The sequence below is a fragment of the Bacillus smithii genome (genome assembly GCF_001050115.1).
GTDB classification, from domain to species: Bacteria; Bacillota; Bacilli; order Bacillales; family DSM-4216; genus Bacillus_O; species Bacillus_O smithii.
This window is the reverse complement of sequence record NZ_CP012024.1, coordinates 2,517,374-2,575,044: the sequence shown is the minus strand read 5'-3', so window position 1 is coordinate 2,575,044 and position 57,671 is coordinate 2,517,374. Positions and strand designations below refer to the sequence as shown.

The following is a 57,671-nucleotide window of genomic DNA, read 5'->3' as shown; positions in this document are numbered from 1 at the left end:
AAAAATACCCCACCAAAAGGTTCGGCAAAAACGTGGTTTTTCCGTTATTTTTGATGGGTCCAGCAGGATTTTCCCTATAATCCGTGGAGAGTAAGGAACACTGCTGGTGGACAGACACGAATGATTAATATCGGAAAAGGTCGCTTGATAAATAACGTTCGCCTGTATCAGCTGTCATACAAACAACGACGTCATCTTTTGAAAGCTCACTTGCCACTTTGATGGCAGTAAAGCAAGCAGCACCGGATGAAGGGCCGACAAGAATACCTTCTTCTTTGGCCAACTTGCGGGTCATTTCATACGCTTCTTCATCTTTTACTAAATGGATTTGATCATATACTTCCGTATTCAAGGTGGCAGGAATAAATCCCGGACTTGTCCCTACAAGTTTATGTTTTCCTGGTTTTCCGCCCGATAATACCGGCGATCCATAAGGTTCGGCAACATGGATTTTGAGATTGGGATAGTGTTCCTTCAGTACTTCACCGGTTCCGGTAATCGTTCCTCCAGTACCGGATGTCGCTACAAAAGCCGTCAACTCTTTTCCGAGTTCTTTCATGGCCTCAACGATTTCGATAGCGGTAGTGCGGCGATGGGCATCCGGGTTGGCGGGATTTTCAAATTGCATGGGGATAAAGCTATTTGGTATTTCCGCAGCCAATTCTTTCGCCTTTTTGATGGCTCCGGGCATTTTTTCATTTCCTGGAGTCAGAACGACTTCGGCGCCGTATGCTTTTAATAAGTTAATGCGCTCTTTTGTCATGGTATCCGGCATCACGATAATGGCGCGATATCCTCTAGCCGCTGCATTCATCGCTAGACCAATGCCGGTATTGCCGCTCGTTGGTTCAATAATGGTGGATCCTTTTTTCAACAGTCCCGCTTTTTCTGCTTCCACAATCATATTATACGCGGCGCGGTCTTTTACACTTTTGCTCGGATTGAAATATTCCAGCTTTAAGTAAATATCGGCCCCGTTTTTGGGATTAAGACGGTTTAGTTTTACCAAAGGTGTATCGCCGATTAGATCAGCTATGTTTTGAACGATCTTCATTGTTTACGCCTTCCTTTCTAATCTTCATTATTCATCATACCTATTCTTAGAGGTCTAATCAACTTTTGCAGATTTTATACTTTTTCCCATTTTTTGATACAATGTAATTATTATTTTGGGATAGTGGCTCGATTTTTAGACATCATGTGCTGGAGGGCCAATCATAGGAGTGGTGGAAGTGAAAACTCATTATTTTTTTGCTTTAAGGCTGCCTGATGAAACAAAAGAATATTTGTATTCTTGGCGGCGCCAATTTTCATTGCCGTTCAAACGTTGGGTGCACCCGAACGATTATCATATTACGTTCGCTTTTTTAGGCGACGCAGATCCAAAGCCGTTACAAGAAGCGGTGGATACAGTAAAACGGATCGTCGAAAAAACGCCGCCTTTTTCCGTGCAGATTGACTCTATCGGAACATTCGGCCGTAAAGAATCTCCCCGAATTTTTTGGGCAGGAACCAAACAGAACAACCGCCTCTTCGATATTCAAAAACAAGTATTCCAAGCTGCGAAAGAGGCAGGTTTTCAGTTGGATTCTAAACCATTCCGCCCTCATATTACGCTGGCGAAAAAATGGAATGGGGATATTTCGTTTACAGATGCAACCGGTTTTTTGTACGCCAAACCACCTTCCCATATTTTTCAAGCAGACTCAGTGGTGTTGTATCAGACCCATTTAGACCGTTCGCCCATGTATGAAGAAATTGTCCGGTTTTGTTTCGAAAATAAGGAAGGAAAGGAATCGAAAGGAAATGGCTCAGTTAATTAAGCTCCAAGATTATGTGTCTCGATATCAACAAGATGTGTACCGTTACCCATCCCAATTTATCCGATTAAAAAAACAACAGTGGGACAAGTTTGTGAATTGGAGCGAAATGCAAAAACAGGAGCATGAGGGGTGGGCGCAAGAGGAATCCCTTTTTTATGAAGATGAGAACAAGGAAAAAACAAATATGTTCCATAAATTGAAAAATATGTTTCGAAAAAGGAATTTTTCGATGGATGAAGGGGAAAATGAAAAGAAAGAGTCTCCCTTTTTTCAAATGGATCTTTCGAATATGAACGAATTGGAGTTAAAACAATTTTTTCTCGATCAGCTGTTTGAATTTCAAATCAAGTGGGCAAGTTCCACTTTAACAGAAACATCATATATTGATTACAAATATTTTTATGATGAACGCTTAAAATATTTTCTGCAAAGATTTCCAGATACGTTTCTCGTCATGTATAAGCCGATATTGGCTTTGAAAAAGGCGCCGGTCGAATTGGATGTTCTCCTGTTGACGCCCACTGAACTATGGTGTCTTACTTTTTTGGAGGAGGAAAACCGGGCTGTTTATTTTGGATCATCGGATCGATTCTGGATCAAAAAAATAGGAAAAAAAGAGAAAAAAGTGTTAAGTCCGGTTCTTTCTTTGCAAAGAATGGGGGTCATCGTGTCTAAGTTATTTCGTACGTACAATGTGGATTTTCCGGTGAAAAAAGCGGTCATATCGCGAAACGGCTACATTGATTATCCATCTCCTCCTTTTGATCTCCACATTTTCGATAAAAAAAGCTATCCGAAATGGTTTGAATCGATGAGAGAGTTCCGTTCCCCGTTAAAAATGACACAGTTAAAAGCAGCCAAAACCGTTTTGGAATTTGCGGAAACCAACAGCATCAATAGGCCGGAGTGGGACGATGAGGCGGAATGGCCAGATCATGAAATTGAAATCGGAGATGAAGCAGAAGATAGAACACTTTGAAAAGCACAAAAGCTGTGCTTTTCATTTATCACCAACTGCCTGACCGTTAGATAAAATTCGATCAGAGGGGGCAAAAGCTGGATTCTTTTAGCTGTATAATCGGATCAATTTCATCATCCGGCTGTAATTTTTCAGCGTTGTATAGGTTTCTGTTGACAAGTCAGTAAAGAAAATGATGATAAAAACATTTCCACTTTCAGAGTGCTCAGATGACAAAAAGAATTTTTATAAATGAATGGGCGGCACCGTCTCCTTGGCTAATGATCCGTTAAGCGGGAGCAAGGACTGAAACAGTGGAAAGGAAAGAAGGATGTATGCTTCCTAAAAATCAATCGTTTCATGCCTACCAAGATGAGTTGGATGTCTTCACTATTTTTCTTTCATACGATTACTTTCAAGGAGAATCGTCTTCTTTTCGACTAAAAACGGAAGATGCCATAATTGACTTGAACATATTGGAGAAACTGGATTCAGAATACGGCAGAACATATCGTTGCGAATCTCCGGTGGTTCCGGTTTTCGGGAAAAGTCATTATATTTTGGATGAAAGAGGGCAAGAAACGTTATTACTTGTCGGCAAAGTTATTCGTACGAAAGAGTTCGACCAAATGTTTTTTTATGAGGGAAAAGATTTGGGAGCTCATTATACAAAGGAAAGGACCGTTTTTAAAATATGGTCGCCGGCAGCGATAGAGGCGAAAGTCCATGTAAAAAGAAGAGGGGCAATCAATTGGGAAACGTTTTCGCTCATTCGGGAAGAACGAGGAGTTTTTTCTGCTGTCGTGAAAGGCGATTGGGAACAATCTTGCTATTATTACGAAGTTTTTATAAATGGAGAATGGAGAAAAGCGGCTGATCCATATGCAAAAGCAGTCAGTCTGAACAGCGAGTACAGCTGCGTCGTCGATCTCGGCAAAACCAATGTTAAAAGAGTTTCTCCTCCGTCTTTTGGATCGCCCGTCAATGCAATCATATACGAAACATCGATTAGAGATCTCACCATTCATCCTGACAGCGGAGTAAAGAACAAGGGAAAATATTTAGGAGTTGCGGAAAAAAATACGAGAGGAAAGACGGGAGGAATAACGGGTTTATCTTATATCAAAAATTTAGGAATCACCCATATCGAATTTCTTCCTTTTCACGATTTTTACGGCGTTTCTGACGAAAAACCGGAAGAATCATACAATTGGGGGTATAACCCTCTATTTTATAACGTACCTGAAGGATCTTATGCAAGTGAGCCTCAAAACCCTTACAATCGGATTCTAGAGTTAAAGGAAATGATTGAAGCCGTTCACTCTGAAGGAATGCGAGTCATAATGGATGTTGTTTACAACCATTTGTATGAACGGGAGAGCTCCGCTTTCGAACAACTTGTTCCGGGGTATTATTTTCGTTTTGATGAAAACGGGCGGCCGTCCAATGGCACCGGAGTTGGAAATGACTTTGCTTCTGAACGTCTGATGGCTCGAAAATTCATTCTGGATTCCATTGAGTTTTGGTTGAAAGAATATAATGTTGACGGGTTTCGTTTTGATTTAATGGGTATTCTCGATGTAGAAACGATGAAAGAAGCAGTAAAAGTGGCTCGCTCTTACAAGCCGGACTGTCTTATCATCGGGGAAGGATGGGATTTGCCGACGCCGCTCCCCCGAAAGCAAAAAGCTGCGCTTCATAATCAGCATATACTTCCCGAAATTGGCCAGTTTAATGATTTTTTCCGCGACTCCGTAAAGGGGGGCGTATTTCATCTTTCGGACAAAGGCTTTGCTCTTGGAAAGCTGGATATGTATGAAAAAGCTTTCCATGCGGTGTGCGCAAGCATCCCTTTAGAAGGCAGAACGGGAATATTTACAGAGCCGCTGCAATCTGTAAATTTTGTGGAATGCCATGATAATCATACTTTGTGGGATAAGTTAATGGCTTGTTTTCCAAACCAAGAGGAGGAAAACCGTCGCCGCCACCTTTTAGCTACTGCTATGGTTTTGCTTTCCCAGGGGATTCCTTTTCTTCACAGCGGCCAAGAGTTTTTTCGGACAAAAAAAGGGGTTGGAAACAGCTATAACAGCGAAGATGAAATCAATTGGCTGGATTGGAGCAGGAAGGAGAATTATAAAGACGCCGTTGATTATATAAAAGGTTTGATTGAAATTCGGAAAAATCATGGAGCTTTCCGCTTGCAAACTGCTGAGGAGATCCGAAAGCATTTGAAAAAATGGACAGTAAGGGAGGGAATCGTATCAGTTTTAATGGACGACGTGGGCGGCAAGGGACCTTGGAATAAGATTCTCGTCGTGTTTTATCCGAATGAATTGTCTGGAGAAATGGCTCTTCCCGGCGAGTCTGCTTGGAAAGTGATTGCGGATGAGAACCGTGCAGGCATTCAACCAATCCGAGAAGTGGAAAAGACGCTTGTCCTTTCTCCTATTAGCTGCTATGTATGTGTTCAATAGCAGGAATCTTTTTTATCGTCTCTGTTCATGCTATGGGAAAGAATAATAATTTAGAAAGCGGCAAGTCTTTTTTGCGCGAACTTGTTTTTATTTTTTTAAATGATGAGTTTAGATCCTTTCAACACGAGGAAAGCGAAACTTCCGTCAGTGGGGACTGTTGATGGTTAGTTGGACATAACGGTCATTTTGAGGCAATTGTCCTTTAAAATCGAACCCCTATTTTGCTTGTGATGAGAAAAAGGGACCCTCTGCTTTTTCGAGCGAAGTCCATTGGTCATTGGTCGGACCATTGCCTTCGCATTGTGCTGAAGTCGTTTTGGACGGCATCTTGACGAAAACACTCGAAAGAAGATAAAATTTAAAAAGTAGTTTCAATTGAAAAGCGGATGTTGAATTGAAGGAAAGCTGAATGGAATAGAGTATGATCGTTTTACTTGGAATGATTTCATTCAGTGGTAGCTTGCCCGTTTGGATCGAACGGACGGAAAGCTTAAAAATATAGGAGAATCGGATTGCGCAATAAGATGGATAATCAATCGGGAAAAGAGCGTATGGACAAAGCTGCCAAAATAAAATTAAATAAATTGGAACATTTGTTTGATCAAGAATGGGAGATTATCCCCGCCGGAGGACTTACCGGCGAAGCTTTTTTTGCCAAGCATGAAGAACAGAGGCTTTTTTTAAAGCGAAATTCTTCGCCTTTTCTTGCTGCTTTGTCAGCTGAGGGAATCGTTCCCAAACTTGTGTGGACGAAAAGGTTAGAAAGCGGGGATGTGATTACCGCCCAGCATTGGCTGAACGGCAGAGAGCTGTCTCCTGATGAGATGGTGGACAGAAGGGTGACGAAATTACTAAAAAAAATTCATACATCTAAACCGCTTTTGACAATGCTGGAGCGACTTGAAAAGCGCCCGGTTCAGCCGGAAAAGCTGTTGCTGGAAGTCCAAGATGGAATTGACTTGAATTTGCTGCAGCATCCTACCATTCAAAAAGCCTTTGAGTTTCTGCAAAAAAAGGTCAAGTTCATTCGCTATGACGATTATGCCGTTTGCCACGGAGATGTCAACCATAACAACTGGCTGCTTTCCGAAGGCAATCGTTTGTATTTGATTGACTGGGACCGCCCCCTTATAGGCGATCCGGCCATTGATTTGGGCATGCTTCTATATTGTTATATCCCCGGAAATGATTGGGAAGAGTGGCTTAGGTTGTACGGAATGGAACTGACTACTCACCTTCAATTGCGGATGAAATGGTATGTGGTGATGCAAACCATATTATCTATTCAATGGCATAAAGATAAAAGCCGTTTTCATGAAATGAACCGCTGGCTTACCTTTCTCCATAACATCTTATGATCGTGTTAAGACAATTGGTCTATATCGCTGACCCATTGAGATAAGTGGTTTTGATGGGCTTGGATGTGCTCATCCAAATGTTGTGTATATTGACCATCTTGGCTGTATTGATAAATTTCCTGCAATGTTGATTTGACACCTTGATCAACGTTTGCATTGGCCATCAACGATTTTGCCAGTCTTTCGAGCTGTTCGCATTCCGAGACGGTTCCGCAACAATCCAGTTGATGGTCGCTTAAAATATCTCTTAATAATTGTGCTTGATCCTTCCATGTTAAAGGCATGGCACTCATCCTTTCTTTCGCATCATATAAGGAATTCTCTTATTTTAGTGTCGGGAATTCTTTTTTTTTTATGCATGAAGATTATGAACGAATAGACAGTGGGGGATTTTTAATGCGTTTACGAAACAAACCTTGGGCTAAAGAAAAAATTCGGCAATATCCACAATATGTGATTCCTGAACCTGAAAAGCAAAAAGGAAAATGGCGAGAAATGTTCGGAAATGATCAGGCGATCCATTTGGAAATTGGCACAGGAAAAGGACAGTTTATTGTGGGGATGGCTCGATTGCATCCTGATGTCAATTTTATTGGAATTGAACTGCAAGAAAGCGTGATTGTATCTGCGCTTGACAAAGTAATAGAGGCAGAATTGCCGAATGTAAAGCTGTTGAATGTGAACGCCGGTCATTTAACCGATTTTTTTGCCAATGGAGAAATCGAAAGAATTTACTTGAACTTCTCAGATCCTTGGCCAAAGAAACGACATGAAAAACGGCGATTGACTTACAAAAATTTTCTGAAAGCCTATGAGGAAATTTTGGCGGAGGGCGGCGAGATCCATATGAAAACGGATAATCAAGGATTGTTTGAATACTCGCTTGTCAGCTTCTCGCAGTACGGTCTTATTTTAAAGGATGTGAGTCTTGATCTTCACAACAGCGATTATCAAGAAAATGTCATGACCGAATATGAAGAAAAATTTTCGCAAAAAGGAAATAGAATTTATCGCTGTGAAGTGCAGTTTCCGGCAAAAAAGGCAGAGGAGAATGAAGTTTTGCTTTAAAAAGGGGCCTTAACAAAACCGAAAAAAAACTTAGACGGCACAACCAACACAATAAATTAGTTGTGCCTTTTCCATTTCTCTTCAATAGTGTTTAAATATTCATTTGGTTCTTTTTTGAATCTTCTTTGTTTTATATGCTCGCCAATACGTTGTTCCCATTTATTCGCTTCAGTTTTATATGCTGAATAATTAACATTTTTTATCATTTGTAGCCCTTCCTGTTCATTAGAGACATTTTCTACAAATACAATGTTTTCACCGTGTCGGATAATATATCGATTCCAAGTCCGACTACCTGTGATTCTTCGGTGTTTTTGCTTTATTCTTCTAAAAAAGAGTTCTAAATCATTATTCGTTCTCGGTATAAGTGGATAATCATAAAAGGTGAAAAGTCCTTTCCAAAATCCTTTACTATACTTTAATAGGTTCTCTACAAACGGTTGATCTTCTTTCCGATTAAGCTCTTTTTCCATTTGGTTTAAATATTGCTTCAATCTGTTTTCGACCCAAAAACTTGTTTTATTCTCAGAAGGTTCCATAATGGTGGCAATCCTTTTAAATCGTGTATCCCAACGTTTTACGAGTTGATAATCTTCCTTATAGTTATCCACATTTCTGACTATTCTGAACAAATTTTCAAGTAGAGGAGTCCCCTTTTTTATCCAGGCATTTTTCAATCGAATCTTTAATCGCATTCGTTCGTTCAAAAACACAAGTGCCTGGTAATTCGAATGGTGGCTTACCATCTTCTAGAAGAACGGATCGAATAGCCGCAATATAGTCACTTGCTACCTCTTCTTCTATGTTTTTAGATGGAGAATTTTCAATTTTTCTTTCAACTTCCCTTATTCCCCTTAGCTTCTTTTTGATATTCGTTTTTAGTTTTCTATCTTTTTCAACTAATGGTTTGGCTATGTCTTTAAAGTAATGAAACTGACAATATTGATACGGAATATCTGGAACTATTTGTTCAATTGCTAAACGAATGGATTGTTGCCCATCACTGATAAAACCTTGGATTGGATAACCCCAGTCTAAAATGGGTTGAATAATACCTATCAGTTCTTGAGAAGCACTGCTTTTTAAATTATGTGCAGCTAAAATAGTACCACTAAGAACTTCACGGATGACATACAATGTTTCGTTACCTTTTTCGGGTTGGACACCATCAATAGATAAGACAAGTCCTCCATGTTCTTTCACAATATTTTCTAATGTCTCTTTCATATTTTCTTTAACGCTTGCCCGCAGTAATAACGCATATCTTTCATAAAGTTTCTGTACTTGCCTCTCAGAAATTTTTACTTCTTTTTCCGATAAGATAGTAGCTATCTCAGATCGAGTCTTATGTTCTTTAAACCGTAAATATCCGATATATGCGATGACATCCATTCCATAAGTAATGTGCTTCATACTTAATTGTTCGGCTTCAGCTGAACGATATACGGTGTCATTAGAACAGGAGTTATTCTCACATCGGTATCCTAGATTTATGATTTTAAATTCACCTTTTAGGGTAGAAATTGTTTTTCTCCAAACAGGGTGACAGTATACTAATTTATTACCACATTCTGGACAATTAGTTATCTCGGGTCTAAAGTATTTTGATTCGATTGGATTTAATCTATTTTTGGTACGCATAAATAATCACCAACTTAAATAAAATTCAGGTCTATTATAACCTAAATTTAATGTTAGTGTTATTTATTCCGTCTAAGAAAAAAAGAGATGATTTTTCCACAAATCAACTGTCCGTTTTCGAAGTGGGAAAGCGTTTTGTCAGTGCCAACGGGAACGATCGGACCGAACCCGTTGGCGAGCGATCAGGAGAGGCGATAGACGTCCATAATGGTTCCGGTGCTGGCATCGGCAATAAATTCATACTGCTCCAATTCGCCATCCCGTCTTCTGGAAATTCCGCCTTTATAAACAGTTGTGTCAATTCCAAGTTTTTGATATTGTTCCGGTTTCATTTGAATCCATGACCCTTCAATGATTCCTTCTTTGTTAAAAGCTTCTTTGACGCGGGCAAGGACCTTTTCAGCTGCAACGGTAGGCGAGGACGTTACCGCTTTTTGGGCAAACAACGCGCCTGCTGCACCGGCGACTGCACCTAATGTAAAAGACTTCCACCCAATTCTCATGAGCACACCCCCAAAAAAGTTACTATTTTCAGTATACATGAATTTGAAAAATTCGCCATAAGCAGGGGAGGCTCAATTGGAAAAGGGTTTCAAAGTTTTGTAAAATAACGATGTACATAGTTTTGCAACAACGAAAAGGAGCATGATCTCATGAATCAAGAAACGTTGGAATTGTTTCGACAATTAACCGAACTTCCGGGAGCTTCCGGAAATGAACATGCTGTACGTGCATTTATGAAGGAACAGCTTTCTCAATACGCTGATGAAGTAGTGCAAGATCGGCTAGGGAGTATTTTTGGGGTCAAAAAAGGAAACGGACCTGTCGTGATGGTAGCTGGTCATATGGATGAAGTAGGATTTATGATTACTTCGATTACGGATAACGGAATGCTCCGATTTCAGCCGCTGGGAGGCTGGTGGAATCAAGTGCTGTTAGCGCAGCGTGTACAAATTATAACGGAGAACGGACCGGTAATCGGTGTGATTGGATCCATTCCTCCCCATTTGTTAAGTGAAGAACAGCGGAAAAAACCGATGGAAATAAAAAATATGCTCATTGATATTGGAGCGGACGACCGTGAAGATGCGGAACGGATTGGCATTAAACCGGGGCAGTTTGCCGTGCCGATTTGTCCATTTACTCCATTGGCAAATCAAAAGAAAATTTTAGCAAAAGCTTGGGATAATCGCTATGGATGCGGGCTTGCCATCGAATTGTTGAAAGAAGTAAAAGATGAAACGCTTCCTAATACGCTTTATTCCGGAGCGACTGTTCAAGAAGAAGTCGGCCTTCGAGGTGCGCAGACAGCTGCCAATATGATTAAGCCGGATATTTTCTTCGCGTTGGATGCAAGTCCCGCCAATGATATGTCCGGAGATAAAAATCAATTCGGCCAATTGGGTCAAGGGGCTTTGATTCGTATTTATGACCGGACGATGGTAACTCATAGAGGAATGAGAGAATTCGTTCTCGATACGGCAGAATCAAATCAAATTCCTTATCAGTTTTTTGTTTCACAAGGAGGGACGGATGCCGGAAGAGTGCATTTGTCCAATGAAGGCGTCCCGAGTGCGGTGATCGGGATTTGCTCCCGCTATATTCATACGCACGCCTCGATGATTCATGTAGATGATTACCAAGCTGCCAAAGAATTGTTGATTAAGCTAGTTCGTTCATGTGATCAATCAACGGTTGAGGCCATTCGGAATAACGGGTAATGGAATATTGGAATACATTCCATCCGTGAATGGATTTTTCTAAAAAGATGTGACAGCCGGAACGGAAAGGTTTTTCATTTATAGAGAAAGTGGTTTGATTGAGACAGAGGGAGTGCTATCCATGAAAATAGCCGTGGGGTCAAAAAATGCAGCAAAAATAGCTGCCGTGAAAGAAGGAATTCAATTTATACGACTGAGTGCCGAAGTGCTATCGGTTGACGTCGAATCGGGTGTAAGCAATCAGCCTTTTTCGGATGAGGAAACAATAAGAGGGGCCATTCAACGAGCGGAAAGATCGCTGTTGGCGGAAAATGCTGATGTCGGAATCGGTTTGGAAGGCGGCGTAACGGAAACGCCGCATGGTCTTTTGCTTTGTAACTGGGGAGCTCTGGCGGAAAAAGGAAAAGAGTCCCTCGTGGCCGGAGGAGCTCGGATTCTCTTGCCGAAAGAGATTGCCGAAAGATTAAGAGCGGGGGAAGAGTTGGGACCGGTGATGGATGAATTTTGCCGCAGAAAACAAATCCGTGAAAAAGAAGGAGCTGTAGGCATCTTTACTAACGGGCTTGTCACAAGAAAAGACATGTTTTTCCATGTGATGAAGCTGCTCCTCGGACAATGGCTGTACCGAAAGAATGAAAGGTAAGATCTTATTCTTATAAGGATATAGCCATTGAAGCCCCCGGTTTGTTTGTTGAAATAAATTTTTGTTTTTTGGGTAACTCTTGGCAGGTTTTCGAATTTCAAGCAAAAGAGATCTTTGCTTGTCGATCAGAACAAAGCGCTCGGTGGCTTTAAAAAACGAATGAAGTTTTTTTCGGCATGGTGAGCGCTATTCTTCATTTTACTGGGCAGTTTATGATAATCTTATGATAGATTGGGATGTATCTTTCTCTGTGTGTTTTTAAAGGATTCGATTTCCAATATTTATTAAATGAGAATGGTCAGGAGGAATAAACGATGCAAGAATTAAAATCAATAGAACAATTTGAAGAACTTAAAAATAACGGGAAACACATTTTTCTTTTTTCAGCAGAATGGTGCGGAGATTGCCGCTTTTTGGAACCTTTTCTTCCTCAAATTGAAGCAGAGCACCCGGATTATACGTTTGTCCATATTGACCGGGATGAATATATCGACCTTTGCCAACAATTAGACGTTTTTGGAATTCCTAGTTTTATTGCTTATGAAGACGGAAAAGAGCTTGGAAGGTTTGTCAGCAGAGACCGTAAAACAAAAGAAGAAGTGGATCAGTTTATTGACAGCCTCCAAAAATAAGTTCCTTTGGACAGGAGGAAAATTCATTGGACAGTAAAGCGCTGCGAAAGGAATTGGAAAAACGATTAAAATCAGAAAACCGCCTTTTTACATTTGATCGGGAAAAAGATGTTTTACGAATCGAGGACAAGGAAACGAGAAAAGGGGTCAATGTTTCACTCCCTCCCATTCTAGGCAGATGGGAAACAATGAAAGAGAAAGCAATCGATGAGGTTGTTTACTATGTCAATGAAGCGCTGGCTGTCATGGGAAAAGAACCAAGCTTATCGGAAAGAGAAAAGTACATTTATCCGGTTATTCGCTCCACATCTTTTCCAAAGGAAGCGAAAGAAGGCGTACCTTTTTTGTATGATGATCATACGGCCGAAACAAGAATATATTATGCCCTTGATATGGGGACTACTTATCGGTTGATTGATAAGGAACTGTTGGAAAAGGAAAACTGGGATGCCAGAAGAGTGAGAGAGACGGCGAAATTCAACGCCCGCTCCCTTTCTACTTCCGTTAAAAAAGATGAGGTAGCGGATAATGTTTTTTATTTTTTAAATACAAATGACGGTTATGATTCAAGCCGAATTTTAAACGAAAAATGGCTTTCTGAGATGGAGGAGAAAGTCGAAGGTGTGATGACTGTCTCCGTGCCTCATGCAGACGTGCTGATCATCGGGGATATCCGCAATGAAACCGGATATGACATATTGGCTAATATGACGATGAGCTTTTTTGCCAACGGACGGATACCGATTACGGCTTTGTCATTTTTGTATGAAAATGGCAAGCTGGAACCGATTTTTATTTTAGCCAAAAACAAAAGAAAATGAAGGGATGGAAGATCGTAAGTGAACGTATTTTATAATCAAAAAGGTGTAGGGGATACTCTACTAATATCGATCAAAGATTTTCCGCAAGAGGAAATTGCCGTAGACGTGCGAAAAGAAGCGGCCAGAATTTATCATGAACCAACCAATGAAACGGCTGGTTATAATATTTTTCATATATCCAAATTCCTGGAAATTGAAGGTAATGGCCCCGTCGACATGAACGAAGACCTTCTCGGCAAAATCAACCGGATTTTGCAGGAGTGCGGTTTTGATGAAACGTTAGAAGGAGATTTTTCTCCTAAATTTGTGGTAGGATATGTGAAAGAAAAGGAAAAGCATCCTAATGCAGATAAATTGAGCATCTGCCAAGTCGACGTAGGAAATGAAACATTGCAGATTGTATGCGGAGCACCTAATGTGGAGGCGGGCCAAAAAGTGGTTGTCGCCAAGATCGGCGCTGTCATGCCAAGCGGAATGGTTATAAAAGATGCGGAGCTGCGAGGAGTTCCTTCGAAAGGCATGATCTGTTCGGCTCGCGAGCTTGAGCTGCCGAATGCTCCTAAAGAAAAAGGAATTTTAGTTTTATCAGATGAATATGAAGTCGGTCAGCCGTTTTCCTTTTAATGGATAATGGCCGGTGAATAAAGATGTGAACAAGGGTTTGGTTCTTTCAACCTTTATAGGAAGATGATTGTATCCTATTAATGGTTGTAGAAGGATCGGACCCTTTATTCGTTTCAATGGATTTCTTGTTGTGGATATTGAAAGGATCGGTTGAAAAGTGAGCAACGAGTAAAGATTGGATGGTATTTCTGCAAAAATGATTTTCCGAGATTTTCAGTATAGAAAGATCTAGGTGGAGTCTGTTCTGGCTGGTTTGCCATTCCCTTAGGGAGAAAAGCCCAAAGCCTTCATCGATGAAAAGAGGCTTAAGAATATTTGTTGTTCTTGCATTTTCAGCCTATTTTCCTCTCGAATTTTTCTATTTAACTGTTAAAATAGAAATGATTCTTTAATAAAGAAAGAGTGGTAAACTTTGAGCTGGCTGAAACGATTTATGAAACTTTTTATAGATGAAGAAGTAGTAGAAATTGAAGAGAGCGATTCTCCGCATGTACCGCGGCAGGTACCAAAGGAACGAACAGACAATCTGAAAAAAAATCCAATAAAGCCGGTGCGGGAATTGAAAACGAGAATCGCTTACCATTATCCGCAAAAACCCCTATCTTTGCCTACTGTGTCGGAGAAAATAGAAAGAAAAACGCTTGAACGACATAATCGGCATCGGAGGAATGAGCCGATCAAACCGGAACCAAAACCAACAACGGAGAACTTAAAGAGTGCTTCTTATCATGTGTCGAGCGAACGGAAAGGCAACCGTCCTTTTCGACCAACGAATATTCCGTCTCCTATTTACGGGTATAAACGTCCGTCAGAAGCAAGCCAAAGCGAAGTTGTAGAGTACGAGTTGAAAAATTCTTTTGTGGAAGGAGAAGTGTCAGGTCACACAGAGACGCTAAAAAGAAAGAATGAGAATTTTGAAGAGCAGAAAGAACGAAATCAGACTTTGGCTGTTCCGTTTAAAAACGAAGAAAAACAGGCCGAACCTTCTGGAAAAGAACAGGTTGCGGCAGAAAAAGAACAGGTAATCCTTGAAGAGAATCATCTGAAAGACGAAGCGGCTTCCAATGAATTTTCTCATTTGGAAGACTCCCCATTATCAACAAAACAATCATCACAAGAAAACGATTTTCCTACGGTAGAAGAAGCGGTAACAGAAGAATATGAAAATGTAAGAAAAATGGAACCAGTCGAGGAACAGAATTCTGTTGTCCGGGAATTGGACACTAGTAAGGATTCGAATCAAGAACAGCGATCGGAAACTGTTTCTGAAAGGGCAGACGCAGACAAATCGAATAAATCACGTCCGCATCTCCCCTTTAATGTGCTAATGCTTAAGCAGGACAAACGGAATTTAGAGAAGAAAAATATCGCGAACAATCGGAAACAGCCGGACATGGCTCCTCATATCCATAAAGTGGAAAAGGGACAAGCGGAGGAGAACATCGAAAAAGAAACTGACCATCAGCTGCCCGATATCCGTTTTTTGACTCCGCCGGCTGAAAAAAAAACGAATGAAGCATGGATACAACAGCAAATTCAATTATTAAACGATACGCTGAAAAACTTCCGTGTACGCGCTAAGGTGGTGAATGTCACGGAAGGACCGTCTGTCACCAGATTTGAAGTACAGCCTGAACCAGGGGTGAAAGTGAATAAAATTACGAACTTGTCGGATGATATTAAGTTGAGCTTGGCGGCCAAAGATATTCGGATAGAGGCGCCTATCCCGGGAAAACATACAATCGGAATTGAGGTTCCGAATAAAGAAAGCCGCCCCGTATACTTAAGCGAAATTATTATGAGCCCTTCATTCCAAAACAGCCAATCTCCTCTCACGATTGCGATGGGACTGGATATTTCCGGCCAAGCGGTTGTGGCTGATTTAAAGAAAATGCCCCATGGATTGATCGCCGGCGCAACCGGCTCTGGAAAAAGCGTCTGCATCAATTCCATATTGATCAGCCTTTTGTATAAAACGACTCCTGAAGAATTGAAACTGCTATTGATTGATCCGAAAATGGTTGAACTCGCGCCGTACAACGGCATTGGACATTTGGTCAGCCCGGTTATTACGGATGTAAAAGCAGCTACCCAGGCGTTAAAATGGGCGGTGGATGAAATGGAAAGGCGGTATGAATTATTTGCTCATGCTGGTGTTCGAAATATTGAACGGTTCAATCAAAAAGCGTTGGAAGCAAAAGAAAAGCGTATGCCTTATATCGTCATTGTGATTGATGAATTGGCTGATTTAATGATGATGTCTCCCGCTGATGTCGAGGAAGCGATTTGCCGAATTTCCCAAAAAGCGCGGGCATGCGGCATCCACTTATTGGTAGCCACTCAGCGGCCGTCCGTCGATGTGATCACCGGGTTAATTAAAGCCAATATTCCTACTAGAATTGCCTTTTCCGTTTCCTCTCAAGCGGATTCACGAACGATTTTGGATGCCGGGGGAGCTGAAAAATTGTTAGGAAAAGGCGATATGTTATTTTTGGACAACGGAACATCAAAGACGGTGCGGCTTCAAGGCAGCTTTGTTTCTGATGGGGAAATCGAAAGAGTGGTTTCCTTCGTGAAAGAACAGTGGGAATCCGATTACTTATTTGTTCAAGAAGAACTTGTTCAAAAAGCCAACTTTCTGCAAGATGAAGATGACTTGTTTAAGCCGGCTTGTGAGTTTGTCGTCCGCCATGGCGGTGCTTCCGCTTCTTTATTGCAAAGACATTTTCGCATCGGCTATAATCGCGCGGCTCGGCTGATTGAAATGATGGAAGAACAAGGAATCATTTCGGAACAAAAACCCGGCAAGCCCAGAGACGTTTTAATCACGGAAGAAGATTTTGAGGATTTAAAGGAATCCAGCCAATTCTAATGCGTGCTTTCAAAACAAAAAAGCGGCTCATTTGCGATGATTTTAAATCTTGAATGAGCCATGAAACATTCTTTTTGAAAATTAAGGTCGTGAAAATGGATTGAAACAAAGACAAGAAAAAAGGAAAAATCCTATTAATAGTCACGAGCCTGAAAAAGTGCTATAATGTTTCAATATGAAAAGCTCATTATCCATTTTGAGCAAAGGGAACCAAAATTACATATAATGCTTATTGATAGACGATTGTTGGAGGGTCTGTTATGACAACATATCACTTTGTAGGAATTAAAGGATCGGGGATGAGCGCCCTCGCTCAAATTTTGTTCGATAAGGGCTATAAGGTGCAGGGTTCTGACATTGAAAAATACTTTTTTACTCAAAAAGCTCTGGAAGATGCCGGAATTCCGATTTATCCCTTCAGTAAAGACAACATTAAACCTGGTTTAACGGTTATAGCGGGAAATGCATTTCCTGACACACATGAAGAAATTCAAGAAGCGTTAAAACTTGGATTGCCGGTAATCCGTTACCATAAATTTTTAGGGGAATTTGCCCGCAAGTTTACAAGCATTGCTGTGGCAGGCGCTCACGGGAAAACATCGACGACAGGGTTAATGGCGCATGTCATTGGCGGGGCAAAACCTACTTCTTATTTAATCGGTGATGGTACTGGGAAAGGCGTTAAGGACGCCGAATATTTTGTTTTTGAAGCTTGTGAGTATCGGCGCCATTTCTTATCCTATTATCCCGACTACGCCATTATGACCAATATCGATTTTGACCATCCTGATTATTTTGCGAATATCGATGATGTTTTTTCTGCCTTCCAGCAAATGGCGATGCAAGTGAATAAAGCCATTTTTGCTTACGGTGATGATGAACTGTTACAAAAAATTCAAGCGAAAGTTCCCGTTGTGTATTATGGCTTTGGCGAAGAGAACGACTTCCAAGCTCGAAATATTAAGCATACAAAAAATGGTACGACATTTGATGTATTTGTAAGAAATACGTTTTATGGCTCTTTTGAAATTCCCTTGTTTGGCGACCATAACGTTTTAAATGCTCTCGGAGTAATAGCTGTTTGCCAATATGAAAATATTGATACGGAAATCGTCAAAGAACGGCTTCTTACTTTTGAAGGGGTCAAAAGAAGATTTACCGAGAAAAAAATGGGAACGCAAATCATTATTGATGACTATGCACACCATCCAACGGAAATCAAGGCAACGATTCATGCTGCACGTCAAAAATATCCTGATCGGGAAATTGTGGCCATTTTTCAGCCTCATACGTTTTCAAGAACTCAGGCCTTCTTAAATGATTTTGCTCAAAGCCTTAATGAAGCTGATTCTGTTTATTTATGCGAAATTTTCGGTTCAGCGCGTGAAAACCATGGCAAACTGTCTGTAAAAGATCTTCAAGAGCGGATTTCAGGAGCGCAAATTATTGAAGAAGAAGACACGTCTCCGCTCTTAAAGCATGAAAATGCGGTTCTCATCTTTATGGGAGCGGGAGATATTCAAAAATTCCAGCTTGCCTATGAAAAGCTGCTAAGCAACACTTTGAAAAAATAGACAATGATGTCATGATAGTCATCGATTAGGAAGTCTGAATGTTTTAGAGCTGACTTAGAGCCCGGCCTTTTCTCCACGCTGGGATGGCGTTAGGAGGCGGCAGGCTTTAAGTCTGCTCTTTTTTTAGATGATCGGCCTTTCAGTTCATTTTAAAGTATGGTAAAATAAAAATTGTCTGATTATTCTTTCTATTTAAACAAGGGGGGATAGAGTTGAAAGATCGTGTTGTGATCATAACAGGCGGATCAAATGGGATGGGAAAATATATGGCGAAACATTTTTTTCAAGAAGGAGCGAAAGTCGTTATTACAGGAAGAAATGTTGAAAGGCTGGAGCAGGCAAAAAAAGAGATAGAATCACAGGGAAATAGTGAGATATTGACGATTGCCATGGATGTCAGAAATCCGGATGATGTAGATAAAATGGTCCGAGAAACGGATCAAAAGTTTGGAAGAATTGATGTTTTAGTGAACAATGCCGCAGGAAATTTCATTTGTCCGGCAGAAAAATTATCCGTCAATGGCTGGAAAGCGGTGGTGGATATTGTCTTAAATGGAACCTTTTATTGTACAAGAGCGGTAGGAAAATATTGGATCGAAACGAACAGCAAAGGTAATGTTCTGAATATGGTTGCGAATTACGCTTGGCAGGCAGGCCCAGGGGTGGTTCATTCCGCTGCGGCGAAGGCCGGGGTTCTCTCGCTCACTAGAACGCTTGCGGTAGAGTGGGGCACCAAATACGGCATTCGGGTAAATGCCATAGCTCCCGGTCCTATTGAACGAACAGGAGGAGCAGACAAGCTGTTGGATTCTGAGGAGACGGAAAGAAAGGTTATCGACAGCGTGCCGTTGAAACGATTAGGAACGCCGGAAGAAATCGCTGCTTTGGCTGCTTTTATGGTTTCAGACAAAGCTTCTTATTTAAATGGAGAATGCATATCTTTAGACGGGGGGCAGTGGTTGAAGCAGCCGGTGTTTTTATTTGACGAGTCAAATTAGCTTGAATGTTTTTAGAAAAGCAAGAAGACTTTCGTAAGAATTTTGACAAGAAAAAGCAAGGGACTTCCCCACGCAGGGGTTGGCCGGTACTCTATTATAGACCATGTAAATTGAAATTCTATCACACCGTTTTTCGACCGCTGATAGGAGAATTGTTTGTAGTATGGCTGCCGAAGAAAGCCGGCGCTTTTTAAAAAGGGATTTTGAACATTTATTTCTCGCTAAAAGATGCGTTTTTATTCTTGTCAGTAATGGAATTGAAGCCCATTCAAACATAAAAAGAAATCGTTTTCCGTTTTGAAAACTTCTATTTTGCATGTTTCATTGAATGATGTGGCAAATATCCTCTTCGAAATGCAGTATGATATGGACTTGCATGTTTCTCCAGTGCATATCCCTTTTGTTGCCATCTGTAGATTTTTCTTCATTCTTCTAAAAAACGATGAGTCCGTTTGTTTAAAAACATCGGTTTCGTAATAATCTGTTACAAGTTCCGGCCACACTTACGCTGCAGCTTGATATAGGTGGATGCAACATTGGAAAAACTCCTCGATTTATTCATTGGATAAGGCTCGACTCTACTTTATAGTCTCATAAAATCCATAAAATAGAATGGTCATCAGATTATAGCGAATCTTGATGATGAAATTGACGCCTCCCTAAAAGAAATAGTAAAATTTATGAAGGATTCGCGAAAAAGAAGTATATTTTAGAAGTTTCATTTTTTCGCCGAAATTCAATGAACAATAAGTTGAGGAGGTGTTTAAAGTGATTGTCATTTTGTACGTAAGTGTGGCGGTGATCGCTGTTGCATTTCTTATTTTGGCTCTTAGTGTATCCAGAACATTAAGGTCGGTTGACAGTACTTTAAACAGTGTATCAAAAATGTTGGATGGCTTGGAAAGCCAGTTGAAAGGAGTCACCCAAGAAACGGCTGAACTTTTACATAAAACGAATGAGTTGGCTGAGAATATTGGGGAAAAAACGAAAGAACTGAATTCGGTCGTTTACGCAGTGAAAGGCATTGGCAGTTCGATTGAGACGTTCAATCAATCTTTGAAAAAAATCACAACGACGGTAGGGTCGCAATTAGAAAAGAATCAGAATAAAATTTCACAGGCGGTCCAATGGAGTCAAGTCGTCAAACAAGTATTGGATAAATGGAAGCGTAAAGAAGAGTCGCCGGCTGCCCAAACACAGAATAACACCGTATCTGAAAGCCGCGGTTCGATAGAGAGGGCTAGAAATTAATGCCCGCTTTTTCCATCCTGCAATATGAAAAGGAGTGAGGAATGTGGAAAATAAAGAAAAAAGAAACTCATGCGGATTTTTAGCCGGTGCATTTGTCGGAGGAGTCATTGGAGCTGCAGCCGCCTTGATTCTCGCCCCCAAATCTGGAAGAGAATTAAGAAGGAATTTAACCGGACAAGCAGATGTTTTTAAAGAAAAAGCGTCTAGTTGGGTAGAATTAGCCAAAGAAAAAGGAATACAATGGACATGTTCAGCAAAAGAAAAAAGCAGTGAATTAGCTTCAGCTACAAAAGATAAGGCGGAACATTTATCCAAAACGGTGCAATCAAAATCCGGTGAAATGGCAGGCAAAATTCAAACGATCACATCCAATGCGAAAGAAAAAACGATTCAGATGGCAGATAAAGTGAGCCAACGATTTCAATCACAGAATGGCCAAACTTTAGACGAAGTAAGCAAAAAACTGGAAGAAACGAAACAGGCGTTTGAAAAAACTGAAAAATCGGTTAATAAAAACGATTAATTTGATGTGGGAGCGGTGAAATGGTATGATGTTTTCACCCTCTTTTTTTGTCAAACTAGTTTTTTGTTATATGAGTCTATCAAGTGATGACGGTATTTAAAATTCATGTGATCGGCTTTCTTTGTATAAAAAGGCTGGCTGCCTTCCAATAATGATTGCAAAGGTGATGATTATGAATAAAATAGAAACCATTGAACAGTTTGAACAATTGCTGACAAGGGAACCACGCGTGTTCTTTTTAAAGCATAGTCTGACGTGTCCCATAAGTGCTCATGCTTATCGAGAAATGGACCAATTTTTGCGCGAACATCCAAGAGAAAAGGGGTATTTTTTAGCTGTCCAAGAATCCCGGGAGCTATCCAATTACATCGCTCGAAAATTTGGAATCCAACATGAGTCGCCACAAGCCTTCCTTTTCATTAATCAGCGTCCGGTATGGTATGATTCTCACTACCAAATCACGGCTGACACATTGGCAAAAATTTAGATTCAGTGGAATTTCCAGTCTGTTTTTGCTGCGGTCATGAGCATGCTGGCCGTTATTTTCATAATATTCATAAATAAAACCGGCATTTCTGCCGTTAGCGGCGGGGTGTCCAGCTTCGTTTTGAACCGTAAGAGATTTTGAAGCTGCCGCTAATCGTAGTTTATCTCTAACGGTTAAAAGTTTTTATCAATAAAGGCGTATTATCCAGTTTTTATACAGAATACTTTATCGCTTAAAAGCGTTTAATTGTTGAAGCAAATTTTTCGTGACAATTTAAAATATATGATTTATAATTATCACTAAATTATCGCCGGTGATAAAACTTATACCAGTGAAGGGCTGGGAATTCACTTTTGCTAGGTGTCATCATAAACTAAAAAATATTCAGCAAATTGAGAAGGGATTGAAGGTCGTGGGAAATCAAGAGCTCGAACAATTAAGACAAAGAGTGGATGAAATTAATTTAAAATTGCTCGAATTGATTAATGAACGTGCCAAAATTGTTCAAGAAATTGGACGTGCGAAATTGCCGCAAGGGGTGAACAAATACGATCCGGTTCGCGAAAGAAAAATGTTGAACACGATTATTGAGCGAAATGACGGACCGTTTGAAAACTCTACTATCGAGCATATTTTTAAAGAAATTTTTAAAGCGAGCTTGGAACTGCAGGAAGATGATCATCGGAAAGCTTTGCTTGTTTCACGTAAGAAAAAACCGGAAGATACGGTTATTGAAATTAACGGTGAATTAGTAGGCACGGGTCAGCCGACGTTTGTATTCGGTCCATGTGCCGTTGAATCGTATGAGCAAGTAGCGGAAGTGGCTCAATCCATAAAGAACAAAGGATTAAAGCTTATTCGTGGAGGGGCGTTTAAACCACGCACTTCTCCATATGATTTCCAAGGACTTGGGTTAGATGGATTAAAAATATTAAAGCAAATCGCAGACGAATTTCAACTGGCAGTCGTCACAGAAATCGTCAATCCGGCTCATATTGAAATGGCGCTAGATTACGTGGACGTCATTCAAATCGGAGCCCGCAATATGCAAAACTTTGAACTTTTGAAAGCGGCAGGCTCTGTGAAAAAACCGGTTCTGCTAAAACGGGGGCTTTCCGCTACTTTGCAAGAGTTCATGTATGCAGCAGAATATATAATGTCGAGAGGAAACGAACAAATTATACTCTGTGAACGCGGAATTCGCACTTATGAAAGAGCGACTCGCAATACATTAGATATTACGGCAGTGCCAATATTAAAACAAGAAACGCACTTGCCGGTCTTTGTAGACGTAACTCATTCTACGGGCCGGCGCGACCTCTTGCTTCCGGCTGCAAAAGCAGCTTTAGCCATTGGAGCAGACGGTGTGATGGCGGAAGTTCATCCAGATCCGGCAGTGGCGTTGTCTGATTCCGCTCAACAAATGGATTTAAAACAATTCGACGAATTTTACAATGAAATTTTAAAAGCCGTTCCTGTCAAAGCATAGAAAGTAGACCTTTCTTATTTGCAGAGGAAAACGATGGCACTTAGACTAGAATAAGCGTACAGCAGTCTGATTCAACTGGTAGGACATACCATGTTGAATCAGACTTTTTTATTAGAATATGTCGTTTTTGGAAAAATAATAAGAAAGGGAGAAAAGAAAAGGCTATAATGAAGATGAAATGGAGATATTACAAAACACTAGAGAGGAAAGGCTGGATGATTGTCGGGATCATGCATTCAACTATAGCGATAAGAGTTTCTTGAATGGACTTTGCGGAAAAATCGCTTTACTTTTCATTGCATAATGAGAGGAATTTAAGGTATTATAGGAGAACGAGACCAGTTCGTAAACAATTTCACAAAGTTTTTTACAAGAAAAGCTTTTTATTTCCTAGGTTTTAATATAATAGAAATAAGAGGAAAAGTATGAAGGAGTGGGAAATGCAGTGACTGTTACGATATATGATGTAGCAAGAGAAGCGAATGTTTCCATGGCGACGGTTTCAAGGGTGGTGAACGGAAATCCCAACGTGAAACCAACGACAAGAAAAAAAGTGTTGGAAGTGATCGAAAGATTGGGCTATCGTCCGAATGCGGTAGCTAGAGGGCTGGCCAGCAAAAAAACGACAACAGTCGGTGTGATCATTCCCGACATTTCCCATATTTTTCATGCGGAACTGGCCCGAGGAATTGAAGATATTGCCACCATGTATAATTACAACATTATTTTGAGCAATTCCGATCAAAATAAAGAGAAAGAGATTCGTCTTTTAAACACGATGCTTGGCAAACAAGTGGATGGGATCGTGTTTATGAGCGGGACCATCACAGAAGAACATGTAAAGGAATTTGAACGTTCGTCTGTACCGATCGTTCTGGCGGGATCCGTTGAACAATCCAATCAAATCCCTTCTGTTAATATCGACTATAAACGGGCCGCTTATGAAGCCGTTGAAATGCTGACGAAAAAAGGGCATAAACGTATCGGTTTTGTGGCTGCACCTTTCAACAACACCATCAGCAAGGAATTTATATTCGAAGGTTATAAAGAGGCCTTGAAAGATGCCGGTATTTCTTGGAAAGAAGAATGGCTGTTTGAAGGGGACTACACATATGACTCCGGAATGGAAGCTTGGGGAAAATTCCGGGAAAATGCAGAAAAGCCGACCGCTATTTTTGTCAGCAACGATGAAATGGCATTAGGCGTTGTTCATGGAGCGCAAGATGACGGTGTTCATATTCCGGATGATCTGGAAATCGTTAGTTTCGAAAGTACAAAGCTATCGGTGATGGTTCGACCGAAATTAACAGCTGTCGTACAGCCGCTTTACGACATCGGAGCTGTTGCGATGAGGCTGCTGACAAAATATATGAACAAAGAGGAAGTGAAAGACCATATTGTTATACTGCCACACCGAATTGAAAAACGGAATTCTACAAAATAAGGTCCAACAATAGCCAGCCACGATCTCCGTCGCTGGTTATTGTTGGACCTATTGCATTTAGGAATATAATTTCCCCTTGCTTCTTTCAATCAAGAGGAAAGCAGGGACCATATTCAACTCCATTCACAAGAGACAAATAAAATAGTGATCTAATGCTCATAAGAAGAAACATAGCACCTGTTCCGCCAGTCGGATAGGTGTTTTTGATTGGTTCTTGTTTAAAAAAATGAAAATTCGAATAATATTTTTTATCAACTGACGGTTTCGTTTAATGTTCATGACGCAGCGGGTAAAGTGCTTTTTCTACGGTTAGGCGGTTTTTTTCCGTAATTTCCTGTTTACGGGGAATGGGTTTGTAGATTCCTTCAGGGTCTTCCCAAGCAGCAGGCAATGGAACAGGCGATTTTTTCGACCACTTCGATATCCATTTTTCTGGTAAAGGACCGTTAAAATGATTATTGTCGGTCATCTCCAGCCAAATTCGGGACCATGCCCGGGGAACGACTCTCCAAATATCATATCCCCCACCCCCTACGGCAATCCAGCGGCCGTCGCAATATTGATGGGCAATGGCGTGGGCCATTTTAGGAATGCGTTCATAAATTTTCATGGTAGTCGATAAGTGGGTCAAAGGATCATAATAGTGGGCATCCGCACCGTTTTGTGTCAAAATCACATCCGGTTTAAAATAGGCCGCGACTTCCCAAATGGCTGTTTCATACGCATGGAGCCAAGATTCATCTTCAGTGAAAGCATCCAAAGGGATGTTGAAGGAATAGCCGTAGCCTTTTCCGTTTCCCCTCTCGTTGATATTTCCAGTGCCCGGGAATAAATACCTTCCCGTTTCGTGGATGGACAACGTACAAACATTTGGATCATCATAAAAAGACCATTGCACACCATCGCCATGATGAGCATCGGTGTCTACATACAAAACCCTGGCATGATATTTTTCCAGCAAATACTGGATAGCGACAGAACTATCATTGTAGATGCAAAAACCGGAAGCTTTTCCGCGAAATCCATGATGCAGCCCTCCGCCTAAGTGAACGGCATGTTCGGCTTTGTCGGTCATGACCCAATCAACGGCTGTTAATGTTCCTCCTACCAACAGAGCGCTTGCTTCATGCATGCCTTTAAAAATGGGAGTATCCTCCGTGCCGAGCCCATATCCTTCGGCAATATCCGGGGATAGTTGTCCTTCTCCGGCTTTTTTTACCGCTTGAATATAAGAGGGATCGTGGATGAGGGTAAGCTCTTTTTCGGTGGCGATCCGCGGCGGAATGATATGTTCTTCTTTTAAGGCGTCAATGCTTTGCAATAAATCTATTGTCAAAGTGATTCTAAATTGATTGAACGGATGCTGATTATGGAATTTATAAGTTAATAGATCGTCTGAATAAATAAATACGGCCTTTTTTTTCATATGGAAATCCCGGGCATATTTGGCCATAAAACCGTATGCCCTTCCTTCTTTAATGCATGGATGAGTTCGAGAGGATTCATCGTTTGAACGCGAAAAACAAGAATTTTATATCGTTCATCCTTTTTGTCGGGATATACAAGAACGCTCAAAACATTGGCCTTCTGTTTATGAATCACGGTCACGACTTCGTACAGAATGCCTGTTTTATCAGGGACTTTTACTTCAATTTGGGACCCCGGCTGATTGGCTCCCGTCAATTCCACGAATGTATGGAGGACTTCTGTCTCGGAAAGGATGCCCACAAGTTTGCCGTCTTGGACAATGGGCAAACAGCCAATTTGATTGTCGTAGAAAAGATAAGCAACTTCTTCTACAAAGTCTAGAGGATGACCTGTCACCACTTTTTTGATCATAAAGGAATGAAGGGGTTTTTTCAGAATTTCTTCCCTTATTTCTTTTTGAAAAATGGAAGATGTGATATTTTTTAAATCCCGCTCGGTTACAAGACCAACTAAATGTTGTTTTTCATCCACAACCGGAATATGGCGGATTTTTTTAGATTTTAACAATTGAAGTGCATCTCGAATTGAAGCATCGGGGGGAAGGGTATAGACTTCCTTATTCATAATTTCTTCTACGATCATCATCATTTGCCTCCTTATCCTTTGACACAAACTTTAATACATAAAGCGGTTCATGAAACGAAGCTGATCGAATTTCTCAATGGATTGGGGGCTGACCCTTTTTCCTATCCTTGCCATCAAACAGTTGGCAGGGTGAGAACTGATTTCCGGATCATCGGTTGCATACCAAACAAGACCGCCGGCATTCATCATTTTTTCCATCACTTTTCGATATTCCCAAACATTTAAACCGGTGCCTTTTAAATCCCAATGCCAATAATATTCCGTCGTTATAATAATATAGTCTTCCATGGCATCATCCATCATGGAGACTCGCAAAAGATTCTTTCCTACTCCGAATCCCCGATATTCGGGAATTACTTCAATGGCTCCTAATTCAATAAGATCTTCCATGTTTCCTTCTGACCAGCGTTCTAGAGGATCAGGATATAGAAAGGTTACATAACCGACTATGGTTTGACGTTCCCGGGCGATGATAATTCTTCCTTCGGGGAGATCGGCAATTTCGATCAGCGCTTTATGCTGCTTTGAAGGCTGGCGAAAAGCGACAAGATCTTTGTGAAACTCTAAGTTTGCCAGCGTGTTTGAGGAAATCGGGCCTTCAATGATTAGTTCTCCTTTTGGAGTTTCCATTTTAAGAGAATGATACGTTTTTTTATGTTCCATCTGGTCACCACCTTGAAATCTTACTTTCATTATCTTATATAAGCACTATACCGGTAAACTATTTTTGCAAACTTTTCGGATTATTTTTGTTTTTTTGACAAAAATGGTATAATCAAGATAAGATGGAAAGGCAACGATGAAAAGAGGGAAATGACGGGATGGCAGAATCATGCAACATATGAAATTTTTAAAAAATTGAGAAAAAATAATAAATATAGTATAATAAAATTGTCATATTGAAAGGGGGAATCGGTCAAATGAGGTTGGAAGCGTTACCAGTCGTCGAAGGGGATTTCAATTTAAAAAATTATGAGGAAACTTATCAGTCGTTTGATTGGAAAGAAGCTGAAAAACATTTTTCTTGGTACGAAACGGGAAAAGTCAATTTGGCTTATGAAGCCATTGACCGCCATGTTGAGACTTTTCGCAAAAATAAAGTGGCTCTCTATTATAAAGACGCTGAAAGAAATGAAAAATATACGTTTAAAGAAATGAAAGAATGGACAAATCGGGCAGCAAATGTTTTGAAGGAGTATGGAGACGTTCAAAAAGGAGACAGGGTGTTTATTTTCATGCCCCGTTCGCCTGAACTGTATTTTGCCCTTTTAGGGACAATCAAGACCGGTGCCATCGTCGGTCCATTATTTGAGGCCTTTATGGAAGGGGCGGTAAGAGACCGGCTTCAAGATAGTGAGGCAAAGGTGCTGATCACTACAACGGAGCTTCTGCACAGGGTGCCCAAACAAGATCTTCCCGCTTTGAAAAAGATTTTTCTGGTTGGGAAAGATATTCAAGAAGATGAGACACATATCGACTTTTTGGCCAAACTGAAAAACGCCAGCAAACGGTTTGATATCGAGTGGGTCGATCGAAACGATGGTTTGATCCTTCATTATACTTCAGGGTCTACGGGAAAGCCAAAAGGTGTCCTTCATGTTCATAATGCGATGATCCAGCATTATCAAACAGCCAAGTGGGTGCTCGATTTGAAAGAAGACGATGTTTATTGGTGCACAGCGGATCCGGGCTGGGTAACGGGGACGTCTTATGGAATATTCGGACCTTGGTTAATGGGAGCATCAAACGTGATTGTGGGCGGACGTTTTAATCCTGAACATTGGTATAAGACGATTGAAGAGTTCGAGATTACCGTTTGGTACAGTGCTCCAACTGCTTTTCGCATGCTCATGGGAGCAGGAGATGAACTCGTGAAACAGTTCGATTTAAGTTCGCTCCGCCATATATTGAGCGTTGGTGAACCGTTGAATCCTGAAGTGGTGCGATGGGGAAAGAAAGTTTTTGATGTTCGCATCCATGATACGTGGTGGATGACGGAAACAGGAGCCATTATGATTTGCAATTATCCATGCATGGAGATTAAACCAGGATCCATGGGCAAACCGCTTCCCGGCGTGAAAGCCGCCATTGTGGATGACAGAGGAAACGAACTCCCTCCTAATCGGATGGGGAATTTGGCCATCAAAAAAGGTTGGCCTTCCATGATGTATACGATTTGGAAAAATAAAGAGAAATATGAATCTTACTTTTTAGCCGGAGATTGGTACGTATCGGGGGATTCCGCATATAAGGATGAAGATGGATATTTTTGGTTCCAGGGACGTGTGGATGATGTGATTATGACATCGGGTGAACGAGTAGGACCTTTTGAGGTAGAAAGTAAATTGGTAGAGCATCCCGCAGTTGCCGAAGCGGGGGTCATCGGGAAGCCGGACCCTGTACGCGGGGAAATTATTAAAGCGTTTGTTGCGTTAAGGGAAGGATATGAACCTTCTGATGAACTGAAGGAAGACATTCGCCAATTTATTAAGAAAGGCTTGGCGGCTCATGCCGCTCCGAGGGAAATTGAATTCCGCGACAAACTACCGAAAACACGAAGCGGAAAAATTATGCGCCGCGTCTTAAAAGCTTGGGAACTAGACTTGCCGACTGGCGACTTATCCACAATGGAAGACTAGTTCGAAATCGTTGTTTCATTGTCTGCATGTACAAAACGAAGTGAAGAGGTCTTTTCCTTCCTTTTGTGAAAAGGGCTGACTGTTTGCTTAGTCAGCCCTGTTTTTTGCTTTTGCTCATAAGAGAATGATTGACATTAAGGTCGTTGTCATAGCTAATGCCGAGATTTCTTCGATCCAAGTGATCCAACAAGCGGCTTGAATGGCAAATGACTTTGCCTAAATTTTTACGTCGCATTGACAATCCTATATAACTGTGATAAAAATTCATATATGAACGAATGTAGAATGACAAATGCATCGTGGAAAAGCCGTGAAGGGAATCAGTAGTTCGCTGTCTTTGCTTTCAGAGAGTCGGTGGATGGTGCAAACCGATACATGCAGTTGAACGAATTACCTCCCGGAGCTTTTGCCGTGAAAAGGAGAGTAGCGGCAAACGGTCTAAACCGTTAGCAATCAATGAGTGGAGAAGCAATTCTCAATTTGGGTGGTACCGCGCGAACAGCGTCCCTGCTTTTTTAGCAGGGACTTTTTTGCGTTTGGAAAAAATTTCTTGATCAAAGGAGGAACAACGGTGAATTTACTGGAAGAATTACAGTGGAGAGGGATCATTTACCAACAAACAGATGAACAGGATATTAAGGAGCTTCTTGAAAACGAAAAGATTTCGCTATATTGCGGAGTGGATCCAACGGCCGACAGTCTGCATATTGGACATTTGCTTCCGTTTTTGACACTTCGTCGTTTTCAACAGCACGGGCACCGACCGATTGTGCTGATCGGTGGAGCAACGGGGATGATTGGCGATCCAAGCGGGAAAAAAGAAGAACGCAAACTTCAAACGATTGAAACGGTTCAAGAAAATGTAAAAGGGTTGAAAAAACAATTAGAGAAAATTTTTGATTTTGATGGATCCAACGGAGCGGTGCTCGTCAATAATTATGACTGGACAAGTACGATGAACGTCATTACGTTCTTGCGTGATTATGGAAAATACATCGGCATCAATTACATGCTGGCAAAAGATACGATCGCTTCCCGCCTAGAAACCGGTATTTCGTTTACAGAGTTCAGCTACACGATTTTGCAAGGGATCGACTTTTTGCATTTGTTCGATGAGTATCAATGTAAATTACAAATCGGCGGAAGCGACCAATGGGGCAACATTACAACCGGATTGGAATTAATTCGAAAGATTCATGACGGAGCAAAAGCGTATGGTTTAACGATCCCGCTTGTGACGAAAGCAGATGGCACAAAATTCGGGAAAACAGAAAACGGTGCTGTTTGGCTGGATCCGGAAAAGACCTCTCCTTTTGAATTCTATCAATTTTGGATTAACACAGCGGATGAAGATGTAGTGAAATACTTAAAATACTTTACGTTCCTGACAAAAGAAGAAATTGAGGATTTGGAACAATCATTGAAAAAAGAGCCGCATTTGCGCAAAGCTCAAAAAGCGCTTGCGGAAGAAATGACCCGCCTTATTCATGGCCAAGAGGCGCTCAATCAAGCGATTCGCATTTCAGAATCGTTATTCAGCGGAGATATTAAACAATTATCAGCAGAAGAGATTAAACAAGGATTTAAAGATGTCCCTTCCTATGAAGTGAAGGAAACTCAAGAACTGGGTTTGGTTGATTTATTAGTCCAAGCAAAAATTTCTCCATCGAAACGCCAGGCTCGCGAAGATATTCAAAATGGAGCCATCTATATCAACGGAGAAAGAGTCACGGATACAAGCTATCAATTAACGGAAAATGACCGTATTGAGGGCCAGTTTACGATTGTCCGCAGAGGGAAAAAGAAATACTTTTTAATTAAATACTAAGAATAAAAACAGCGTCCTAAAAAGTCATGGGACGCTGTTTCTGTTATATGAATACGGATGTTAAAAGCTTTTTTCCTCAAAAGAGAAGAGATTCTTTCATTGAGGAATCGAAAAAATGGGGAACTGACGAGCGAAGAAATGAAAAAAGAGCCTAAACAGGCTCTTTTTAAATTGATTAACGAGAGTAGAACTCAACGATAAGAGATTCGTTAATTTCAGCAGGAAGCTCAGAACGTTCTGGAAGACGAGTATAAGTTCCTTCTAATTTATCAGCATCAAAAGTTAAATATTCAGGAACGTAGTTGTTAGCTTCCACGGATTCTTTAATAATGTCAAGGTTGCGAGATTTTTCGCGAACACCGATGGTTTGCCCCGGACGAACTTGGTAAGATGGAATATCTACGCGGCTTCCATCTACAAGAATATGACCGTGGTTAACAAGCTGACGAGCTTGGCGGCGAGTACGCGCTAAACCGAGACGATAAACAAGATTGTCAAGACGGGATTCCAGCAAAATCATGAAGTTTTCACCGTGAACCCCTTTCATTTTGCCAGCTTTTACGAACAGATTACGGAATTGACGTTCATTTACTCCGTACATATGGCGTAATTTTTGTTTTTCTTGCAATTGAAGACCATATTCGGAAAGTTTTCTACGTTGGTTTGGACCATGTTGTCCAGGAGCATATGGGCGTTTTTCTAATTCTTTCCCCGTTCCGCTTAAGGAAATGCCAAGGCGACGGGAAATTTTCCATGTAGGGCCAGTGTAACGAGCCATGGAAAAACTCCTCCTTTATTTTATTTTGTTGTAAAATAAAAAACAGGCGTGAGACAGCAATTTTGGCCATTTTGTTTTCATGCACCATCGCCCCAGCAGCTAAGGGTTACGCGATGCACCTCATCCAAGATTTATTCTCATTGGATGTGAGGAACAAAATGAACGCAAAAATGTGTTCACAAAGGCTGCTTACTTTATTTTACACAAACCTCATTATATGTCGTCTTGTTGTGTGAGTCAAGGGCGTTTTAAGAAAAGAGTCAGTCAAGACTTTGTGGGAATTTTTTTGGTTCGCTGAAAATAGATGTAAGTCATAGGTTAGCGAACCATTTTTTTGAATTTCATCCGTAAGCGCTTTCGGACTCTCATCCCTTGCCATGACAGACGAATATGTATACCTTTTTTTACCATCCCTTGAATTCAGACAGGGCATGATAGATCGGAGTCCCGGACGATTGCTGTAAATATGGCACGTTATTCCGCGTTACCTCTGGAAGAAGACGGCGGATGCGTTGTTTCGCCTTGTTCACGATCGTCTGTTTGGTAGATGCCGTTTCCTCCGCCGGATGCGACGATTCTTCTCCTAAACGATGTCCGAAAAGACGAATCCCATCCATCCGGGCAATCATTGCCTTGAAAAACGCCCTGAGTCCCTTGTCTGTCCAACTGCGGCGGTATTTCACCCGATACGCCAGCTGGCTCATCACGCTTTCAGCCCTCCCCATCGGATACATGCCCGTTGTGTCCACTCCTTGCTCCTTCAGCCATTCCCGGTAATCACGGATGCATCCCGGCATCGATTCGATCCGGTGGATCAAGGCAGCCAGCTGTTGTTCTTTCGCTTCGTCCCCCAGCGTGCCGAGGGCGCTGTTCAGTTCCACAAGCAGCTTCTCTTCATCCTGCTTCGCCAGCTTTTGCCGAATCGCCTGCCACCGTGGATGGCCCGAGAGGCATTGGCGCAACTCACGCGCCACGTGGAATCGATCCAATTGGAAGCAGACCCGTCCTTTGAAATACTCCCGGCACGCGGTAATCCATGGAGCGCCGTCCCCGTTGATGACAAGAAGATCCCGACACGGATCATAGGCATATTCGTTCATCAAAAATTCCTCGAAGCCTTCCCACACCTCCCCCTTGCCTTCATGGACGTAATGGCGCTGATTCACGAATTCGATCCGTGAGCCGTTGCGCTTCCATCCTTCGTGAACGGTCAGGATTTTGTCTTCCTTGGCCCGTTTTCCCTTCCCTTGGAGAGAGACAAACAGTCCATCGGCCTCCACAAACAGCACCCGTCCATATCGCTGGTCAACCGGGCAGTGCAGCGGAACTTCAGCCTCGAGCACCAACTGGCGGATCGTCTCATGGCTCATCACCGGATACCCGACCATCTGGGCAAGCGTATGAGCCGCTTTGCGATAGGAAGAGCACTCCACAGCCAATCCCATCGCCGTTTCTTCTAGACAAGGGCTGATTGACTGCGATCCATCAAACGCTAAAAAGGAATCAAGCAAAAACGTGTAACGGTTTTGTTCTCGGTCTAAATAGTAGTTTCGCTCAAAGGTAACTTCGCCAAACAAGGTTTGAATCGTGGTGCGTCGTTTGTCTTTCAAGTGGTACCGGCGCTTGTCCCGGGTTTCCGCCAATTGTCGGTCGATGTCCTCCAACAGAGCCGTAAACAGCTCGGTGAAGGCGTTTTGCAAGGCTCGAAACAAATCAAGTTCGATCTCTTTCCATGTCAACGAATTTGTGGTAAGATGTTGTTGAATATTCATGGGACTCTCTCCTCCTGTTTGATGGTGTGAACAATGATCATCTTACCAGGGAGAGAGTCCTTTTTTCATGTTTCCTGCTTGGGATCCTACCGCACTTTGCTTGGTGGCCCCGATGAGGGGGATTGCGAACCTACGTTCCCAACCCCCTCATCGGGGAATTCTAAGAATTTCTCCCACAAACATTTTACTCACACTTAAGAAAAAGGTGAAAGTTGATTGGATAGCGAAAAGAAAGTGGGAGCACTGATTTCAGAATAAGGCATTGAAACGGAATCATCAAAAGTTTGCTTCAAAAGGATAGGATCAGCCTGCGAAATGAACTTGGAGTATCATTAAAATCGAAACAATGATTTCATAAGCAGCTGTGCTGAAATGAGTGTTTCTAATATGAAAATGAGAAAGACTGCCAAACTGCTTGCTTGAATCTGATCAATGAATTTTTTATTCCTCCTGTTTCTCTTTTCTGTTTTTGCATCCCCGACTAACTATTTTTATTGTCTTAATTAAAATTCGAGAGGAAGATAAAACTTATTTATTAGTGAAATAGTCATTTCTTTTTTCATATTTATGGAATTAAGGTAGTAAAAAAATAATAAATCAGGACAATGGAAAAAGTTTGAATAATATATATAATAATCTTTTTTTCTATGCTATACTATAAAGGATTGATTTGAAAATAATGCAAGGTGATTAAATTTATTTAATATTCCGAAAAATATTTAATTAAAAATCGTTTTGTATGATTGACATGGATCTAAATGAGGAAAATTTTATAGTTGGAAGGTACGAGTTTCAAAACCTTTACGTCAGTTGACGCAACATGATTGAAATGGAAACCGGGAATCCTTCCTTTTAAGCGTGCAGAGCTGTGTGGAGCTTTGCAGCCGCTGCAAAATCAATTGGATGGGAAACACAGGTGATTAAAGGATGAACGAAATCTTTTTGAAAAATATGATGACTTTGTACAAAGCGAAACTATATGAGCTTATCGTGGCCCCGGATGAACAAAATGTTCAACAAAAATGGCTGAAATCTATTTCTGACATTTTAAAGTCAGAAAAATTCCATTTTTTGGACAAAAGTTCGATGCAAACCGTTTCAAATGAACAGCGGAAAGAGATCGAGCATCTGTTTGAAAATAAACGATGGGTACAACGGGATATCCTGGATGTCAGTCGCTGCTATTCCGAATATTCGTTTGGCGTCCAGTTTCTTTGTGAACATGAAGTCTATGGCTGTTTATTTGTAAAAACTCCTTTGGAAGAAAAAATCACCGAAAGGTTTTTAAAAGAATTTACGGAAGAAAGCCATCGTTTTTTTCAACGTTATGCCTTTGTTTCTTCCATCTCGAATGGGGAAAAATTTTATAAAGAATTGTTTCAAGCAACAAAAAGATTTCATTCTTCAATGAATATTGAATGTGTATTAAACGAAATGGTGGACACCCTCAAACGCGTTTTTCCTCATTATTTTTATTCGTTAAATCTTACCATTGATAAAAATGACATAGAATTGCCCGTCCATTTATTTGAAATGGAAAATACTCGCTCTATGGCGATGGAAGCGTATGTAAGCGGCGAAGTAAAAGTGGAGCACTTAACGCAAGCAAACAAAAGTGTTTTATATGTCCCTATAAAAGGAAAGCAAGGGGTGTACGGACTTTTAAAAGTCGATTGTCCGCTTTTTCAATTGAACAACGAAAGAATTGAGTTTATTCGGCTGCTTGTGGAAACAGGTGGAAGCGCTTTGGAAAATGCCAAGCTTTATCAGCAATCGAGACGATTTATTGCCGATTTGCAGCTTATCAACGAAACATCGCGGCAGTTGAATTCCAATTTGCGCTTTTCCGATACTATATTGTTTTTGCAGTCCAAAATCCTTTCCTCCTTTGGAGCTTCTGCTTGCGGATTCATTTTTATAGAAAAAGATGGCTATAAAGTATTGGAAGGAAGCTCCCCGATTTTTTTGGATGAATCGGGAAAAATGTACATATCGTATGTAGGAAAGAGAATGGAAGAAGAAAAAGATTCGATATTTATTGGGGACATAGCCAGAAAAATAACGGATAGAAAATTTCCATATCGTTCATTAATGGCTGTCCCCATGTTTGAAAGCGACATGCTAAAAGGATTTTGCATTGTATTGAAAGACAGCGCCTATGGATTTACGTTTGATATGTATAAATTGCTGCAGTCCTTGATTTATCATTCCACATTGGCTTTGACCAATTCTCTTTTAAGAGAGGAACTTGAACGTCTTGTGATTACCGATCATTTAACGAATTTATATTCCCGAAACTATTTGGAGTCAAAGATGAGCGAGTCGCTGCAGAACGACGAACAAGGGAGCTTTCTTCTGATCGATATTGATGATTTTAAAAAAATCAATGACACGTACGGACATCAAGTAGGGGATGAGGTCATCGTTCAAGTGGCCAAAATTATTCAATCTGTCTCCGGTCAAAAAGGAATAGCTGCAAGATGGGGCGGAGAGGAGCTGTCTATCTATTTTCCTCATTTGACTGTGAATGAAGCAGAGAAACTTTCACAAAGGATAGTAGTAGAAGTGGAAGAAAAGACGAATCCGAAAGTGACGGTTTCTTGCGGAATGTCTCGATGGTACAAAGGAAGTGGAGAAGACGTAGAATCGTTGTTTAAAAAAGCCGACCAAGCACTGTACGTTTCGAAAGCAACCGGCAAAAACAAAATGACCATTAGTTATCATAGTGAAAACGACAGCAAAATGCCTTTTTCATAACAAGACGAGATGAGGCAGATTCCAAATTTTATTTGGAATCTGCCTCTTTTTTCGAAAGCAAACAAGCCTTTCTTATAAAAATTCCACTAAAGCATGAACAAATTGTTCCAACATGCTTTGATCGATCTCATCAAAACGATTGATAATCGGACTGTCGATATCGAGAACACCGATTAACTGTCCCGCTTTAATCATCGGAACGACTATTTCCGATTGGGAAGCGGCATCACAGGCGATATGGCCGGGAAATTGATGGACATCTTCTACGCGGATGGTTTTTCGTTCTGCTGCGGCTGTTCCGCAAACCCCTTTTCCGAGCGGGATGCGGACGCAGGCCGGCAGTCCTTGAAACGGTCCGAGGACAAGTTCATTTTTTTCTTGTTCATATAAATAAAAACCGACCCAATTTATTTCTTTAAGAAATTGATTTAATAAAGCGGAAGCATTGCTTAAATTGGCGATTCTGTTCGTTTCGGACTCCATCAAGGCTTTCAATTGTTTGATGACGAGTTGATACTGCTCTTCTTTAGAGCCTTTGTACGTTTCTGCTTGAAACATCATGATCACCCTTCTCTCTGAAAATTCACGTCGATTCTGAAAGAAAATGTCGATAAAATTATAAAGGATTTTTACGTATGAATCCGAAATTTGATAAAGAATAAGTTTTACAGCTTTGATAGGTTGCAGACATAATCAATGGGCACGTCACCGTCATTCGCATCCTTGCAACAAAGAGAATCCCCGATTTCTCAAACGGGAAAGGCAAACAGTCAAAAAACAGAAAATTCTGATCGATCAATGAAATCAAAAATCCCAGTTTTTGTTTTGTCCTAAACATCGCGATCAATTAAGGAGAGAAGAGGGAAGAAAATGAACGCAACATTAAAGGAAACGAAAGAATTAATTATGGACGCAGCCATTGTTCTTTTTAATACAAAAGGCTATGACGGAACCGGGGTAAGGGACATAGCCAAAAAAGCGAAAGTAAACCCAGCGAATATCTCCTATTATTTTAAAGGAAAACAAGGATTATTGGAAGCGTGTTTAACCCAATTTTTTGAAGGCTATTTGTCTTGTCTGGAAGAAAAAGTATTTTTACTTGAAATGGCGCCCCCGGACGAATGCTTAAAACAAGGCTTGAAGAGCATACTTTCGTTTCAAAGAGAAAATCATTTATTGACTCGTTTTGTCTGGAGGGAAGTGTCTATTGACTCCCAAATTTCGCGTGAAATCATTGCGTCCTATTTAGTGAAGGAAAAATATCTTTTTCATTTGATCCTGGAACAAGGAATCAAAGAGGGAATTTTCGCCAATCTTCCGGAAAGCTTAGTGATCATTCAATTAAAATCGCTGCTGACGATGCCGTTTTTACAAAGTCAATATTTGCGGGAGGTTTGGCACACATTCCCTCAAGAAAAATATTTTGTTGAAAAATACATGATCATGATCGAGCGTTGGATCGACTCAACGTTATGCTCCTTGCAAGAAACGCGTCATTTTGACAGAAAAATTATTTGACTGTTTTGCCGGAGCCGTCCTCAAGAAGAGAAAAGATCATCTTTTTTCTGCCTTGGCCAAGATCCTTTGCTTGATGGGCGTCTGATCCATAAATAAGAGGGATGCCCATTTCAGCTGCTTTCAAAGCGATGTCATTCGACGGGTATGGTTCCAGACAATCCGGTTTGTGGACGCCTGCACCGTTGTAATCTAAGGAAAAGCTATTTTTCTTTACAGCCGATAAAATCGATTCAATCATATGGTCAAAAGATTTTCGGCAAGGAAATTTGTTTTGAAATTTGCGAACAAGCGTGACATGGCCGATTCTTGCCGGGCGATATGGGCCAAGATCTGCCGCTATGGATTTTAATACCGTCTCGTAATAGCATTCATATGTCTTTTCAACGGAGCCGAAAACATCAACGATCTTTCCAAAGAGCTCAGCGCTGTAGTCAAGGCAGTACCACTCATTCCCTTTTTTTAGAAAGTGGACGGATAAAATGGCATCATCCAAAAGCGGCCCGTATCGATTCAAAAATTCTTTTGTTTTTTGCTCGTACCCCTCGATGTAATCCACTTCCAGTCCAATTTGGATATCAATGATCCCTTTATATTTCTTTTTCCATTCGGAAACTTCTTCTATGTAATCATCGATTTGGCCGGGATCCATACCGCTGTCTTTCGTCGGAGTCGTATCAATAAATCCGTCCGGAAGCGGGGCGTGTTCGGTAAAGGTTATTTTTTCAAAGCCAAGAGAAATGGCTGTTTCTATGTACGACTCGAAAGAATCATTGGTTCCGTGCGGGCAATAAGGAGTGTGAATATGACCATCGACCCTCATAAATAGTATTTCTCCTTTCAAATGCTCGAATTTATGATGGAAATAAGCTAAAATAAAGATTAGAAACGAAACCTTTATTATAATTGATCGGCAAAGTCAATTTTAATGAGAGAATCGAAAGTCGGATCCTCGATGAAAAGATATTTCTTTCGTATGAATAAAAGTGTATCAAATTTTTGAGTTTCCTGGTAAAAAATTAGAATTTATTTGTCAAAAAAGATCATTCACATGGTATCATATTTACATTAAGATATTTTTACGATAAAACGATGAACTATCCGTAACGGATCCTTGTTGGGTGAAGGGACAAGGATAAGTTATATATCATATAAGAGCAGCGTTTGCCTTTGAATCAAAATATCTCACGGCGGGATTTGGCGGAAGGCAGAGAGCCGGAAGGGATTTTGTAACAGAGGCTTAAGCCGCAGAAGGATTAATAAAAAAGTGAGGCGACTGTAGGTGCGACAAGCACAAGACAGCTTGCGAGGAGGTAGTATTTCAACCACCGCAGCAAGATGGATTGTGACCTCGAGCACCTAGGAGCCGGAGCTGGATTAGTCCGTCCCCCTCTTTTACAGGCGGGAAATTATGGACAATAAAGCGGGGTTTATTTAGAGAAAGTACGGCATATGTGGAACAGGGGGCTTACGATGGAGTTCGTCATCGGCACATTCTTATTGATCATCATAATGGTCACAATAGGTTTCTTAATGAAAAGAAAAAAGTATCAAGTTGTAGATCAATTGGACAAACGCAAAATCGAAATTATGAATCGACCTGTAGCGGATGAATTGAAAAAAGTAAAAAAATTAAATATGACTGGACAAACGGAAGAATTATTTGAACGGTGGCGTCAAACATGGGATGAAATCATTACGACGGAGTTGCCGGCAATCGATGAAAAGCTGATAGATGCCGAGAGTTGCATTGACAAATACCGTTTTCGAAAAGCACAAGAAATCATGAGACAAATTGAAGAAAATTTGGACAGTGCAGAGGAGAAAATTGATAATTTATTGCAAGAGCTGAATGAACTAGTAGGCAGTGAAGAAAAGAACCGCAGAGATATGGAAGAGATAAAAGAAAAATATCGTTCCGCTCGAAAAAGACTGCTTGCTCATCGTCATACATACGGAAAAACCGCACCTATATTGGAAATAAAGCTTGATAGTCTGTCCTCTCAATTCGATCAATTTGAAGAACTGACCGCTGAGGGGAACTATTTGGAAGCAAGAGAGCTTGTATTGAATCTGAAAGAAGAAATGGCGGATTTGCTGCATAAGATGGAGCGTATACCGGTGCTGATTCCGGAATGCACAAGCTTGCTTCCTTCCCAGCTGGATGAGCTTGAAGAAGGATATAAAGAAATGGAAGAGCAAGGGTATATTCTTAATCATTTGCAGCTTGATAAAGAAATTGCGAGAATCCGGAAAGAGCTGGATCTTTATAAAGATTTAATCGCGAAAACCGAAATTCAAGAAGTAGAAGATTCGTTGAACGAGACGAGGGAAAATATTGACCTTCTGTATGAATTGTTGGAAAAAGAAGTGAAAGCAAAGCATGACATAATCCAAAACAACAACCAAACATTTGAGCTGCTGCAAAAACTGAAAAAAAACAACAGAAAACTGAAAGAAGAAACCCAACTTGTTCAAGAAAGTTATCATTTAGTAGACGAACAAATTGATGTGCCAAAGAAATTAGATAAAGAATTGTCTCTGTTGGAGAAACGGTATGAAATCGTGTCCAGTAAAATATTTGCCAAACAGTCTGCTTATTCGCTGTTGAACGATGATTTAATGGAGATTCGAAAAAGCATTGAATCGCTTCAAGAAGAGCAGGAGAGATTTGCGGAGTTTTTAGGGAACTTGCGAAAAGATGAATTAGCCGCTAGAGATAAATTGGAAGAATTGAGAAGAATGATTCACGAATCCCATCGTAAAGTGGCGAAAAGCAATGTGCCCGGCTTGCCGGATTCCTATAAATCATTGATGGAGGATGCATCAGAACGAATCAATGAGGTCATTCAGTGCCTTCAAATGAAGCCGTTGAACATGAACCAAGTTCAAGACAAGCTGGAACTGGCTGTGGAAGCGGTGGAAGTTCTCAATCAAAAAACAGATGAATTGATTGAACAGGTGTTTTTGGCGGAAAAAGTCATCCAGTATGGTAATCGTTATCGGAGCCAATATCCGAACGTTCGGGAAAAACTGATAGAAGCGGAAAAAGCTTTTAGAAATTATGAATTCAGCGAGGCGCTTGAGCAAGCTGCAGCTGCAGTGGAAAAAGTGGATCCTCAATTTTTGAAAAAACTATCGGATCTATTGAATATGGATGGTAAAGACTAAAGAAAGCGGCTGATTCAAATGGATTTGGCCTCCCCATTTAAGAACAGGCTTAGATTGTGGGGAAGAGTTCGAATCTTACTTTGAATCGTCTGCTTTCTTTTTTTCTGTCTTTTAGAATGATAAGCTGCTTTCTTTCTGATTGTTCCCTACTTCAGGCTATGTTATTATTAGTATTTGAGTGTGAGAAATCATTCACAGAGAAGGTGTGAATTATGATTTACTTCGATAACAGTGCCACAACAAAACCATATAAGGAAGTAATGGAGTCATTTTTAAAAATAAATGAGAATTTTTATGCGAATCCGTCTTCCCTCCATTCTTTTGGAGGACAAGCGGAAAAATTATTGACTGAAGCGAGAAAGCAGATTGCTTCTTTGCTTCGTTGCAAACCAAGTGAAGTGTTTTTCACTTCCGGCGGAACAGAATCGAATAATTTGGCGATTAAGGGGACTGCGTTGCAATACCGCCATCGAGGAAACCATATTATCACGACTTCGATTGAACATCCTTCCGTGCACAATGCATGCAAGCAGTTGGAGGATCTTGGCTTTGAAGTCACTTATTTGCCTGTGGATAAAAAAGGAATGGTTCGAGTGGAAGATGTGGAAAAAGCGATTCGGCCGGAAACCATTCTCGTTTCCGTTATGCATGTCAACAATGAAATTGGGTCTATACAACCGGTCGAAGAAATTGGAAAACTATTGAAAAATTTCCCGAAAATTTTCTTCCATGTTGACCATGTTCAAGGAGCGGGGAAAATTCCTTTGCCTCTGTCTGACGGAATCATTGATTTCTGTTCTATTTCCGCACACAAATTCCACGGTTTAAAAGGAACCGGCATTCTTTATATAAAAGAAGGCATTCGAATTTCGCCGCTATTTTCAGGAGGAAGCCAAGAAAAAAATGTGCGAAGCGGAACTGAAAACACCGGTGGGATTGTTGCCATGGCAAAAGCTTTGCGAATGACCATGGAAAAGCAAAAGACGGCTTTGAAAGAAATGGAAAATATTCGCCGTTATTTATTCAAGAGTTTGCGCTCTATAGAAGACGTCACGATTTATTCTCCGGATTCCGGGGCGCCTCATATCATTAATTTTGCCATATCCGGTGTTCGAGGCGAAGTGCTCGTTCATGCGCTGGAATCAAAAGGGATCTTTCTGTCGACTACAAGTGCTTGTTCTTCGCGGCAAAATCAGCCGAGCCGTACATTACTGGCTATGGGAGTACCGGAAAAAGAGGCAGATTTCAGCGTTCGCATCAGTTTATCGTATGAAAACACAATGGAAGAGGCAAAAGAATTTATCACGACGTTAAAAGAATTATTGCCTACGATTACGAAAACAAAGAGGAGATGACCATGATTTACGATCGCGTGTTAATTCGATACGGGGAGCTGTCGACAAAAGGCAGAAACCGAAATGTTTTTGTGACGAAACTGAAAAAAAATATAAAAGATATCATGAAAAATGAAGGGAATATCCAAATTCAGGCAGGAAGAGACCGCATGTATCTTCTTCTAAATGAGGCTTCCTATGAAAGAATCAAAGAAAAACTATCGAATGTTTTCGGAATTCAATCGTTTAGCCCGGTAGTACGGACGGAGAAGAACATCGAAAAAGTCAAAGAAGCAGCGCTTACGCTCGTTAAAGCCAATTTTTCGCCTGGGAATACGTTTAAAATTAATGCAAGACGTTCGGATAAGACGTTTGAAATCGATTCCCAGGAAATGAACTCTGTTTTGGGGGCTCACATTTTAAAAAACATAGACGGAATTAAGGTCGACGTGAAGCATCCTGATATTGAACTTTTAGTAGAGGTTCGAAAAGAGGGCGTATTTTTATCCTGCGAGTGGGTCAAAGGAGCTGGAGGACTTCCGGCCGGTGTAAGCGGAAAAGCAATGTTGCTGTTGTCGGGGGGAATTGACAGCCCTGTTGCAGGTTACATGATGATGAAACGGGGAGTAGAAATAGAGGCTGTTCACTTTTTTAGTCCTCCTTACACAAGCGAACGAGCTAAGCAAAAAGTCATTGATTTGGCGAAAAAATTAACATCCTTTGGTGGAACCATTAAACTTCATATTGTTCCGTTTACAGAAATCCAGCAAAAAATCCATGAAACGGTTCCGGCTAATTACACGATGACTTCGACAAGAAGATTTATGTTAACCATTGCGGATGAAATCCGGAAGAAAAACGGCGGACTTGCACTTGTCACTGGGGAAAGCTTGGGACAAGTAGCCAGTCAAACAATGGAAAGTATGCTGGCCATCAATGATGTGACCAGTACACCCGTTCTAAGACCGCTCATTGCCATGGATAAACTGGAAATTATTGAAATCTCTCGAAAAATTGGAACGCATGATATATCCATTCTTCCTTATGAAGATTGTTGCACTATTTTTACACCGCCTTCTCCAAAGACAAAACCAAAATTGGAAAGGGTGGAACACTACGAAAGCTTTTTTGATTTTGAACCTTATGTAAGAGAAGCGGTTGAAAAAACAGAAACGCTCTTGATCAGCGAAGAGTTTGAATCGAAAGAGTTTCAAGACCTATTTTGACGTATTGTGAACTGCATCGGGAATAAAGCGGACCGATTATGCACATTTTAATGAATACAGGGAGGTGAAAATGGATGGCTAGAAATAATCGGTCTAACCAGCTTTTAGTTCCCGGTGTAGAAAATGCTCTTGAACAAATGAAGGCAGAAATCGCGCAAGAATTTGGTGTGCAGCTTGGGCCGGATGCAACAGCACGCGCCAACGGTTCTGTCGGTGGAGAAATGACAAAACGATTAATCCAAATGGCAGAACAGCAGTTAAACGGTTTATCAAGATAAAGATACTATTTCCTTCGATAAAATGATTTCTTCAATAAGAACCATAAATAAATGGAAGCGTCAAACTTTAGAAGCAAGGGGAAACCCTTGCTTCTTTCTGTTCGAAACTTTGCAGTCAGTTTACAATACCCGATCGAAAATTTGATTCAAATTGTGTGGATCATTTTGATATAATGGATCTATGTGAAAAGACAAGCAGTGATAGGTACTTTAGAAGGGTCTTTTTTTATACGTAAGTGTTTATCGTGAAAGGAGCTCTTCATGAAAAAGCGAGGCGAATGCGAGCCTGCCAAATACTTCTGGCGAAAGGCCTCATGATTATGCCCCGCTCCTAAAAAGGCGAAAGCCGGGAGTAGCTAGCAAGATTAAGGAGGGATCTCTGGATGAAAAGAGAGGATTTGTTGGCGCCAGAAAAATACAATATCGTAATGGAATTCGAAAAATATGCTTCCGATCCAAAAAAAGTGGCGATCAAATGGGAAAATGAAAATGGAGATACAAGAGAAATTACATATAGACAATTGATTCAAAACGCCAATCGAATTGGAAATGCCTTTTTGAGTCGAGGCTTGAAAAAAGGGGACATTATTTTAGTCATGACCCCACGCTTAATTGAAGCTTATGAAATTTATACGGCTGCTCTAAAGACGGGATTAGTCGTGGTTCCTTGTTCGGAAATGCTAAGAACGAAAGATTTGAACTATCGTATTGAACATGGAGATGTAAAAGCCGTCGTTTCTTATCATTCCCTTGTCGGGGAATTTGAAAAAACAGAGAAGTTTATAGACGGAAAATTGCTGCCGTTTGTATTTGGCGGAAAACGCGAAGGATGGCTGTCTTTAGAAGAAGAAGCGGAAAAACAGTCTGATTCATTGGAAATGGCCGATACACGAAGTGATGATATGGCCTTTTTGCCTTATACTTCGGGAACGACCGGAAATCCTAAAGGGGTTGTTCATACTCATGGATGGGGCTATGCACATTTAAAAACGGCGGCTCCTAATTGGCTGTGCATTGGAAAAGACGATATCGTATGGGCTACAGCCGGACCGGGCTGGCAAAAGTGGATTTGGAGCCCATTTTTGTCCGTTCTTGGGTCAGGAGCAACAGGACTTGTCTATAATGGCCGATTCAATCCAAAGAAATTTTTACACCTTTTGGAAAAATATAAAGTCAATGTGCTATGTTGTACACCGACTGAGTATCGATTAATGGCGAAAGTCGACAATTTGGGCGATTATCGTCTGGATCATCTACACAGTGCTGTTTCTGCAGGAGAGCCTCTGAACAGAAAAGTCATCGAGATCTTTAAAAAACAATTTGGAATTTATGTCCGCGATGGTTATGGACAAACGGAGAGCACTCTTCTCGTCGGTGTGACGAAGGACATGGAGATTCGTCCGGGATCCATGGGAAAACCAACGCCTGGAAACCACGTGGAAATTATTGATGACGACGGGAATCCTTGTCCACCTGGCGTAGTAGGCGATATTGCCGTCCATGTGTCAACTCCGGCTTTGTTTAAACAATATTATAAAGATCCGGAAAGAACGGCTAAGCAGTTTCGAGGAGAGTACTATATTACCGGGGACAGAGCCAAAAAAGACGAGGATGGATATTTTTGGTTCGAGGGTCGAGGCGATGACATTATTATCAGTTCCGGCTATACCATTGGCCCGTTTGAAGTGGAAGATGCTCTCGTTAAGCATCCGTATGTCAAAGAATGCGCTGTTGTGGCGAGTCCTGACGAGGTAAGAGGGAATGTAGTAAAAGCTTTTGTCATCTTAAAAGAAGGAGTGGACAAAAACGATCCTAACTTAATTCCCCGATTGCAAGAACACGTGAAAAAAGTGACGGCTCCATACAAATATCCGAGAAAAATTGAATTTGTGGATGAACTGCCTAAAACGGCTTCAGGCAAGATCAGACGGGTGGAGTTAAGAAACAAAGAGCTGCAAGCATTGAGCTAAGCTTGAAGAAAAACAGGCGGCACAAGCTGCCTGTTTTCCATTTTGTTCAAAAGGAAGGAATCCGATATGAAAACCCTTTGGCATAATGGAAAGATTTTTACGATGAATAAAGAAAACGAAACATGTGAAGCAGTTGTGACAGAAAATGGCACGATCTTATTTGCCGGTTCAAAGAAGGAAGCGGAGTTGTGTCATGCCCCTTTTGACCGCACCATTTCACTGGATGGTGCCGTAATGTTTCCGGGATTTGTCGATAGCCATATGCATTTGCTGGGTCTGGGAGAAAAACTCGATCGACTGGATTTCACCGAGATGAAATCCAAGAGAGACGTTTTAGCTGCTGTCAAAGAAAAAATTTCTTCTCTAAAAGAAGGCGAATGGCTGATCGGTGAAGGATGGGATGAAAGTCGCTGGTCGACAGGCGAAATATTGACAAAAGACGATCTTGATCAAATTTCAGACACGATTCCAATTCTTTTAAAAAAGGTGTGCCGACACACGGTTGTAGCGAATACCCCAGCTTTAAAGAAAGCGGGGATTGATGAAACATCTGTTGATCCTGAAGGTGGGAAAATCGAACGGGATGAGGACGGACGATTAACAGGAATCTTAAAAGATCGCGCCATTGACAGAATGTTTCAGACGCTTCCCGAGTATACAAATGACGACTTGAAGAAAATTCTCGAAACAGGGATTCAACATTGTTGGGAGAATGGATTGACAGGAGCCCACACGGAAGACTTGAATTATTATGGAGATTTTTGGCGGACGTATCGCGCTTTTGAGCACGTGATTCATCGAAGCAACCGGAAATTCCGGACCCATTTATTAGTGCATCATGAAGTTATAGATGAATGGAGGAAAGCGGGATTTGACTTTTTATTTGGCACTCCATTTTTGGAATTCGGAGCTATGAAAATTTTTGCTGATGGCTCTTTGGGCAGCCGAACCGCTTTATTAAGTTCGCCATATCAAGACGATCCGGAAACGAACGGTTTGGAAATCCATCCTAATGGCCAGTTGGTCGAAATGGTAAAAAAAGCGCGAGAAATGGGGCTGCCGGTTGCTGTTCATGCCATTGGCGACTTAGCTGTGGAGCGGGTATTGGATGTAGTGGAACAATATCCATCGGCGAAAGGAAAAAGAGACAGGATTATTCATGCAAATATTTTGCGACATGATTTAATCGCAAGACTAAAACAACAAAACCATCTTATACTCGATATTCAGCCTGGTTTTATTCGTTCCGATGTTTCCTATACAGGACGTTTGCCGGAATGTCTGCAGCAGTACGTATCTCCGTGGAAAACGATCTTAACAGAAGGGATACATTGTGCCGGCGGCTCGGATGCTCCTATTGAAGACGTGAATCCTTTTAAGCACATTGGCGCTGTCGTAGAAAGAGCCGATGGCCGTACGGATGAGAATCTAACTGTCTATGAAGCCATCTCGCTTTACACAAAAGGAAGTGCTTTTGCTTGTCATCACGAACACGATCGAGGCAAGATACAAAGAGGATACAAAGCTGATTTTACCATTGTGGATCGTGATGTATTCCATATTTCTCAAGAGGAGATTTCAAAAACGAAAGCAGTAATGACGGTGATAGACGATGAGATCGTTTATACTGCTTACTAGACCTATATTCAAACGGGTGAACGGCTTTTTAGTGAAAATCAACTGATTCGCCCAAGTCTTGTTAGGAAATTTATCAGTTGGGAAAATAAACATCGATATTATCATTGGACAGAAGGGGGAGACAGGGATGAAAAAAGACGAGAAATTGGGGATTGTATACGCAGGGCTTTCGTACTTGCTATGGGGATTGTTCCCTCTTTATTGGAAATTGCTGAAGCAAGTTCCCGCTTATGAAATTTTAGCGAACCGGATTTTTTGGTCTTTTCTATTTATGCTTGGTTTTCTATTGGTCACAAAGAAATGGTCGTTGTTTCGTCAAACGTTCCGGCAGCTTATTCAACAGCCAAAAATGGGGCTGACATTATTTTTCGCATCCGTGCTGATCAGTGCCAATTGGTTTTTATACATTTGGGCCGTCAATCAAAATCATATCATTGAAACAAGTTTAGGGTACTACATTAACCCGCTTGTGAGCGTACTGTTAGGCGTTTTGATATTAAAAGAAAAACTGTCAAAAGCTCAAGTAGTATCTTTTCTTTTGGCGCTTACTGGCGTTTTAATCCTTACGATTTCGTATGGAAAATTTCCATGGGTGGCCCTTGGGTTGGCTGTCACCTTTGGATTGTATGGTTTGGCCAAAAAAGTAGTCAAAGTCGAATCCGCAACGGGGTTAACGCTTGAAACGCTGTTGATTACTCCATTTTCGCTGCTATTTTTACTGTATTTAAATAGCAATGGTGAATTGATGCTATTCCACCAAAGTGTGGCGACCGATCTTTTGCTTATTGGCGGTGGAATTGTCACGGCAGTTCCTCTTTTGTATTTTGCCAAAGGTGCTCAGCGGATTCCTTTATATATGATTGGATTTTTGCAATACGTTACGCCCACCATGTCTCTGTTGATAGGGATTTTTATTTATCATGAACCATTTTCGACGATCAAATTCATTTCCTTTACATTCATATGGGCGGCGCTTTGTGTATTTTCATTATCACAAATTCGCTTCTTTCATAGAAATGGAAAGAATCCAAAAAGAAAAAGTGAGATTCCTGTTGAAAACTAGAAAATCAATGAAGGAGAGCCTTGGCTCTTCTTTTTTGACATTCATCTAAGTATTAAATAGGGAAGTCTACATTTTCGTATAAAATCCAAAAGTTCTTTCGACTATGTCGAAAGAACTTTTTTAAAAAGAACGGAACAAAGGAACATCATGAGAAGGTATGATCAGTCAGGAGGATGGACCGAAAAGATTCCAACTCTTGTTCTATTCAATTTTTTCTTCTTGGAAAAGTGATCACGCAAAAGGGATTGGTGACTCTTGGCCAATCCTTTTTATGTGCGCCCGGCATGTACATGAACTATAGGGTGTAAGTCCCGAACCCCGAAGACAGAAGTAGAGGTTAGCCAAGAGCAAGGGTGTCCGTGGTGACGCGGAATCTGAAGGAAGCTGGAGGCAAAACACCGGTCCGAGGAACACGAACCTCATATAAGGCTAGGTATGATTGAGTGAGTTTGCATAACAAAACAAAGCTCTTTCTGTCGAAGGTCATATCGAGTAAATGAGGCGGATAGATGGTGTGAAAGTGCATGTACTTACCCGGGGAGGTCTGGCGGATATGTGAAGTACTCTTCATAACCTACTTAGTGATAAGTAGCTGAACCGTCAGAAGTCAGCAGAGGTCATAGTATTAGTTGGTCTAGAACAACTAAGAAGGACCGAACAATTAAGAGAGAATAGCCCTTGGTATTCAGTGAGTCATGATGAACACAGAAAACGTAGTACCTCACTTGAGGGAGGAAGCGGTGAATCCCGTGGGAGACCTCTTGGAGGGTGGAGTGACCACTGGCATAAAGAGAACAGCTATTCACGGAAGTTATAAAGACTTGCGTCAATTATCTTAATTGAACCGCCGTATACGGAACCGTACGTACGGTGGTGTGAGAGGACGGGAGTTAATCGCTCCCTCCTACTCGATAAAAGGTCTAAGAAGAATTTTTAACCAATATGGTTCAAACAGCGATAGGAATTTTTTCAGCGCTCTTTGATTACGTTGTGAAATTGGCTTTATCGTTCAGGAAGCTTTTTTGATGGTTTTATCCTTATGTTTGTTTATGACAAAAGTAAATGTATATATCATGATTAACAAAAGTATAGGAAGAACACTATATGCATACATGGTGTGGTATCCGGTTGAGTTGGCCACAACCCCTAATCCGGAGGAGCCAATCGCTATACCAAGATCCATGGAAGAGAAGAACATGGCGTTGGCAGTCCCTTTTTTGTCTTGCGCCACTCTGCTTACAGCCAGTGCTTGGAGGGAAGGCTGAATAACTCCATATCCAAGGCCGTAAAAGAAACCTGCTATTAATAAGGTCGCCGTATTATAAGTGAAATATAATAACATTAGACCGATAATGCCTGCCATTGCGGCAGGATAAATAAGTACTTTATGTCCAAAATGATCATACAGGCGGCCCGAAATGGGACGTATCACAGTCATAACGATGGCATTGGTCAGAAAGAAAAGAGAAACCGTTCCACCCAGATTCGCTTCTTTTCCTAATTCATTCATGAAACTCACGACACCGCCAAGAGAAATAAAGTAACAAACAATTAATAAACAAGGCAAAAGGGCTTGTTTGTCGAAAGCATATTGAATAAGTGACTGTGCTTGGCTATTTGTCGGTTTGCCGTCCGTCTTTGAAGAGCTTTTGATTGAAAAGCTGAGAATGAGAATAATGGCTGTAAACAACACAGATAAAAAGATAAGAAACATGAAATGAGAAGGCTGCCATCAATGACAATGCCAGCATAGGTCCCAAACTTGTTCCTAGGCTGGTGGAAAGCCCGTAGTAGCCAATCCCTTCTCCAAGACGATGATTCGGAATAATATTGGTTGCCATGGTGGACAACAGAGTTGTGATGATTCCAAAACCGATGCCATGGAAAACTCTCAAAAGGAGAAGGATCGGAACGGATTCCAATTTATAGCTTAATGCGATTGCCAACAGGACGAAGATGAGCGAAAAAATCGCCATCCGCTTCACATTCAGTTTATGCATCAGTATTCCGATAAACGGGCGTGTTACAATCGCCGCTGCCATAAAGGCAGTGGTCATCAAGCCTCCTTGTGCAGGGTTATGTTTAATATCCGAAATGAAGGCGGGATAGCCTGCTGTCAGCATTTGGAGGCAAATAAAAAAGAGAAATGCCATTAATAAGATGACGATAAATTGTTTTGTCCACAATTTTGAGGACTGATGATCCATTGTGATTCCTTCTTTCTATTCTAATTATTCCCTGATGTGTACTATTTTAAATGAAACGATGCATAAAAGCTTCATAAAATCCGTAAACTCAGATTTATGTGTTGGCAAATTCAGTGAAATGGACGAAAGGCTGTATGGGGCGAAAAAGCAAAAAAGGCTTTTGGTAGGTTCAAGTGGTTTGCTACAATAATTGACAGGAATGGAATTTCTTTATTTTAGAATTGGAGGACAGGATGGATGAATAGGAAAAGAATAATAGCTTTGGCTATTGCGGCTATATTGTTCGCAGTTTCTGTCATTGTCAATTTAGCCAGCATCACGCTGACTGCAGACGTTGAAAACCTTTTTGAAGGACTGACAAACCAAGATGGAAATTTCAATGAAGATGTCATCGAGAAAGGAAACACATTGAAGAAAATTGCGGTTTTGGAAGTAAATGGCGTGATTCAAGATACGGGTTCGACTGCCTCATTTTTTGAGACGGGATACAACCACGAAAATTTTATGAAAATGCTTGATAAAGTGGAGCATGATAAGAGCATCAAAGCGATTATATTGAGAGTCAATTCCCCGGGCGGCGGGGTGGCCGAAAGTGCAGAAATCCATGATAAATTAATGGAGATTAAGCAAAAGGCAAAAAAACCGATTTATGTTTCTATGGGCCCGACGGCGGCTTCAGGTGGCTATTATATTTCAACTGCCGGAGATAAAATTTTTGCCAGTCCTGAAACTTTAACGGGCTCTTTAGGAGTGATTATGAACACTGTGAATTACTCCAAATTGGCGCAAAAGTTCGGTGTGGATTTTGTGACTGTTAAAAGCGGTCCTTTCAAGGATATCGGCAGTTCTACCCGCCCGATGACAGAGAAAGAGAAACAAATTTTGCAAACGATGATTAACAACTCTTATCAACAATTTGTAAAAGTGATTTCAGAGGGGCGGCATATTCCGGAAGAACAAGTCAGAAAAATCGCTGACGGTCGTGTGTACGATGGCAGGCAGGCGAAGCAGCTTCACTTAATTGATGAATTCGGTTATTTGGATGATACAATCAAACAATTGAAAAAAGATAAACATTTGAGCGGTGCCGAAGTATTTCGTTATGAAACGAACAGCGGGCTTTCTTCCTTTTTTGCAGCCAGCGCGCAAAAAATGTTTCAAAAGGACGGCGAATGGAACGTGCTGATGAATCTTTTGACTCACTCACAGTCTCCGCGGCTCATGTATTTATATTCTGAGGAGGGATCGTTATGAATGAATCAAGGCACGATCCTGAATTAGAAAAGCCAATAGCCGCTGAAACGAAAAAAGAGGCGGATGACGGATATCATGAGGGCGCAAAGTCTTTTTTGTACGGCCCTCACTATGCTGGCTTTTGGATGCGTTTTTGGGCGTATTTACTTGACTTAATCGTGATTGGAAGTCTTAAACGGATATTGATTTTGCCGGTTTTCCGCTGGCTTGATCTACCCGTTTTTGCCCATGAACTGTTTGCCCCCATCCATGTGGCGAGTGCCGTTCTCTTTTACGGCTATTTTCTTCTATTCACGAAATTCACCGGACAAACGATTGGAAAAATGGTATTTGGCTTAAAAGTCGTCCCGCTGACAGAAGAACGTTTAACTTGGACTGTTGTTTTGTTTCGGGAATTGATCGGGCGCTTTATTGTAACCACTATTGTCATTCTGTATTTAATGGTTGCTTTTATGCCGAAAAAACAAGGATTGCACGATTATTTCGCTGATACAGCCGTTATTCATGAGAAAACGGTGGAAGCTTTAAAACCTGCTTCATAAAGCAGGTTTATTTTTTTGGGGTTTTGTCGATAATGGTGGAAAGGCAAGGGGGCTGCAGTATGGCAATTGTCATGACAATACTGATCTCGATCATCGTATTGATCGTCGTTATTTCGGCAACGGTGCTTCATATCAACATCGTTTTTTGCCATGAGAAAGAAAATGACTACGTTCAGATCCAATTCAAGATTTGGTTTGGCCTTATAAGATATACGATAAAAGTGCCGTTTTTAAAGTTGGTAAAAAACCCCGAAAATAATGAATGGAATTTACAATATGAAACCAACGTCTCTTCTAAAAATCAAAAAAGGACGAAGTACCACTCCCGAAACAACTTGACTCCTGAAGAACTGGTACAAATGATACATAAGGGAAGAGAATTTTTAAAAAAAGTAAAGGATCTCCAGGAGATTGTGAAACACTTTTGCCGTCATATATCAGTTGATTCATTGGTGTGGGAATCGGCTATTGGTGTAAAAAACGCTGCATGGACCGGCATATTAACGGGAACACTATGGGCAGCCAAAGGTGAATTCATCGGTTTATTGAGTAAGTGGATACGATTAAAGACGATGCCGAGATTAAATGTTGTTCCTACTTTTCAATCTCCTTACACAAAGACACGACTTGAGTGTATGCTTCATTTTCGAATAGGATATGCTATTATTGCCGGATTGAAAATAGTCCGTTTTTGGAAGGGAAAACCATCAGAACGTGAGTCTTCTTTCGCAAACAATAAACATCATTCTATCTAACAGGAGGTTGGATTCCCATGTCGGAACATCCGATTAAAGGTTTAATGACAACAGCTATGGAAAATTTAAAAGAAATGATTGACGTGAATACCATTATCGGAGATCCTGTTGAAACACCGGACGGCAGTGTCATATTGACAGTTTCAAAAGTTGGGTTTGGTTTTGCGGCAGGAGGAAGTGAATTCAAACTGGATCAAGATGAGCAAAACAGCCAAGAAGAGAGCCTTCCTTTTGGAGGGGGAAGCGGCGGCGGTGTTTCCATCACACCCATCGCTTTTTTAATCGTCAACTCCCAAGGCTACAAGATGCTTCATGTAGATGAAAACACCCATTTAATGGAGCGGATTTTGGATGTAGCGCCTAATGCAATGGAGAAAATCCAAGGGATGTTTAAAAACAAAGATGGGGGAAGCGCAAACCAAAACAACAGCCAAACGAATAGTCAAAACAACGGTCAAAATAATGGACAGCAATCACAAAATTTGGACTTTAATATTTAAAGGAACAAAGGGGAGCTTTCTATGTGGAAGCTGCCTTTTTTGTGATGAGGCCTGCCTCATCTTATAAAATGAATGAAATCCATCTTCCTATATAAGGCAGCCCTGTTCGAAAAATAGGGAATAAAAAACAGGAAATTTGCATTTCTTTGCCGAATTTCTTTATGATGAAGTTGTAGACCTTAAATAGGAGGAAAAGATATGGCGAAAATTACATTTAAGGGAAATCCCGTTACTCTTTTAGGAAATGAAGTAAAAGTAGGAGATCAAGCGCCGGACTTTACCGTACTTGCCAATGATTTGTCAGAAGTCAAATTATCCGACTATAAAGGAAGCGTGCGGATTTTAAGCTCTGTTCCCTCTCTGGATACGGGAGTATGCGATGCTCAAACCCGCCGTTTTAATGAAGAAGCAGCCAAATTGGATGGAGTGAAAGTTTTAACGATATCAGCGGATCTGCCATTTGCCCAAAAACGTTGGTGTGCTTCAAGTGGATTGGAAGATGTGATTACGCTTTCCGACCACCGCGACCTTTCCTTCGGCAATGCCTATGGAGTCGTGATGAAAGAACTTCGTCTCTTAGCACGGGCTGTCTTTGTGGTTGACAGTAATGATAAAATTACCTATGTTGAATATGTGAGCGAAGGAACCAATCATCCTGATTACGAAGCTGCCATTCAGGCTGCTAAGGAAGCAAAATAATGGCTAACGTCTTTAGCGAAAGAGTATCTCCCAAATAGGACGTTCATCATACAATGTTTATTGCATAAAAAACAAAACGACATGATGGCCTGTGAAAAGGTATCATGCTTTTGTGAGCAAACAGTTGAAATTTTGCCGATCGTCCGAAACGGAATGCAGCTTTTACGGACGCTAATCAGGAAGAAACGAAAAAAACATGCCGAATAGGGATGCGATCTCTGTTCGGTTTTTTATTGAATGGGCTCTGTATTTTAATGAGAGATAAAGGAGGTATGTCGGTGAGTACCAATACAACATCTTCCATGGAATCGTTATTCTATGTTTTAGATCAAACAACGGACATGCTGCAAAAGGCTCTTTCTTGCACCTATCTGGAAGCTCTTGCGGAAAGTGCCGACAACTTGTTTCAAGGTATGGTGCTGCAAGAAGAAATCAGCGAAAAGACAAAAAAGGAGCTTCAAACGCAATACGATCGTATTTCATTAGATTCGATGCCAAAAGAACATATTCGAAAAGCTTATCAACTGGCCATCCTAAAAGGAATGAAGAAAAACGTTCAGCCAAATCACCAAATGACGCCGGACTCCATTGGTTTGTTTGTCAGTTATCTCATGCAAAAATTTATGGCAGACTACGATCAATACAGTCTTTTGGATCCTGCGGTCGGAACCGGAAATTTGCTGACGACCATCTTGAATCAGCAATCTGATCAAAACATCCATGCAACCGGAATTGATGTAGATGATTTATTAATAAAGCTTGCCTATGCAGGGGCCAATCTGTTAAAGCATCCGATTCAATTTTATAATCAGGACGCTTTGGAACCGCTTTTCGTTGATTTGGCAGATGCAGTGGTGTGCGATTTGCCTGTCGGCTATTATCCAAATGACGATCAAGCCCAAAATTATCGGTTAAAAGCGAAGGAAGGCCATTCCTATGCTCACCATCTTTTTATCGAGCAAAGCATCCGCTATACAAAACCCGCCGGATTTTTATTTTTTTTGATTCCAAATTTTCTTTTTGAATCGCCTCAGGCTGATCAATTGAGAGGCTTTTTGAAAGATGAAGTATATATACAGGCAGTGATACAGCTCCCTCTTTCCGTTTTTAAAAATAAAAATGCGGCCAAAAGCATTTTGATTTTGCAGAAGAAAAGCGAAGATGTAAAAGCACCTGAACAAGTGTTATTAGCAGACTTGCCATCTTTGACCAATAAAAAAGCGATGGAAGGAATGATCGCGAAAATTGAAAGCTGGTTTTTAGAGAAAAAACGCGGTCAATAATAAGCTGATTTCGTTCAGAAGGAGAGGGCTTGCAGAAGCGATGCCGTTCAAATCCCCCCTTATTGGCTGCAATAGAATCATGTTGAGATCAAACTTTTACCATGTTTTGTTTCAAGACTGACATTTGCCTGTTTAAGGCCAACATCAGCATTTAGCGCTCCTATAAAAATTCGAAAGGAGGGAGCATAGGGGTTCAATGGCTAGCGTGTGTTGGGACAATGGGGTATACCATCGCCGGACGGTATACGGTGGTTTACATTGTCCATGTGTCTAGGGAAAAAAGATGATGAATGAAAATAATTTCGTTTTGGACATGTTTTTCTTTCATCATCTTCTTGGATGCATAAAGTTGGAGTCCCCTGTGCGAATAATGATGAATTGGACCGAGCGAGACGAAGCCGTTTGGGAAGAAATTCTGAAATGGGAACAAACATTATTGGAATATGAAGGAAATGACCTCCAAACAACGTACATAAAATGGCTTGAACGTACCTTTGCCTCTTTTCCTGAGGAGTGGCAGGAAGCGTTTTTAACCAAACTGGATCAATGGATGTTTCAAGTTCAATCGCTGCTTCAAGGATCACAAATTCAAGAAGAAGCTCGGGAAAGAATCCTCGTTTCAGCTCGCGCTTTTGATGATTCCGTCGTGGATATTCCGGATTTGCGGAAATTGACGATTGATCAGCTCCATTATTTAAACAGACAACATTCGGCTCGGCACCGTTTGTATTCGTTTATTCAAGGAGGAATGACCGGAAAAGGCGGCTTTTTGTCGGCCGTTTCCGATTTTCCCATTCTTATTGCCATTAATGTTCGGGCTGTTCAACTAACGGCTATGACTTACGGATTCGATGTTCAATCTCCTTATGAAACGATGATCTCCTTAAAAGTCTTCCATGCAGCAGTGTTGCCGAAACAGGTTCAAATTTACGGATGGAAAAAATTATTGGAAGATCTGGAAAACAAACAAGATGTTTATTTTTACGATGATTCTGAACAACTTGCGGACCCCCTGTGGTTGAATGAAATCGTGAAACAGCTGATGAAGCTGATGGCCATCAACATGTTTAAAAAGAAGCAAAATGACAAATTTCCTCTCATCCGGATGGCTATCGGTGCCAATTTCAATTATCAATTCACAAAAAAAGTAACGGAGTATGCAGAGAAGTACTACCAATACCGCTTGTTGCTGGATAAGAAAGGAGATATGAAATGAGTGCGTCAGACCACAAAAAGGGAGGGCCTCAACATGTGAAGGCTGCGGTCATTACGGTGAGCGATACTCGGACTCAAGAAAACGACAAAAGCGGAGCGCTTATTCAAAAACTATTGTTGGAACATCATCATGAAGTGGTTCAATATGAAATTGTCAAAGATGACAGTCTATCCATTCGCCGTCTTGTAACGGAAATTATTCGCAAAAAAATAGCGGATTGTATTCTTTTAAATGGAGGTACCGGTATTTCAAAGAGAGACGTAACAATTGAAACCGTTAAGCCGCTATTTGAAAAGGAATTGGCAGGTTTTGGAGAATTGTTTCGAATGCTCAGCTACACAGAGGACATCGGTTCTGCGGCTATTTTATCGAGAGCAGCAGCAGGTGTATCCGGCGGTGTCGCTATTTTCTCCATGCCTGGATCGACCGGGGCAGTGAAGCTGGCGATGGAAAAATTGATCTTACCTGAAATTCGCCATATTGTAAATGAAATTCGCAAGTAGGGGCTGTCCTAAAAGCTCCTTTTAAACAAGAAACCTCGACGAGATAAAACAATTTATCTTGTCGGGGTTTCTTTGTATCAAAAAGTTATGGGCGATGGCAATTGACCCTAATTCGATCGTTGCCTTAGCCGGTCCCATGTTGTATTTAATCAAAGCAGCTGAAAAGTGACTTGAAAGAATCACTTCATTCAATGTCAGCTTGGCGATTACATGATAATGAAAGGACGATTTTTTGCACCGGACTACGTGAAATTTTAGGTGATGAT

At 41.0% G+C, this 57,671-nt stretch carries 49 protein-coding genes, 1 pseudogene and 1 other annotated feature; of the genes and pseudogenes, 37 read left to right on the top strand and 13 right to left on the bottom strand.

Annotated elements, in window-relative coordinates; all coding sequences use genetic code 11:
• Positions 1-124 precede the first annotated feature (124 nt).
• Positions 125-1,054 carry a cysteine synthase A gene (gene cysK, locus BSM4216_RS12040; protein ID WP_003355701.1) on the bottom strand — a complete coding sequence of 310 codons (930 nt, stop codon included), beginning with the start codon at positions 1,052-1,054 and terminating at the stop codon, positions 125-127.
• A gap of 178 nt (positions 1,055-1,232) precedes the next feature.
• Here cysK and thpR point away from each other — a divergent pair, with 178 nt between their 5' ends.
• The 4 genes from thpR (at position 1,233) to BSM4216_RS12020 (ending at position 6,616) form a co-directional block, all read left to right on the top strand.
• Positions 1,233-1,823, top strand: a complete 591-nt coding sequence (gene thpR / locus BSM4216_RS12035) for an RNA 2',3'-cyclic phosphodiesterase (RefSeq protein WP_244878007.1) — start codon at positions 1,233-1,235, stop codon at positions 1,821-1,823.
• A complete protein-coding gene (locus BSM4216_RS12030; RefSeq protein ID WP_048623853.1) occupies positions 1,807-2,802 on the top strand; it encodes a hypothetical protein in 996 nt (331 codons plus the stop codon). The genes thpR and BSM4216_RS12030 overlap by 17 nt, the downstream gene beginning before the upstream one ends.
• Positions 2,803-3,116: 314 nt before the next feature.
• Positions 3,117-5,258, top strand: a complete 2,142-nt coding sequence (pulA, locus tag BSM4216_RS12025; protein WP_048623852.1) for a type I pullulanase — start codon at positions 3,117-3,119, stop codon at positions 5,256-5,258.
• A gap of 584 nt (positions 5,259-5,842) precedes the next feature.
• Positions 5,843-6,616 (top strand): phosphotransferase family protein, encoded by a 774-nt coding sequence (locus tag BSM4216_RS12020; protein ID WP_048624514.1) that lies wholly within the window; start codon positions 5,843-5,845, stop codon positions 6,614-6,616.
• A 5-nt stretch (positions 6,617-6,621) separates the two neighbouring features.
• On the opposite strand, the gene BSM4216_RS12015 is transcribed toward BSM4216_RS12020, so the two are convergent.
• A complete protein-coding gene (locus tag BSM4216_RS12015) occupies positions 6,622-6,900 on the bottom strand; it encodes a YtzH-like family protein (protein ID WP_003355696.1) in 279 nt (92 codons plus the stop codon).
• Between the two features lie 112 nt (positions 6,901-7,012).
• Between BSM4216_RS12015 and trmB the strand changes: the two genes are divergently transcribed.
• On the top strand, positions 7,013-7,684 hold the full coding sequence (gene trmB / locus BSM4216_RS12010) for a tRNA (guanosine(46)-N7)-methyltransferase TrmB (protein ID WP_048623851.1): 672 nt from the start codon (positions 7,013-7,015) through the stop codon (positions 7,682-7,684).
• Between the two features lie 56 nt (positions 7,685-7,740).
• On the opposite strand, the gene BSM4216_RS12005 is transcribed toward trmB, so the two are convergent.
• The 3 genes from BSM4216_RS12005 to BSM4216_RS11995 all read right to left on the bottom strand — a co-directional run bounded on the left by BSM4216_RS12005 (position 7,741) and on the right by BSM4216_RS11995 (position 9,822).
• Positions 7,741-8,223, bottom strand: a complete 483-nt coding sequence (locus tag BSM4216_RS12005; protein ID WP_156179199.1) for a hypothetical protein — start codon at positions 8,221-8,223, stop codon at positions 7,741-7,743.
• A 97-nt stretch (positions 8,224-8,320) separates the two neighbouring features.
• Complete coding sequence (locus tag BSM4216_RS12000) at positions 8,321-9,325, bottom strand: transposase (RefSeq protein WP_156179197.1); 1,005 nt, start codon at positions 9,323-9,325, stop codon at positions 8,321-8,323.
• Positions 9,326-9,507: 182 nt separating this feature from the next.
• Complete coding sequence (locus BSM4216_RS11995; protein ID WP_040342037.1) at positions 9,508-9,822, bottom strand: PepSY domain-containing protein; 315 nt, start codon at positions 9,820-9,822, stop codon at positions 9,508-9,510.
• Between the two features lie 156 nt (positions 9,823-9,978).
• Between BSM4216_RS11995 and BSM4216_RS11990 the strand changes: the two genes are divergently transcribed.
• The 13 genes from BSM4216_RS11990 (at position 9,979) to ccpA (ending at position 24,404) form a co-directional block, all read left to right on the top strand.
• Positions 9,979-11,046, top strand: coding sequence for a M42 family metallopeptidase (locus BSM4216_RS11990; RefSeq protein ID WP_048623850.1), 1,068 nt, complete (start codon positions 9,979-9,981; stop codon positions 11,044-11,046).
• 121 nt (positions 11,047-11,167) lie between these two features.
• Entirely contained in the window at positions 11,168-11,689 is a 522-nt protein-coding gene (locus tag BSM4216_RS11985) for a DUF84 family protein (protein WP_048623849.1), read from the top strand.
• 314 nt (positions 11,690-12,003) lie between these two features.
• Positions 12,004-12,321 carry a thioredoxin family protein gene (locus BSM4216_RS11980; RefSeq protein ID WP_003355690.1) on the top strand — a complete coding sequence of 106 codons (318 nt, stop codon included), beginning with the start codon at positions 12,004-12,006 and terminating at the stop codon, positions 12,319-12,321.
• 26 nt (positions 12,322-12,347) lie between these two features.
• Positions 12,348-13,142: a DUF1444 domain-containing protein gene (locus BSM4216_RS11975; RefSeq protein ID WP_003355689.1), complete on the top strand. Its 795-nt coding sequence runs from the start codon at positions 12,348-12,350 to the stop codon at positions 13,140-13,142.
• Positions 13,143-13,160: 18 nt separating this feature from the next.
• Positions 13,161-13,766 (top strand): YtpR family tRNA-binding protein, encoded by a 606-nt coding sequence (gene ytpR / locus BSM4216_RS11970; protein ID WP_048623848.1) that lies wholly within the window; start codon positions 13,161-13,163, stop codon positions 13,764-13,766.
• 412 nt (positions 13,767-14,178) lie between these two features.
• On the top strand, positions 14,179-16,638 hold the full coding sequence (locus tag BSM4216_RS11965) for a DNA translocase FtsK (RefSeq protein WP_048623847.1): 2,460 nt from the start codon (positions 14,179-14,181) through the stop codon (positions 16,636-16,638).
• Between the two features lie 260 nt (positions 16,639-16,898).
• A complete protein-coding gene (murC, locus tag BSM4216_RS11960; RefSeq protein WP_003355686.1) occupies positions 16,899-18,212 on the top strand; it encodes a UDP-N-acetylmuramate--L-alanine ligase in 1,314 nt (437 codons plus the stop codon).
• A gap of 206 nt (positions 18,213-18,418) precedes the next feature.
• Positions 18,419-19,210, top strand: a complete 792-nt coding sequence (gene fadH, locus BSM4216_RS11955) for a 2,4-dienoyl-CoA reductase (RefSeq protein ID WP_174521046.1) — start codon at positions 18,419-18,421, stop codon at positions 19,208-19,210.
• Positions 19,211-19,978: 768 nt separating this feature from the next.
• Positions 19,979-20,461, top strand: a complete 483-nt coding sequence (locus BSM4216_RS11950) for a DUF948 domain-containing protein (RefSeq protein ID WP_048623846.1) — start codon at positions 19,979-19,981, stop codon at positions 20,459-20,461.
• A gap of 43 nt (positions 20,462-20,504) precedes the next feature.
• Complete coding sequence (locus BSM4216_RS11945) at positions 20,505-20,984, top strand: YtxH domain-containing protein (RefSeq protein WP_048623845.1); 480 nt, start codon at positions 20,505-20,507, stop codon at positions 20,982-20,984.
• A 172-nt stretch (positions 20,985-21,156) separates the two neighbouring features.
• A complete protein-coding gene (ytxJ, locus tag BSM4216_RS11940; protein WP_082142326.1) occupies positions 21,157-21,471 on the top strand; it encodes a bacillithiol system redox-active protein YtxJ in 315 nt (104 codons plus the stop codon).
• 412 nt (positions 21,472-21,883) lie between these two features.
• The gene (locus tag BSM4216_RS11935) at positions 21,884-22,960 is read left to right on the top strand and encodes a bifunctional 3-deoxy-7-phosphoheptulonate synthase/chorismate mutase (RefSeq protein WP_048623844.1); all 1,077 of its coding nucleotides are present in this window, start codon (positions 21,884-21,886) and stop codon (positions 22,958-22,960) included.
• Between the two features lie 445 nt (positions 22,961-23,405).
• A complete protein-coding gene (ccpA, locus tag BSM4216_RS11930) occupies positions 23,406-24,404 on the top strand; it encodes a catabolite control protein A (RefSeq protein ID WP_048623843.1) in 999 nt (332 codons plus the stop codon).
• A gap of 268 nt (positions 24,405-24,672) precedes the next feature.
• Here ccpA and BSM4216_RS11925 read toward each other — a convergent pair whose 3' ends face one another.
• Genes BSM4216_RS11925 through BSM4216_RS11915 form a run of 3 tightly spaced genes read right to left on the bottom strand, consistent with a single transcriptional unit; the run spans position 24,673 to position 27,140 of the window.
• On the bottom strand, positions 24,673-25,830 hold the full coding sequence (locus tag BSM4216_RS11925) for an acetoin utilization protein AcuC (RefSeq protein ID WP_040342026.1): 1,158 nt from the start codon (positions 25,828-25,830) through the stop codon (positions 24,673-24,675).
• On the bottom strand, positions 25,827-26,474 hold the full coding sequence (locus BSM4216_RS11920; protein WP_040342025.1) for an acetoin utilization AcuB family protein: 648 nt from the start codon (positions 26,472-26,474) through the stop codon (positions 25,827-25,829). The genes BSM4216_RS11925 and BSM4216_RS11920 overlap by 4 nt, the downstream gene beginning before the upstream one ends.
• 33 nt (positions 26,475-26,507) lie before the next feature.
• On the bottom strand, positions 26,508-27,140 hold the full coding sequence (locus BSM4216_RS11915) for a GNAT family N-acetyltransferase (protein WP_048623842.1): 633 nt from the start codon (positions 27,138-27,140) through the stop codon (positions 26,508-26,510).
• A gap of 257 nt (positions 27,141-27,397) precedes the next feature.
• On the opposite strand from BSM4216_RS11915, the gene acsA reads away from it, so the two are divergent.
• Together acsA and tyrS are read left to right on the top strand one after the other, a co-directional pair.
• Positions 27,398-29,116 (top strand): acetate--CoA ligase, encoded by a 1,719-nt coding sequence (gene acsA / locus BSM4216_RS11910; RefSeq protein ID WP_048623841.1) that lies wholly within the window; start codon positions 27,398-27,400, stop codon positions 29,114-29,116.
• 301 nt (positions 29,117-29,417) lie between these two features.
• Positions 29,418-29,628 (top strand) — a binding site (T-box leader).
• Between the two features lie 59 nt (positions 29,629-29,687).
• Positions 29,688-30,944, top strand: coding sequence for a tyrosine--tRNA ligase (tyrS, locus tag BSM4216_RS11905; protein ID WP_048623840.1), 1,257 nt, complete (start codon positions 29,688-29,690; stop codon positions 30,942-30,944).
• Positions 30,945-31,119: 175 nt separating this feature from the next.
• Here the strand turns inward: tyrS and rpsD are convergent, their stop codons facing one another.
• Entirely contained in the window at positions 31,120-31,722 is a 603-nt protein-coding gene (gene rpsD, locus BSM4216_RS11900; RefSeq protein ID WP_003355671.1) for a 30S ribosomal protein S4, read from the bottom strand.
• Between the two features lie 404 nt (positions 31,723-32,126).
• Positions 32,127-33,494, bottom strand: a complete 1,368-nt coding sequence (locus BSM4216_RS11895; RefSeq protein ID WP_003355652.1) for an ISLre2 family transposase — start codon at positions 33,492-33,494, stop codon at positions 32,127-32,129.
• A gap of 927 nt (positions 33,495-34,421) precedes the next feature.
• On the opposite strand from BSM4216_RS11895, the gene BSM4216_RS11885 reads away from it, so the two are divergent.
• Complete coding sequence (locus tag BSM4216_RS11885) at positions 34,422-36,251, top strand: sensor domain-containing diguanylate cyclase (protein ID WP_048623838.1); 1,830 nt, start codon at positions 34,422-34,424, stop codon at positions 36,249-36,251.
• A 72-nt stretch (positions 36,252-36,323) separates the two neighbouring features.
• On the opposite strand, the gene BSM4216_RS11880 is transcribed toward BSM4216_RS11885, so the two are convergent.
• On the bottom strand, positions 36,324-36,809 hold the full coding sequence (locus BSM4216_RS11880) for a GAF domain-containing protein (protein WP_003355668.1): 486 nt from the start codon (positions 36,807-36,809) through the stop codon (positions 36,324-36,326).
• 312 nt (positions 36,810-37,121) lie between these two features.
• Between BSM4216_RS11880 and refZ the strand changes: the two genes are divergently transcribed.
• Positions 37,122-37,769, top strand: a complete 648-nt coding sequence (refZ, locus tag BSM4216_RS11875) for a forespore capture DNA-binding protein RefZ (protein WP_003355667.1) — start codon at positions 37,122-37,124, stop codon at positions 37,767-37,769.
• On the opposite strand, the gene hisJ is transcribed toward refZ, so the two are convergent.
• Entirely contained in the window at positions 37,762-38,589 is an 828-nt protein-coding gene (gene hisJ, locus BSM4216_RS11870) for a histidinol-phosphatase HisJ (RefSeq protein ID WP_048623837.1), read from the bottom strand. The two genes, refZ and hisJ, sit on opposite strands and share 8 nt — an antisense overlap.
• A 650-nt stretch (positions 38,590-39,239) precedes the next feature.
• On the opposite strand from hisJ, the gene ezrA reads away from it, so the two are divergent.
• The 7 genes from ezrA to rarD all read left to right on the top strand — a co-directional run bounded on the left by ezrA (position 39,240) and on the right by rarD (position 48,446).
• Entirely contained in the window at positions 39,240-40,937 is a 1,698-nt protein-coding gene (gene ezrA / locus BSM4216_RS11865) for a septation ring formation regulator EzrA (RefSeq protein WP_048623836.1), read from the top strand.
• 212 nt (positions 40,938-41,149) lie between these two features.
• Positions 41,150-42,292: a cysteine desulfurase family protein gene (locus BSM4216_RS11860; protein WP_048623835.1), complete on the top strand. Its 1,143-nt coding sequence runs from the start codon at positions 41,150-41,152 to the stop codon at positions 42,290-42,292.
• Positions 42,293-42,294: 2 nt separating this feature from the next.
• The gene (thiI, locus tag BSM4216_RS11855) at positions 42,295-43,497 is read left to right on the top strand and encodes a tRNA uracil 4-sulfurtransferase ThiI (RefSeq protein ID WP_048623834.1); all 1,203 of its coding nucleotides are present in this window, start codon (positions 42,295-42,297) and stop codon (positions 43,495-43,497) included.
• 74 nt (positions 43,498-43,571) lie between these two features.
• Positions 43,572-43,775: an alpha/beta-type small acid-soluble spore protein gene (locus tag BSM4216_RS11850; protein ID WP_003355662.1), complete on the top strand. Its 204-nt coding sequence runs from the start codon at positions 43,572-43,574 to the stop codon at positions 43,773-43,775.
• 383 nt (positions 43,776-44,158) lie between these two features.
• Positions 44,159-45,745, top strand: a complete 1,587-nt coding sequence (gene mbcS, locus BSM4216_RS11845; RefSeq protein WP_048623833.1) for an acyl-CoA synthetase MbcS — start codon at positions 44,159-44,161, stop codon at positions 45,743-45,745.
• 66 nt (positions 45,746-45,811) lie between these two features.
• Positions 45,812-47,383, top strand: a complete 1,572-nt coding sequence (locus BSM4216_RS11840; protein ID WP_048623832.1) for an amidohydrolase — start codon at positions 45,812-45,814, stop codon at positions 47,381-47,383.
• A 127-nt stretch (positions 47,384-47,510) separates the two neighbouring features.
• Positions 47,511-48,446 (top strand): EamA family transporter RarD, encoded by a 936-nt coding sequence (rarD, locus tag BSM4216_RS11835; RefSeq protein ID WP_003355654.1) that lies wholly within the window; start codon positions 47,511-47,513, stop codon positions 48,444-48,446.
• Between the two features lie 1,009 nt (positions 48,447-49,455).
• On the opposite strand, the pseudogene BSM4216_RS17290 reads toward rarD, so the two are convergent.
• Positions 49,456-50,569, bottom strand: a pseudogene (locus BSM4216_RS17290) (MFS transporter).
• A gap of 321 nt (positions 50,570-50,890) precedes the next feature.
• Between BSM4216_RS17290 and sppA the strand changes: the two are divergent.
• The 8 genes from sppA to BSM4216_RS11785 all read left to right on the top strand — a co-directional run bounded on the left by sppA (position 50,891) and on the right by BSM4216_RS11785 (position 57,405).
• Positions 50,891-51,907 carry a signal peptide peptidase SppA gene (gene sppA, locus BSM4216_RS11820; RefSeq protein WP_048623829.1) on the top strand — a complete coding sequence of 339 codons (1,017 nt, stop codon included), beginning with the start codon at positions 50,891-50,893 and terminating at the stop codon, positions 51,905-51,907.
• Positions 51,904-52,449 carry an RDD family protein gene (locus BSM4216_RS11815; protein ID WP_048623828.1) on the top strand — a complete coding sequence of 182 codons (546 nt, stop codon included), beginning with the start codon at positions 51,904-51,906 and terminating at the stop codon, positions 52,447-52,449. Before sppA ends, BSM4216_RS11815 begins: the two co-directional genes overlap by 4 nt.
• Before the next feature lie 59 nt (positions 52,450-52,508).
• A complete protein-coding gene (locus BSM4216_RS11810; RefSeq protein ID WP_048623827.1) occupies positions 52,509-53,204 on the top strand; it encodes a DUF2953 domain-containing protein in 696 nt (231 codons plus the stop codon).
• A 17-nt stretch (positions 53,205-53,221) separates the two neighbouring features.
• The gene (gene ytfJ, locus BSM4216_RS11805) at positions 53,222-53,704 is read left to right on the top strand and encodes a GerW family sporulation protein (RefSeq protein ID WP_048623826.1); all 483 of its coding nucleotides are present in this window, start codon (positions 53,222-53,224) and stop codon (positions 53,702-53,704) included.
• 198 nt (positions 53,705-53,902) lie between these two features.
• A complete protein-coding gene (gene tpx, locus BSM4216_RS11800; protein ID WP_048623825.1) occupies positions 53,903-54,403 on the top strand; it encodes a thiol peroxidase in 501 nt (166 codons plus the stop codon).
• Between the two features lie 302 nt (positions 54,404-54,705).
• A complete protein-coding gene (locus tag BSM4216_RS11795; protein ID WP_244878073.1) occupies positions 54,706-55,686 on the top strand; it encodes a class I SAM-dependent methyltransferase in 981 nt (326 codons plus the stop codon).
• A 370-nt stretch (positions 55,687-56,056) separates the two neighbouring features.
• Positions 56,057-56,902 (top strand): EcsC family protein, encoded by an 846-nt coding sequence (locus BSM4216_RS11790; protein WP_234395503.1) that lies wholly within the window; start codon positions 56,057-56,059, stop codon positions 56,900-56,902.
• Complete coding sequence (locus BSM4216_RS11785) at positions 56,899-57,405, top strand: MogA/MoaB family molybdenum cofactor biosynthesis protein (protein WP_003355641.1); 507 nt, start codon at positions 56,899-56,901, stop codon at positions 57,403-57,405. Before BSM4216_RS11790 ends, BSM4216_RS11785 begins: the two co-directional genes overlap by 4 nt.
• The last annotated feature ends 266 nt before the right edge of the window (positions 57,406-57,671 follow it).

What these genes read in the sequence shown, in the direction of transcription:
- BSM4216_RS11860 (WP_048623835.1), top strand. Translation starts at nt 41,150, where the DNA reads ATGATTTACTTCGATAACAGTGCCACAACAAAACCATATAAGGAAGTA.
- BSM4216_RS11980 (WP_003355690.1), top strand. Translation starts at nt 12,004, where the DNA reads ATGCAAGAATTAAAATCAATAGAACAATTTGAAGAACTTAAAAATAAC.
- murC (WP_003355686.1), top strand. Translation starts at nt 16,899, where the DNA reads ATGACAACATATCACTTTGTAGGAATTAAAGGATCGGGGATGAGCGCC.
- sppA (WP_048623829.1), top strand. Translation starts at nt 50,891, where the DNA reads ATGAATAGGAAAAGAATAATAGCTTTGGCTATTGCGGCTATATTGTTC.
- BSM4216_RS11895 (WP_003355652.1), bottom strand. Translation starts at nt 33,494, where the DNA reads ATGAATATTCAACAACATCTTACCACAAATTCGTTGACATGGAAAGAG.
- BSM4216_RS11785 (WP_003355641.1), top strand. Translation starts at nt 56,899, where the DNA reads ATGAGTGCGTCAGACCACAAAAAGGGAGGGCCTCAACATGTGAAGGCT.
- BSM4216_RS12015 (WP_003355696.1), bottom strand. Translation starts at nt 6,900, where the DNA reads ATGCCTTTAACATGGAAGGATCAAGCACAATTATTAAGAGATATTTTA.
- rpsD (WP_003355671.1), bottom strand. Translation starts at nt 31,722, where the DNA reads ATGGCTCGTTACACTGGCCCTACATGGAAAATTTCCCGTCGCCTTGGC.
- tpx (WP_048623825.1), top strand. Translation starts at nt 53,903, where the DNA reads ATGGCGAAAATTACATTTAAGGGAAATCCCGTTACTCTTTTAGGAAAT.
- BSM4216_RS12030 (WP_048623853.1), top strand. Translation starts at nt 1,807, where the DNA reads ATGGCTCAGTTAATTAAGCTCCAAGATTATGTGTCTCGATATCAACAA.
- BSM4216_RS11815 (WP_048623828.1), top strand. Translation starts at nt 51,904, where the DNA reads ATGAATGAATCAAGGCACGATCCTGAATTAGAAAAGCCAATAGCCGCT.
- thiI (WP_048623834.1), top strand. Translation starts at nt 42,295, where the DNA reads ATGATTTACGATCGCGTGTTAATTCGATACGGGGAGCTGTCGACAAAA.
- BSM4216_RS11920 (WP_040342025.1), bottom strand. Translation starts at nt 26,474, where the DNA reads ATGATCGTAGAAGAAATTATGAATAAGGAAGTCTATACCCTTCCCCCC.
- BSM4216_RS11880 (WP_003355668.1), bottom strand. Translation starts at nt 36,809, where the DNA reads ATGTTTCAAGCAGAAACGTACAAAGGCTCTAAAGAAGAGCAGTATCAA.
- BSM4216_RS11795 (WP_244878073.1), top strand. Translation starts at nt 54,706, where the DNA reads ATGGAATCGTTATTCTATGTTTTAGATCAAACAACGGACATGCTGCAA.
- BSM4216_RS12005 (WP_156179199.1), bottom strand. Translation starts at nt 8,223, where the DNA reads ATGGAACCTTCTGAGAATAAAACAAGTTTTTGGGTCGAAAACAGATTG.
- trmB (WP_048623851.1), top strand. Translation starts at nt 7,013, where the DNA reads ATGCGTTTACGAAACAAACCTTGGGCTAAAGAAAAAATTCGGCAATAT.
- BSM4216_RS11990 (WP_048623850.1), top strand. Translation starts at nt 9,979, where the DNA reads ATGAATCAAGAAACGTTGGAATTGTTTCGACAATTAACCGAACTTCCG.
- acsA (WP_048623841.1), top strand. Translation starts at nt 27,398, where the DNA reads ATGAGGTTGGAAGCGTTACCAGTCGTCGAAGGGGATTTCAATTTAAAA.
- BSM4216_RS11850 (WP_003355662.1), top strand. Translation starts at nt 43,572, where the DNA reads ATGGCTAGAAATAATCGGTCTAACCAGCTTTTAGTTCCCGGTGTAGAA.
- pulA (WP_048623852.1), top strand. Translation starts at nt 3,117, where the DNA reads ATGCTTCCTAAAAATCAATCGTTTCATGCCTACCAAGATGAGTTGGAT.
- BSM4216_RS11925 (WP_040342026.1), bottom strand. Translation starts at nt 25,830, where the DNA reads ATGAAAAAAAAGGCCGTATTTATTTATTCAGACGATCTATTAACTTAT.
- BSM4216_RS11810 (WP_048623827.1), top strand. Translation starts at nt 52,509, where the DNA reads ATGGCAATTGTCATGACAATACTGATCTCGATCATCGTATTGATCGTC.
- cysK (WP_003355701.1), bottom strand. Translation starts at nt 1,054, where the DNA reads ATGAAGATCGTTCAAAACATAGCTGATCTAATCGGCGATACACCTTTG.
- BSM4216_RS11840 (WP_048623832.1), top strand. Translation starts at nt 45,812, where the DNA reads ATGAAAACCCTTTGGCATAATGGAAAGATTTTTACGATGAATAAAGAA.
- ytfJ (WP_048623826.1), top strand. Translation starts at nt 53,222, where the DNA reads ATGTCGGAACATCCGATTAAAGGTTTAATGACAACAGCTATGGAAAAT.
- BSM4216_RS11885 (WP_048623838.1), top strand. Translation starts at nt 34,422, where the DNA reads ATGAACGAAATCTTTTTGAAAAATATGATGACTTTGTACAAAGCGAAA.
- mbcS (WP_048623833.1), top strand. Translation starts at nt 44,159, where the DNA reads ATGAAAAGAGAGGATTTGTTGGCGCCAGAAAAATACAATATCGTAATG.
- refZ (WP_003355667.1), top strand. Translation starts at nt 37,122, where the DNA reads ATGAACGCAACATTAAAGGAAACGAAAGAATTAATTATGGACGCAGCC.
- hisJ (WP_048623837.1), bottom strand. Translation starts at nt 38,589, where the DNA reads ATGAGGGTCGATGGTCATATTCACACTCCTTATTGCCCGCACGGAACC.
- BSM4216_RS11790 (WP_234395503.1), top strand. Translation starts at nt 56,057, where the DNA reads ATGATGAATTGGACCGAGCGAGACGAAGCCGTTTGGGAAGAAATTCTG.
- BSM4216_RS12000 (WP_156179197.1), bottom strand. Translation starts at nt 9,325, where the DNA reads ATGCGTACCAAAAATAGATTAAATCCAATCGAATCAAAATACTTTAGA.
- ytxJ (WP_082142326.1), top strand. Translation starts at nt 21,157, where the DNA reads ATGAATAAAATAGAAACCATTGAACAGTTTGAACAATTGCTGACAAGG.
- rarD (WP_003355654.1), top strand. Translation starts at nt 47,511, where the DNA reads ATGAAAAAAGACGAGAAATTGGGGATTGTATACGCAGGGCTTTCGTAC.
- BSM4216_RS11985 (WP_048623849.1), top strand. Translation starts at nt 11,168, where the DNA reads ATGAAAATAGCCGTGGGGTCAAAAAATGCAGCAAAAATAGCTGCCGTG.
- ezrA (WP_048623836.1), top strand. Translation starts at nt 39,240, where the DNA reads ATGGAGTTCGTCATCGGCACATTCTTATTGATCATCATAATGGTCACA.
- BSM4216_RS11915 (WP_048623842.1), bottom strand. Translation starts at nt 27,140, where the DNA reads ATGGAACATAAAAAAACGTATCATTCTCTTAAAATGGAAACTCCAAAA.